The sequence below is a fragment of the Variovorax sp. OV329 genome (genome assembly GCF_900114785.1).
Lineage (GTDB): Bacteria > Pseudomonadota > Gammaproteobacteria > Burkholderiales > Burkholderiaceae_C > Variovorax.
In genome coordinates, this window is record NZ_FOUG01000001.1 from 451,571 (window position 1) to 506,215 (window position 54,645).

A 54,645-nucleotide genomic window follows, 5' to 3' on the forward strand; every position below is an offset into this window, starting at 1 on the left:
TGACGGAAGTCCAGCTTGCTCAGGTCGATGTCCGACAGGTCCTTGCCGGCGAGGTTGGCCGGTGCGGCCGGCGATGCGGCCTTGAGCAGGGCATCGACCTGCGCGGCCGTCATCTCCGCTGCCGCAGCGCCCGTCGCGGCCAGGGTCAGCAGCAGGGCGGACGAGAGAACTCTGGCGTGCTTCATCGGGACTCCTCTGCCGGTGTCGTGGCTATCTTCGTGCAGGGCGTGCGCGCTGGCCGGCCGCGCCATAGCATCGGGCCAGCTTCGCTGAAGGGGACTGACATGAGCAGTTGGCGCAAGAAGACGGCCTCCGAGGTCTACACACCCGAGGAGATCACGGCGCGGCTCGCCGACGAGTTGCCGAAGTGGTACTTCGAGGATGGCTGGATCCGACGCAAGTTCAAGACCAGCGGCTGGAAGGGCACGCTCATGGTCGTCAACACCGTGGGCCACCTGGCCGAAGCCGCGTGGCACCACCCGGACCTGAACGTGTCCTATGCCTTCGTCATCGTCAAGCTGGTGAACCACGCCGCCAAGGGCGTGACGGAGAAGGACTTCGAGCTGGCGAAGAAGATCGAGGAGGTGGTGACCTGGCAGCCCGGCGTGGGCGAGGGCGCGGTGCTGGAGGGTACGCCGGACGACCCGCGCTTCAAGTACATCAAGTACGACTGAGGGCGACATGTGGTGACACAGTGTCCCCAACCTGAAACAGGTGGGGACGCTGGCAAGGGGCCGCGCCGGCTCGCGCCACCTGCGCGCCTGCGCGGGGAACAGAGCTTGCTTTGAAGCCCCCAACGATGGATTGCCCCCGCAGCCTCCTTGCCGAAGCCCTGGTCGTCGAGTCCAGGGCCAGCGTGTCGCTGCGCGCGCCGGCGCGCCTGCACCTGGGCTTCCTGGACCCCGGGGCCTCGCTGGGCCGGCGCTTCGGCAGCCTGGGCCTGGTGATCGACGGCTTCGAGACGGAGGTCGAGATCGGCGCCGCGCCCGGCCCCCGGGTGAGCGCGAGCGATGGCATCGGCCCCCACGAGATCGAGCGCGCGCAGGAATGGCTCGCCCGGCTCCAGCGCGAGAGCGGCCAGGAAGCGCCCTTGCACCTGCGCCTGCTGCAGGTGCTGCCAGACCATGCGGGCTTCGGCTCCGGAACGCAGCTGGCGCTGGCCATCGGCCGGGCCTTCGCGCAGTGGCACCGGCTGGACGTTGCCACGGCGCGGCTGGCGCAGTGGCTGGGCCGCGGGCGGCGCTCGGGCATCGGCATCGCCGGCTTCGACCAGGGCGGCCTGCTGGTGGACGGCGGCCCGGGTGCCGATGGCGAACCGGCGCCGCTGCTGTCGCGCGTTCCCTTGCCCGCCGCCTGGCGCGTGCTGGTGGTGCAGGACCGGGCGCAGAAGGGCCTGTCGGGCGACGAGGAGCGGCGCCGCATCGAGGCCCTGGCGCCCCTGCCGCGCGAGCAGGCGGCCGACATCTGCCATCAGGTGCTGATGCGCGTGCTGCCTGGCGCAGCCTCGGCCGAGTTCGCGCCCTTCGCGCAAGGCATCACGCACATCCAGCGCCTGCTCGGCGAGCACTTCGCGCCGGCGCAGGGAGGCCATGCCTATGCCAGCGCCGCGGTCGAGCGGGTGATCGACCGGATCGCCGCGGCCGAGCCGGGCGCGGCCCTGGGCCAGAGCTCCTGGGGCCCGACCGGCTTCGCCATCCTGCCTTCACAGGCCAGCGCGCAGGCGCTGCTTGATGCGCTGCAGGCCGCGCAGGTCGTTGCCCCGTCGCTGTCGCTGCGCATCGTGTCCGGCCGCAACACCGGCGCGTTGCTGCAGGACCGCAGGCCCTAGCCCGACCCCGCGAGGAAGACTTCATGGAACGTCCCTACATCCTCCACATGTTCACGCCGGGCCGGCAGATGAGCCCCTTCGACATCAACATGGCGGCCGACGCCGGGTACCAGGTCATCGCGCCGTATTGCGAGGTCGATACGGATGCGATCGCGGGGCTGGTGCAGGACACCATCTTCTCGCGCAGCCCCAAAGGGTTGGCGCGTACCGGCATCTTCATCGGCGGGCGCGATGCGCTGATGGCGGCCGACCAGTTGGATCGCGCAAAGAAGGCCATGTTCAAGCCCTTCCAGGTGTCGCTGATGGCCGACCCCAGCGGTGCCTACACGACGGCCGCCGCAATGGTGGCCTGCGTGGAGGCCGCATTGGCGCCGGCGCATGCGCAGGGTCTGAAGGGGCAGCGCGTGCTGGTGGTCGGCGGCACCGGGCCGGTGGGCCGCATCGCCGGCGTGATCGCGGCGCAGGCGGGGGCCGAGGTGCACCTGGCCAGCCGCGGCGGCGAGGCCGCGGCCAAGGAAGTGGCAAGCGAGACCGGCAAGCGCTTCGGCGTCAGCCTGCATGGGGCCTCCGGTGCCGACGAGTCCGCGCTGGGCGCAGCCATCGCGGAGGCGGACGTGGTGCTGGCCTGCGCCGCGGCCGGCGTGCAGGCGGTGTCGGCCCAGACGCTCGCTGCGGCCAGGCGGCTGAAGGTCGCGGCCGACCTCAATGCGGTGCCGCCCGAAGGCATCGCCGGCCTGGGCGTGTCGGACGATGCCAAGCCATTGGCCGGCACCTCGGCCGTGGGCATCGGCGCGCTGGCGGTGGGCAACGTCAAGTACCAGACGCAGCAGCGCATGCTGCAGCAGATGCACGAGGCGCCCTCGGCCGTGGTGCTGAGCTTCCCCGAGGCCTTCGCCACCGCGCGCGCCTTCATCGCGGAGAAGGCGGCCAAGCCCGCCGGCTGAGGGTGCGATGACCGGCATCGCCGTCGCCTCCATCTCCGCAAGGCTGCTGGCCGAGGCGGCCCGCGACGACGGCTTCGAGGTCGCGGCGCTCGACCTTTTCGGCGATGCGGACACGCGCAAGGCCAGCAGCAGCTGGGCCGCCATCGGCGAGCCCGCGAGCCTGGAAATCGACGGCGGGATGTTGTTGGCCGCCCTGGAAGCGCTCGCGCAGGGCGGCCGCGTGGCGGGCTGGATCGCCGGTGCCGGCTTCGAAGGCCGGGCCGATTTGCTGGAGCGCGGCGCTTCCGTGCTGCCCCTGATCGGGACCCAGGCCGATGCGATGCGGAGCGTGCGCGATCCGCGGGCCTTCTTCGCCTTCCTGGACGCCAATCGCATCGGGCACCCCGACGTGAGCATGACGGCGCCGCATAACCCGCAGGGCTGGCTCCTCAAGGACGCGCACGGCTGCGGCGGCTGGCACATCCAGCCGGCGGGCGAGGCTCAAGCGGCTTCCTGCGGCCAGGGCTACTTCCAGCGCGAGGTGCCGGGCCGGCCGATGTCCGCCACCTTCGTCGCCAACGGAAGCGATGCCGCAGTGCTGGGCTTCAACCAGCTGATCGTGCGCGCGCTGGGCGGGCGGCCTTTCGTGTTTTGCGGTGCCGTGGGGCCCGTTCCCTTGCCTGCGCCCGTGGCGGCGCACCTCATCTCCGCGGTGCGAGCGGTGGCAGCGGGCTTCTCGCTTCGGGGGCTGGGCAGCCTGGACTTCATGCTGCACGGCGATGACGTCCAGGTGCTCGAAGTCAATCCGCGGCCACCGGCCAGCATGGCGCTCTATGCCGCGCGCCACGGCCTGGTCGCCGCGCATGTGCTGGCCTGCATGCAGGGCGCGCTGCCACGCTGGCCGGCGCAGGCCGCGAGCGACCCGGTGCACGGCACCGAGGTCGTGTACGCCCCGCGCAGCCTCTGGCTGGACGAGGCCGCCGCCGGTCGACTCGCCAAGCGCAGCGCCTGCCACGACCTGCCGGCCACGGCCACGGCCTTCGAGGCCGGCGATCCGCTGTGCAGCGTGACGGCCGACGCCGCCGATCCGCAGGCCGTGCACGCCATGCTCGATCGCCACCGCGAGGCGGTGCACCGCTCCCTGGAGACCCGCGCATGACCGACACCGTCACCACCGCTTCGCCGCTGAGCGTGAACACGCTCGCCCGGCCCCTGGTGGAGCGCCTGCTGCGCGATGCCGACACCCTGGGCGTGAAGGCGCGCCGCAGCGAGGAGGGCGTGTGCATCGTCGACGCGGGCATCGAGGCGCCCGGCAGCGTCGAGGCGGGACTGCTGATCGCGCAGATCTGCATGGGCGGCCTCGGGCAGGCGAGGCTGGCCTGCAGCGAACAGCAGGGCTGGCCGACCTGGCTAGAGGTGCAGACCGCGCAACCCGTGCTCGCCTGCGTGGGCAGCCAGTACGCCGGCTGGAGCCTGGCCGCCAGCAAGGAAGAGACGGGCGGCAAGAAGTTCTTCGCGCTCGGCTCGGGGCCGGCGCGCGCGCTGGCGGTGAAGGAGACCCTCTTCACCGATATCGGCTACCGCGACCACTCGGACGCGGGCGTGCTGGTGATGGAGGTCGACCGCCCGCCACCGCCCATCATCATCCAGAAGCTTCTGCGCGACTGCGGCCTGCAGGCCGCCGGCCTGACGGTGATCCTGACGCCGACCACCAGCCCCGCCGGCACGACGCAGGTGGTGGCCCGCGTGGTGGAGACCGCGCTGCACAAGGTGCACCAGCTGGGCTTCGACCTGCACAGCGTCGTGGGCGGCTCGGGCTCCGCGCCCCTGCCTGCGCCCAGCCCCGACGGCGTGGAAGCCATGGGGCGGACCAACGACGCCATCCTCTACGGCGGCCGCGTGCACCTGAGCGTGCGTTGCGACGACGCGGCGGCGCGGCAGCTGGCGCAGCAGCTGCCCTGCGTCAACTCCAGCGACTACGGCCGCTCCTTCGCCGACATCTTCAAGGCCGCGGGCTACGACTTCTACAAGATCGACGGCGCCCTGTTCGCGCCGGCCGAGGTGTGGGTCAGCAACCTGCAGAGCGGCAACACCTGGCATGGCGGCGCGATGGACATGGCGCTGTTGATGTCGCTGTGGCGCAAGGAGGCCTGAGGTGCCCTTGAACGTGGCCATCATGACCGACGAGGTGGGCTGGCACACGCGCCAGCTCCAGGCCGCGCTGCGTGCGCGCGGCTGCCTCGGCCGCTGCGTCGACCTGGCCGACTGCCGCATCGACACCACGGCCTCCTGGCATGGCCTGGTCATCCCCGGCTTCGGCCGCGAACTGCCCGACGCGGTGCTGGTACGTGGCATTGCCGGCGGCAGCTTCGAGCAGGTCACCAAGCGCCTGGGCGTGCTGCATGCGCTGCGCGAACTGGGCATCGCGGTCTATAACGACGCGCGGGCGATCGAACGCAGCGTCGACAAGTCGATGACCAGCCTGCTGCTGCATGCGGCGCGCGTCCCCACGCCGCCGACCTGGGCCACCGAGTCGCAGGCGCAGGCCCGGCGCATCGCGATCCGCGAGGGCGCCGCAGGCCATGCGCTGGTGCTCAAGCCGCTGTTCGGCTCGCAGGGCAAGGGCCTGCAGCTGGTGGGGCAGGTGGAGGGCGTGCACCACCCGCTGCCGGACATCGCGGCGGCCTATGGCTCGCTGGCCTACCTGCAGCGCTTCATTCCCGCGCAGGAGTCGCCGGGCTTCGACTGGCGCGTGCTGGTGGTGGGCGGCCGCGCCATCACCGCCATGCGGCGGGTCAGCAGCCACTGGGTCCACAACGTCGCCCAGGGCGCACGTTGCGAGCCGGCGTTGCTGACTTCCGAACTCGCGCAGCTGGCCGAAGCCGCATCGGCCGCACTGGGCATGGACTACGCCGGCGTGGACCTGATGCCCTCCAGGCGCGGCGCGCAGGTGATCGAGGTCAACGGGGCCGCCGCCTGGCAGGGCCTGCAGCGCGTGACGCCCTTCAACATCGCGCGCGCGCTCGTCGACGATTTGCTGGACCGTCGCCTGGCCGGCAACGGGACCGACCGGACGCTGCAGCGCAGCGCCTGAGCATGGCCGTCTCGCCCATGCGCCGCCGCGCCATCGAGCGGGCCAGCGCCTGCTTCCTGCGCGCCTGCGAGCTGGACGTGGCGGTGCGCAAACCGGGCAACGTCAGCCTGGCATCGCCCGGGCACGGCATGACGGCGGAGCTCTTCATTGCGAGCGCCAAGGCGACTGCCGGGCCGCTGTTCCGGCCGGGCGCCAGGGTGGGCGAGCGCATCGAGGCCGCGGTGGAGGCCAGCTGGACCGCCGCGAACTGCAATACCAACCTGGGCATCGTGCTGCTCTGCGCGCCCATTGCCCGGGCGGTGGACCTTCGGCCCGATGCCACCACGCCCGCCGACCTGCGCGAGGCCATCGACGGCGTGCTCCAGGAACTGGATCTGGCGGATGCGCGGGCCGCTTTCCGCGCCATCGCCCGGGCCCGGCCCGGCGGCCTCGGCTCGGCGCCGGACCAGGACGTGAACGAAGCGCCGAGCGTGGACCTGCGCACGGCGATGGCCCTGGCGGCGCGGCGCGACGCCATCGCGCGCCTGTACCGGGATGGCTACGGCCCGTTGTTCGAATTGGTCGGGGCGGTGCTGGAGCCCGGCATCTCCTTCGATTCGGCTGCCACCGAGGCCCCGCCGGATGCCGCCACCGTCGCGTCCGTGCAGCGGCTCTACCTGGCGCTGCTGGGCAGCGTGGCCGATTCACACATTGTTCGGATTCATGGCGAGGCCGTGGCACAAACTGTCATGGCTGCGGCGCATCGCTGGCAGCGGCAGGCGGGCGGCAAGAGCGGGCTGGATGCCGACCCGGCCTTCGCGGAGTGGGACGCCTCGCTCAAGGCGCAGCGCATCAACCCCGGGACCACCGCCGACTTGACGGTGGCGGCCCTGCTGATCGCCGGCCTCACGGCCCGATCCTGAGGCCGTCGCAGCGGGTGGCACGAAACGTGATACCGAGTCGTTTGCGCTGGCCGGAAGGCCGGTGTCCCTATGGCCCCCGCAAACTCAACCCAGGAGACAAGAAGCCATGGCAAAGATTGATCGCATGATGGTCGGTGAATCGCTCGTCGGAGAGGGCAACGAGGTCGCCCACATCGACCTGATCATCGGGCCGCGCGGCAGCCCGGCGGAGACCGCGTTCGCGAACGCGCTGACCAACCAGAAGGACGGCTTCACCAGCCTGCTGGCGGTGGTCGCGCCCAACCTGCTGACCAAGCCCGCCACCGTGCTCTTCAACAAGGTCACGATCAAGGGCGCGAAGCAGGCGGTGCAGATGTTCGGGCCGGCGCAGCGCGCCGTGGCCATGGCCGTGGCCGACTGCGTCGAGGACGGCACCATTCCCAAGGACGAGGCCGACAACCTGTTCATCTGCTGCGGCGTCTTCATCCACTGGCTGGCCGAGGACGACAAGAAGATCCAGGACTACAACTACCAGGCCGTCAAGGAGTCGATCCAGCGCGCCGTTGCCGGCTCGCCCACGGCCGCCGAAGTGGTGGCCAAGAAGGGCAGCGCCGACCACCCCTTCCAGGCCCACAGCTGAAAGGTGCGGTCAACGCGCGCTGGGCACCATCCCCGACCCGATCAGGCGCAGCACGGCGCCTGCGCGGGACGGCGACTCCGCCACCGGCGAAGCCCGGCGCTCGATCTGCACGCCGACGGCCTGCACGTCGGCGAACTTGCGTGGCTTGACCACCTTCACCCGCACCCAGGCCGCGCCGAACTCGTGGATCACGATGGCGGCGACCGTCTCGGCGAAGGCCTCCAGCAGCTGGAAGCGGTGCTCGGCCATCAGGCGGCGCAGCCGCTCGCACACCTCGCCGTAGTCGATGGTGTCGCCGATGCGGTCGGTGTCGCAGGCGTGCGAGCGGGCCAATCCGGCGTGCACGTCGATCACCAGCGGTTGCGGGTCGTGCCACTCCGACTCGTGCAGGCCGATGACGGTCTGGCCGGTGAAGCCCTCGATGAAGATCAGGTCCAGCGCGGGCGATTCGGCTGCCCGTTGCTGCAGTGCGGAAGATGGGACATGCGCAGTTTGCGCCGCCAGGGTCGGACCGGGAATCAACATGCTCGCTCCTGTGGCGCAAATGCCCATGCCGTTGCAATGTGTATCGTTTGTCGCCACCCAAATTGCAAAATGTGGGCCAGTATCGGTAGCACGAAGAGAGCCGGACGCCGCATTGGCGATCCGACCCCACCGGAGACAACAGATGGCGTTGACGCTGCGTAAGAACACGAAGCCGGCCGATCCTCACGCGGACCGCGTGTTGGACATCGTGCGCAGCGGCATCCAGGAGCATGCGAGCGATGTGGTGACGCTCTCCTGGATCCGCTGCATCGAGCAATACCACCTGCGGCCGGACCAGCCGCATGCGCCCGACGTGCTGGCGCGCGTGCCGCTGGAAGAGCGCCGCTCCAGCCACGCCGCGGTCATCGAATGCGCGCGCTACGAGATGACCACGCTCTACCAGCAGTTGGCAGACAACGAGATGGGCGTGGTGTTGACCGACACCGATGGCGTGATCCTGCACATGGTGTCCTCGCCGGAATTCGCTGCGGAGGTGGGGCCGCTGGGCCTGCGCCCCGGCGGCATCTGGAGCGAGGCCGGCGCCGGCACCAACGGCATGGGCACCTGCCTGGCCTCGGGCGGGCCGGTGTCGGTGCGGCGCGACGACCACTTCTACACCCAGTACACGCAGCTCACCTGCTCGGCGGTGCCGGTGTACGACCCGGGCGGCAACATCGTCGCCGCGCTGGACGTCACCAGCCGGTCGCTGCTGATGCAGCAGCACATCCTGGTGCTGCTGGGCATGACGGCCCGCATGATCGAGAACCGCCTGATCGACCGGCAGTTCCGCGACGCGCATCCGCTGCACTTCCACAGCCGGCCCGAGTTCGTCTACACCCTGCATGAGGGCAAGCTGGCGGTGGACGAGGACGGCCGCGTGCTGGCCGCCAACCGCAGCGCCATGTTCCAGCTGGGCCTGCAGTCCATGGACCAGATCCGCACGCGGCGCATCGAGGACCTGTTCCAGACCTCGCTGGCCGACATGCTGCAGCGCAGCGCCTCGTCTTCCTTCCATCCGGTCGTGACCTACGGTACCGACGCCGCGCTGCGCTTCTTCGCGGTGGCGCGGCGCCCGGCCTCGCAGGCGGATGCCGGCAACGGACATGCGATGCTGCCACCAGTGGACGAGGTGCCGGCCCTGCCCAGCGCGCGCGGCAAGGCGCGGCCATCGCTGCCGCGTCCGTCGGCGCCGGGCTTCACCATCGAGGACCCGCGCATCACCACGCAGCTGGAAACCGGCCGGCGCGTGGTCGCACGCGGCACGCCGGTGCTGATCTGCGGCGAGACCGGTTCGGGCAAGGAAGTCTTCGCGCGCTCGCTGCACGACAGCAGCGCGCATGCCACCGGGGCCTTCGTCGCGATCAACTGCGCGAGCCTGCCCGAGAACCTGATCGAGTCCGAACTCTTCGGCTACTGCGCCGGTGCCTTCACCGGCGCGCAGCGCACCGGGCGACGCGGCAAGATCCTGCAGGCGGACGGCGGCACGCTGTTCCTGGACGAGATCGCCGACATGCCGCTGGACCTGCAGTCGCGCCTGCTGCGCGTGCTCGACGAGCGCCGCGTCACGCCGCTGGGTACGGAGGAGACCCACGCGGTCGACTTCCAGCTCATCAGCGCCAGCCACCGCCACCTGCTGACCCTGGTGCGCGAAGGGCGCTTCCGTGAAGACCTGTACTACCGCCTCGCCGGCGTCGAGGTGCAGCTGCCGCCGCTGCGCGATCGCAGCGACAAGCTGGCCCTGATCCGCCGCGTGCTGGCCACCGAAGGCGGCGCCGATGCCAGCCTGAGCGCCGAGGCCGAGCGCATGCTCATGGCCCACGGCTGGCCCGGCAACATCCGCCAGTTGCGGCATGTGCTGGGCACGGCGGCCGCGCTGGCCGACGGCGCGCCCATCACCCGCGCGCACCTGCCCGCGCTGGCCCACAGCCCGCTGCCGGTGTCCGAGCACCAGCCGGCACTGGGCATCGGCCGCAGCGACGCTGCGTTGCCCTCCGCGGCCAGCGCGATGCCTTCGGACCCGGCGCGCATGGGGCATGACAGCACGCCCGGCCTGGCCAGGCTCAACCCGATCCAGGCCAACGAACGCCAGTTGCTGCTGCAGATGCTGGAGCAGCACCGCTGGAACGTGAGCAACGTGGCCAAGGCGCTGGACGTCAGCCGCAACACCCTCTACCGCAAGATCCACAAGCTGCAGATCGAGGTCTCCCATCCAGATCACGATGCGTGACGAGCCGCCCGAGGTGCCGGCGCCCGGCGACGAGGTGCAGGCGCTGGAGTGCGGGCCGCGTTCACGCTTTGCCTGGTGCATCACCGGATCGGGCCACTTCCTCGACGAGTCGATGGTGCTGGCCGCGCGTCTGCCCCAGGTCGACCTGTTCCTCTCGGCCGCGGGCGAAGAGGTGCTGGAGATCTACAAGCTGCACATCGAGGAGCTGAAGTCGCGCTTTCGCATCTTCCGCGACAAGACCGCCAGCGGCGTGCCCGTGGGCATGCTCTACGAGGGCATCTACCACACGGTGGTGCTTGCGCCGGCCACCAGCAACACGGTGGCCAAGTGCGCCTTCGGCATCAGCGACTCCCTGCCCACCAACATGTTCGCGCAGGCCGGCAAGCAGGGCATACCGGGCATCGTGTTTGCATGCGACACCGAACCGGTGGTGCTGACGAAGTCGCCGCACGACTGGGTCACGCTGCGGCCCCGGCGCATCGAGCTGGACAACGTGGAGCGGCTGCGAACGATCGATTTCTGCCGCGTCGTTGCCTCGCCGGCCGAGCTGGAGGCTGCGCTCGACGTGCGACTGAAGGAACTGGCGCTGGCATGGAACACATCCTCTTCCTGACGGGGCACCTGGCCAGGCCCAGCCTGGAACGGGTGCTGGCCAGCATCGAGGCCGCGCCCTTCACCTGGGAGACGCGCGACCTGGGCCTGCAGGTGGCGGGGCTGATGACGACGGACATGATCCGCCGCAGGCTGCATGCGCCGGTGGCCAGCGAAGACGAGGCGCGCCGCATCGACCGCATCATCGTGCCGGGCCGCTGCCGCGGCGAGATGGAGCCGCTTGCCGAGCACTTCGGCATCCCGGTGCAGCGCGGCCCCGAGGAAGTGAAGGACCTGCCGCGCTTCTTCGACCGCGCCGCCAAGGCCATTGCGCTGGACGAGTACCGGGTGGCGATCTTCGCGGAGATCGTCGACGCGTCGCGCCTGGGCGTTCCCGACATCCTGGCGCGCGCCGCAAGGCATCGTGCCGACGGCGCGGACGTCATCGACCTGGGCTGCCTGCCGCAGACGCCCTTCGGCCACCTGGAGGAATCGGTGCAGTCGCTGAAGGCGGAAGGCTTCAGGGTCAGCGTCGATTCGCTGGACACGGACGAGCTGCTGCGCGGCGGCCGGGCCGGCGCAGACTACCTGCTCAGCCTCACGCTGGACAGCCTGTGGGTGGCGCAGGAGGTGGCGTCCACGCCGGTGCTGATCGGCCGCACGCCGGCAGACGAAGCCTCGCTGTACGCGGCCGTCGAGCAGATGCAGCGCGAGGGACGGGCCTTCCTGGCCGATTCGATCCTCGACCCGATTCCTTTCGGCTTCACCGCGTCGATCGTGCGCTACCACCGGCTGCGCGAGCGCTTTCCCGATGCGCCCATCATGATGGGCATCGGCAACCTCACCGAGCTGACCGAGGCCGACACCAGCGGCATCAACGCCGTGCTGCTGGGCATGTGCGCCGAGCTGGAGGTGTCGGCCGTGCTCACCACGCAGGTCAGCAACCATGCGCGCCGGGCGGTGAAGGAGGCCGACTGGGCGCGGCGCATCATGCATGCCGCCCGCAGCCACGGGCAGTTGCCCAAGGGCCTGAGCGATGCCTTGATGACGGTGCACACCAAGCATCCTTTTGTCGACACGCCGCAGGAGATCGCCGCGACGGCGGCGCAGGTGCGCGACCCGAACTTCCGCGTGCAGGTCTCGGCCAGCGGCCTGCATGTCTACAACCGCGACGGCATGCGCCTGGGGCAGGGCGCCTTCGAGCTGTGGCCGCAGCTGGGGCTGGAAGGCGATGCGGCGCATGCCTTCTACATGGGCGTGGAACTGGCGCATGCCGAGATAGCCCACAAGCTGGGCAAGCGTTACGTGCAGGACCGGCCCCTGGACTGGGGCTGCGCGGTGGACGACAAATGAACGACGTCATCTTCGAAACCGTGGTGACCACGGTCGCCCCCGACGGCCGGCCGCACGTGGCCCCCATGGGCGTGCGCTACCGGGGCGATCAGGTCGTGCTGATGCCCTTCAGGCCCTCGACCACGCTCGACAACATCGCCGCGGGCGGCTGTGCCGTGCTCAACATCGTGACCGACACGCGGGTGTTCGCCGGCTGCGTGACCGGCCGCCGCGAGTGGCCGACGCAGCCTGCCGAGAAGATCACCGGCGTGCGCCTGGCCTGCGCGCTGAGCCACGTGGAGCTGCAGCTGGCAGAGCGCATCGACGACGTGCAGCGGCCGGTGCTGAACATGGCGCGGGTCCACGAGGCCATGCATGCGCCCTTCGCCGGCTTCAACCGCGCGCAGGCTGCCGTCATCGAAGGCGCGGTGCTGGTGAGCCGGCTGCGCATGCTGCCGGCGGACAAGGTGGACAGCGAGATGGCCTACCTGCAGATCGCCATCGACAAGACCGCCGGCCCGGCCGAGCACGAGGCCTGGGGCTGGCTGCGCGAGGCGGTGCAAAGGCATCGGGCCGCCCTCGCCGGCAGCATTCCGGAGGGCCTGGCGCCATGAAGATGCTGGTGAGCGTTCGAAGCGTGGAAGAAGCGCTGCTGGCTGCCGACGCCGGCGTCGACTTCATCGACCTCAAGGAGCCGGGGCGGGGCGCATTGGGCGGCCTGCCGGTGGCCACAATCGCCGCCATCGTCGCAGCGCTGCGAGGGCGCGCTGGCGAGCGCCTGGTCAGCGCCACCATCGGCGATGTGCCCATGCACGAGATGGCGCGCATTGCCCGCTGCGTGCAAGAGGTGGGCGATTGCTGCGTCGACTACGTGAAGGTCGGCATCGAGCGATCGGATGCGGCGCGCGGCGTGCTCGACATGCTGGCCGCCAGCGGCCGGCCGGTGGTGCCGGTGTTCATCGCGGACCGGGGCCTGGAAGCGGCGGACGTGGCCCATGCCTGCGCCCTGGGCTTTCCCGGCGTGATGGCCGACACGCAGGACAAGAAGAGCGGCAGCCTGTTCGAGGTGCTGCCGCAGGAGGAGATGCGCCGCTTCGTCGACACCGCGCGCGAGGCCGGCGTCATGGTGGGCCTGGCAGGCGCGCTGCGCGCCGAGCACGTGGGTCTGCTTCGCAACCTGGCACCGGACTTCGCGGGCTTTCGCACGGCGGTGTGCATCGGCGACCGCAGCGCGGCCCTCGACCCCGGGCGCCTCGCGACGCTGATGGCGCTCATGCGCAGTCAGGTGCCGTAGCGCCCGCCGCCCAGCAGCAGCGATCGCACGCGGCCCACGTCGCTGCTCTGAACCACGTCGATGGGGAAGGCGGCGCCTTCGGACAGCGCGCCAAAGCGCTGGTCGACGATGCCCTGTTCCCCCAGCTGCGCCAGGCTCAGGAGGGGGTCGATGGCGCAGGACTTCACCAGCACAAGGCGCTCCGCGTTCAGGCTGTTGGCCAGGTCGAGGGCGATGCTGTCGGCCGTCACCTCCCAGTTGGTGCGCTCGGTCGGCCGTTTGCGCTGCAGCTCGAAGGGCAGCCACAGGGCCGTCTGCCCCTTGTGCAGCACGCGCTGGATGTCGGCCTTGCTGCGCGTGAGCTGCAGCGCCGGGTTCAGGCCGTGCACCAGGTAGGCGGTCTGCGCCATGGCCAGCACCGCCATGTTGTGCGCGCTGAGGTCGCTGATGCGCCAGTGCGCCTGGGCATGGCGCACCGCGTCGCCGAAGGCGCCGCCGCCGCACACCAGGATCACGCGGCCGCCTCCGCATTCGGCAAGCAGGTCCAGCCAGTCCCTCAGGAAGGGGCTGTTGTTGAGGCTGCCGCCGATCTTGACGATCCACATGGGCTCAGGAATCCATCGAGAGAAGCGAGGCCACCGCCACGCTGGGCGCGCACACCTGGGCCCAGGCCCGAACCGCGGCGCGGCCGCCCACGGCATCCGCTGCGATCGGGGCCACGTCGTCGCCGTAGCGCAGCCGCGCTCGCGGCGGGCCGGGCGCATTCGCCAGGAGGTCGTCGACCAGGAAGGCACCGCAGCCGGCGCTGACGACCACCGCCTGCCCGTCCAGTTCGTGGGCCGCCATCACGCGCTGCATCTCGTCCTGCAGCACCCGCAGTTGCTGCGAGCGCCAGGCGCGCGCGAAGGCCAGCCAGTCGTCCGCCTCGGCGTCGCGGCGGTCCAGACCGATCATGCGGGCCAGCCGCTGCTGCGTGGCCTGCGCATCCTTGGCCGCGTTGTCGGCGGCGGGGTGCAGATCGTGCGCCGGGTCCAGCTCGCCGGTGAGGCGGTAGACGTCGGCGCTGGTCGCGAAGAACTCGTTCATCACGTTGTGCGACTGCCCGCGCCAGTCGATGCGCCGCGCCACCGCGCACAAGGGAGTGCGGACCACGCCGTGGTAGACCAGTTCGCCGCTGGCCAGGCGCTGCGCATCGGTGCGGCTGCGGGTCGGCACGCGGCCCTCGCGGAAGGCGATCAGGTCGGTGGTGGTGCTGCCGATGTCTACCAGCAGGCCCGTGCCCGCGACCTGTGCTGCATGGCGTGCCGTGGCGAGCCAATTGGAGGAGGCGACCTCGGCCCAATGGGCTGCCAGTTCGCCGTCACGCAGCCACCCAGCATCGCCGGCGAAGAAGCGGACCGGGCCTTCCAGCGAGCGCGCCAGCGCACTGGCGATGCCCAGCACGCCCTGCTCGCGGTCCGGGAACAGGTCCACCATCTCGCCCGTCATGGTCACGGCGTGCCGTGCCTGCGCCATGGCGCTCCAGCGCTGCCAGGCGGACTGCAGCACGGCATCGAGCTTGTCCATGCCCAGCCACAGGGGGCAGGCCCACTGCGCCACGTCGACCACCTGGCCGCCTTGCATCAGGCAGGCCTTGGCGTGTGCGCCGCCGATGTCCCAGCCGATGATGCTGCGCTCAGGCATCGCCGTGCGCCACTTCCAGGCTGGGTTCGTCGTGGCAGCTCGCGATCACGTCGGCGGCCAGGTTGCGGCCCAGCGCCTGCGAAAGCCCGACATAGGCGCAGGTGACTCGCGGATTCACCTCGATCGCCACCGGCCCGTGCCGCGGATGTCGCACCAGGTCGATGCCCACGAAGCCCCGCAGCCCGGGGATGGCCTGTTGCACCCGTGCCGCCAGCGCGGCCAGTTGCCGCGCGTGCGGGTCGGTCAGCGGGACCGCGTTCACCTGCACGCCCACATACGACAGCAGGCCTTGCCCGTCGACCCGGATGTGCTGGCGGTTGATGCTGAGCAGTTCGCACCGCCCCGGGCCGCACATCAGCGAGAGGCTTAGCGCATCCCCATCGATCCAGGGCTCGATCACCGCCGGCTGGCCGGCGCCCGAGCGCGAGCGCCAGTCCTCCCAGGCCGTTGAGCGCTTGCGATGCACGCGGGTCGCGACGGCGCCGGCGCCGTCGGCCGGCTTGACCACCCAGCGATCGATGTCCGGCCGCTGCTCGAAGTCCAGCGGTGTCGCCACGCCGGCCCGCGCCAGCGCGGCCAGCGTCCGGCGCTTGTGGGTCGCGATCGAGATGGCCGGCAGGCTGCAGCCGAGCCAGCGTTGCGGCGGGACGCAGGGATGCAGGCCCGCCAGCAGGCCCTCGCTTTCCGGCGCCACGACCCAGGCCAGGTCGTGCGCCTGGGCCTGGCGCCGCACGAAGTCCTGCGCCGATTCGCCTTCATGCGGCATGACGGGGTGCGCTGTCTGTGCCGGCGGTGCAGCGAGCTTGCACGTGGCCACGCTCACGTGATAGCTTTTGAGGGCGAGCAGGTCGGCCGCCATGGCATCGCGCATGGCCTGGCCCATCGCCAGCAATCCGTCGGCCGCCCCGCTTGCCGCAGTGGTGGCCATGTCCCCGCCACCGCTCAAATACTCATACACGAAGATCCTGGTCATCGACGCCACGCTCGTTCCTCCCCTTGTCCGACATGAAGCTCATCCCCGTGATCGACCTGATGCAAGGCCAGGTCGTGCGTGCCGTGCGCGGCAATCGCCAGGCGTACCGGCCCATCGAATCGCAGTTGTGCCCGGGCAGCGCTCCGGTCGCGATGGCGCAGGCCTTGTGCGAGCACTGCGCGACGCGGCAGCTGTACGTGGCCGACCTCGATGCCTTGCTCGGCCGCCCGGCGCAGGTGGCAGCGCTTCGCTCGCTGCTGCAGGCCATCCCCGGCCTGGAGCTGTGGCTGGACGCCGGCTTTGCGAGCCGCGCCGACGCGGATGCGCTGCAGCGCGAGGTCGATGCCGACCCATGGGTGCCGGTGTTCGGCAGCGAGTCGCTGGCTTCGCGCGATGAACTGCAGCGCTGCTTCGCCGGCCGGCCGGATGCCGGCGTGCTCTCGCTGGACCGCCGCGACGGGCAGAAGATGGACCTCGCCGGCTGCTGGGAGGCACCCGCCCTCTGGCCCGAACGCGTGATCGTGATGACGCTGGAACGCGTCGGCGCCGGCACCGGGCCGGACCTGCAGACGCTGGCCGAAGTCAGGTCGAAGTCGCCCTCGACCTTCATGGTCGGCGCCGGCGGCATCCGCAATGCTGCCGACCTGGAGGCGGCCCGCATCGCCGGCGCCGGTGCCTGGCTGGTGGCCAGCGCGCTGCATGACGGCGGCCTGCCTCGCCAGCGCGACTGAAGTGTGAAACGCGTCATTGGCGCTGCCGCATCACGATTCGTGCCAAGGCGATAGGTCGACTCATGCGGGCGCCGGACGCCGATCCCGGGCCAGAACTGCAACAGCCAACGCCACACAGTGTTTCATTTCTGGCGGGCGGGCCGATCCACGGGAGTGAGCGCTGGCGAGGCGGGCTGGTGGCACATCGCTTGCGGTGATGAGGCCGATGAGCGGACCCCTGCCTGCTTCCGAAGACGGCGCTGTGCGTTGGACTTCTCCCTTCTGCCTGCTGCTGTGCGACACGCTGGGCGTGCGTGCCAATGCGTCCGGCACGGCGCTGGAGCTGGCCGAAGGCGAGTGCGCGGCGGCGCGCCTCGCCCTGGCGCGCTTTCCGGGCATGCCATCGGTGGCCGCGCCGCAGGTCGATGGGCTCAGTGTGGATCCGGACCAGGCGCTGGACGCGGCTGCGCGAATCCTGGCCGACAGCCGCCAGCCGCTCTTCGGCGGGCTGGGCACGGATGTGGCGGGCGCCCGGGCGCTGTACCGCCTCGCCACCGAGACCGGTGCCATCTGCGACGCGGCCCGGGGCCCGGCGCTGATGCACACGGTGCGCACGCTGCAGGATCGCGGCGGCTACAGCACCACGCTGGCGGAAGTGCGCAACCGCGCCGACCTGCTCGTCTTCCTCGGCGGACTGCCCGGCGGCGGTGCAGCCGAGTTCATGGCGCGCTGCGGGGTGGGGGAGGCGGGCTCGCCGCCGCGCCACCTTGTGCTGCTCGGTGGCTCGCCGGAGGAACAGGCCGGCCTCGCCGCACTGACGGGGCGCGCCGAACTCACGATGGAATCGCTGCCGCTTCAAGGCGACTTGTTTGACACGGTGGCGCTGCTGTCCGCCCTGGTGGCGCGGCGGGCGGTGCCTGCGCCGCCGCCCGGCCTGGCCGCGCTGGCCGAGCGCCTGCTGGCCGCGCACTACGCCGTGCTGGTCGGACAGACCGACGCGATGCCTGCGCACGGCAACCTGCTCATCGAGGCAGCGAACCGCATCGTCGCCACGCTCAACACCGCCACGCGCGCCGCCGCGATGTGGCTGGGCGGCGGCAACGGGGCCGGCACGGTCAACGAGGTGTTCACCTGGCTGTCGGGGCTGCCGCTGCGTTCGCGCAACGGCCCGGGCGGCGTGGAGCACGATCCGCTGTGCTTCGACACGGCGCGCCTGCTGGCCGAAGGCGCGGCCGACAGCCTGCTGTGGGTCTCCTGCTTCGACCCCGATGGCATTGCGCCGGGCACGCAGGTGCCGCTGATCGTGCTGGGGCACCCCGATCTGGCTGCCTCGGCGCAGCGGGTGGGAAGTGTCTTCCTCCCGGTGTCGACACCGGGCATCGGTTCGCCCGGCCACCTGTTCCGTGCCGACGGCGGCACGGTGCTGCCGCTGGTCCCGCTGTACCGGGACACGCTGCCGACGCTGGCCGAGGTGCTGGGCCAACTCCTGCAGCGCGTGCAGGCCCTGCGCGCAAAGGCGGTGCCATGAGCAGCCTGCGCCTCAAGGCCGGCTTCGTCATCGACCCCACGCAGTCGGAGGACGGCGTGAGGGATGTCTGCGTGCAGGACGGCCGCATCGCCGCGCTGGACCCGCGCGCACCAGTGGATGCGGAAATCGACGCCAGCGGCTGCGTCGTGATGGCGGGCGGCATCGACCTGCACACGCACATCGGCGGCGGCAAGGTCAACCTGGCGCGCCTGCTGCTGCCCGAGACCCGCCGCGGGGAAGGGGACTGCACGGGCTGCGTGCCCGGCACGCTCGACACCGGCCACCGCTATGCGCAGATGGGCTACACCGCGGCCTTCGAGCCGGCCATGGTCGCCAGCAACGCCCGCCACGCGCACATGGAGATGGGCGACACGCCCATCCTCGACCACGGCGCCTACGTGATGCTCGGCAACGACGAGTTCTTCCTGCAGCTGCTGTCCGAGGGCGGCGCGGCCGGTGGCAACTACGAGACCATCCGCGACTACATGGGCTGGACCCTCAACGCCACCCGGGCGATGGGCGTGAAGGTGGTCAACCCGGCCGGCATCTCGGCCTTCAAGTTCAACCAGCGCAAGCTGGACGTGGACGAGCGCCACGTGCACTGGCAGGTGACGCCGCGCCAGGTGGTGCACACCCTGGCGCGGGCGCTGCGCGAGCTGGGCGTGCCGCATCCGCTGCACATCCATGGCAGCAACCTGGGCGTGCCGGGCAACATCGAGTCGACGCTGGAGACCATCCGCGCGCTGGAGGGGCTGCCGGCGCACCTGACGCACGTGCAGTTCCATGCCTACGGCACCGAGGGGCCGAAGAAGTTCTCGTCGGCCGCGCTGGCGCTGGCCGAGGCCGTCAACGCCAATCCGAACATCAGCATCGACGTGGGCCAAATCATCTTCGGCCAGACCGTCACCGCCTCGGGCGACACCATGCGCCAGCATGCGCAGGCCGCCTTCGGCTCGCCGCGCAAGTTCATCGGCGGCGACATCGAGTGCGAGGCCGGCTGCGGCGTGGTGCCCTTCCGCTACCGCGAGCAGAGCTACGTGAACGCGCTGCAATGGGTGATCGGCCTGGAGCTGTTCCTGCTGGTACGCGACCCGTGGCGGGTGGTGCTGACCACGGACCATCCCAATGGCGGTCCCTTCACCAGCTACCCGCACCTGATCCGCCTGCTGATGGACAAGGGCTTTCGCGAGGAGCAACTGGCGAAGCTGCATCCGGAGGTGGCGGCCAACTGCGCGTTGCGCTCGATCACGCGCGAGCTGAGCCTGCGGGAAATCGCCATCATGACCCGTGCCGCGCCGGCACGTTTGCTGGGCCTGAAGGACCGCGGCCATCTCGGCATCGGCGCGGCGGCGGACATCGCGGTGTACCGCGAGCAGTCCGACCGCGAGGCCATGTTCCAGGTGCCCGAGCATGTGTTCAAGGACGGCACGCTGGTCGCCAGGGCCGGGCAGGTCGTCGCCACGCCGGCGGGCGGCACGCACTTCGTGGAGCCGGACTACGACCGCGGCATCGAGAAGACCCTGCGCGCCCATCTTGCAGCGCACGGCTCGGTGAACTTCGACCGCATCGCCATCGGCCACGACGAGCTGTGCAGCTGCTGCAACGGCGGGCGGCTGCTGCCGGCCGAATGCTTCAAGGCGAAGCCATGACCGAGGCGTGCATCCGCAACGACGTGCAGATCGACGACAGCTTCGCCGAAGCCTTCCCGATGAAGGCCACGCGCATCCTGGTCACGGCGCACAACCTCAAGTGGGCGCGGCACGCGGCCATGTCGGCCACGGGCCTGGCGACTTCGGTGATCGGCTGCGGTTGCGAGGCCGGCATCGAGCGCGTGCTCGATGCCGGCGAGACGCCCGATGGCCGCCCTGGGCTGAGCCTGCTGCTCTTCGCCATGTCCGGGAAGGAGTTGGCCAAGCAGGTGGAGCGGCGCGTGGGCCAATGCGTGCTGACCTGTCCGACCACGGCCGTCTACGCCGGCATCGCCGAAGGCGAGGCGATCGCGCTGGGGAAGAACCTGCGCTTCTTCGGCGACGGCTGGCAGATGTCGAAGGTGATCGGCGGCATCCGCTACTGGCGCGTGCCGGTGATGGACGGCGAATTCGTGGCGCAGGAAAGCACCGGCGTGGTCAAGGGCGTGGGTGGCGGCAACCTGCTGTTCCTGTGCAGGGACACCGACGGCGCGCTCGCCGTGGCCGAGGCTGCGGTGGCGGCGATGCAGGCGCTGCCCAACGTCATCCTTCCCTTCCCGGGCGGCGTGGTGCGGTCGGGCTCGAAGGTGGGCAGCCGCTATGCGGCCCTGAGCGCTTCCACGAACGATGCCTTCTGCCCGGGCCTCTACGGCCTGGTGCCGCGCAGCGAGCTGACGCCCGAGACGCGCTGCGTGATGGAGATCGTCATCGATGGCCTGGCAGAAGCCGACGTGGCGCAGGCGATGCGCGTGGGCATGCAGGCCGCCATCGGCATCGGCGCGGCCGGCGGGCTGTTGCGCATCTCGGCGGGCAACTACGGCGGCAAGCTGGGGCCCTTCCATTTCCACCTGCGCAAGCTGCTGGGGGAGGGCGGGCCATGAGCGGCTGGCGGCTGGTGCTCAAGGCCGAGCCGGCGCTGCGGGTCGACCTGCGCGGCGTCACGCCCGCCGCCCTGGCCGGCAAGTCGTCCGCCGAAGCCGAAGGGCTTCTTGTCGGCCACGGCAACGTGCGCGTACCCCTGGCCGAGTTCTTCAAGCTGTCGGCGACGCAGGAAGAAGATGCATTGGATTTCGATGGCGACCTGTCGCGCTTCGATCGTGTCGGCTGGCAACTGGCCGGCGGGCGCATCCGGGTCGAGGGCAACGTGGGCCACCACGCTGGCGAAGGGATGAGCGCGGGCGAACTTTCCGTGAAGGGCAGCGCAGGGTTGCTTGCGGCCTGCGAGATGGCCGGCGGCGTGTTCACGGTGCAGGGTGACGTCGACGACTTCGCGGCGAGTGCGCTGCCGGGCAGCATGGACGGCATGCGCGGCGGCACCTTCGTGGTCCTGGGAAAGGCCGGCGCGCGCTTCGCGGACCGCATGCGGCGCGGCAGCGCCGTCGTGCATGGCGACACCGGCGACTTCCCGGGCTCGCGCATGGTGGCCGGCACCGTGGCCATCGGCGGCCGCGCGGGCGCGCACGCGGGCTTCGGCATGCGGCGCGGCAGCATCGTGCTGGCAGCGGGGAGTGCGGCGGTGCAGGTCCCGCCCACCTTCGTTCCGGCGCTGGGCGCCGCGGATGTGATCTGGCAACTGCTGGCGCGAGACCTTGCAGTGCTTGGCGGACCTTTCGTGGGACTGGAAAAGAAGCGCATCGCGCGGCACCTGGGCGACCTGGCGGCCGACGGGAAGGGCGAGCTTCTCATTGCCAGCTAGAGTCGCGTGGTGAAAACCGTGACCGACAACAACGAATGCTTTGCGCTGCTGGACGACCGCCAGTCCGGCCCCGCGCGGCCCGCGAGCCGCCTGTACCTGGGCCTTGAACGCGAACACCGCTGCACCGATCCCGCCATGCTTGACGCGATGTGGGCAAAGGTGGAGGAGGATCTGCGCGCCGGCCTGCATGCCGTGCTGCTGGCCGACTATGAATGGGGCGCCAGGCTCATCAAGGCGGGCCACCGGCACCTGCCCGCCGACGACCCGTCGGCCCTGCGCGTGCTGATGTTCCGCGAGCTGTCGCGCCTGCACGGCGCCGAAGTGGATGCGTGGCTGGACCGGCTCGAACCGGATGCAGCAGGCGCCGCAGGCGTGATGAATCTTTCGCCCAGCGTGGACCGGGCCGCCTTCACGCAAGCCATCGAAGAGATCCAGCAGCGCATCGCCGCCGGCGAGACCTACCAGGTCAACTACACCTTCAGGCTCCATGGCCAGGTCTATGGGTCGCCGGTGCAGCTCTATCGCCAGTTGCGCGAGCGGCAGTCGGTGGCCTACGGCGCGCTGATCCGCCTGCCCGCTCGCGGCGGCGAAGGCGCAGGGCACGTGCTGTCCCTGTCGCCCGAACTTTTCCTGCGTCACGACCAGGGCCTGCTCACGGCCCGACCGATGAAGGGAACGGCGCACCGCGCAGCCGATGTCGAAGGCGACAGCGAGACCGCGCGCCACCTGGCCTTCGACGCCAAGAACCGGGCGGAGAACGTGATGATCGTGGACCTGCTGCGCAACGACCTCGGCCGCCTAGCCCAGGTCGGCAGCGTGGAGGTCACGCAGCTCTTCGAGGTCGAGCCCTACGGCACGCTGTTCCAGATGACCTCGACCATCGAGGCCCGCCTGCGGCCCGAGGTCGGCTTCGCGGACGTCCTGCGCGCGGCCTATCCCTGCGGTTCCATCACCGGCGCGCCCAAGCACCACACGATGGAGCTGATCGCCGGGCTGGAGAGCACGCCGCGCGGCCTCTACTGCGGCGCCATCGGCTGGATGGATGCGCCGCAGGGCGCGGCGAAGGTGGGCGACTTCTGCCTGTCGGTGGCGATCCGCACCCTCACGCTGGGTGCCGAGGCCGACGGCCTGCGACCGGCGCGCCTGGGCATCGGCGCGGGCATCGTGGCCGACAGCCGGGCCGACGACGAGTTCGAGGAATGCCACCTGAAGGCCCGCTTCCTGACCGGACTGGACCCGGGCTTCCAGCTCTTCGAGACCATGCTCGCCCCGGCGGCGCCGGATGCGCCGCCGGCACTTCGCCACCTGGACCGCCACCTGGCGCGCCTGGGCCGCAGCGCCGGCGTGCTGGGTTTCCGCTTCGACCGTGCCGAGGCGAGCCAGTCCTTGTCCCGCCTGCTGTCGACCTTGTCGCCCGGCGTGGACTGGCGCGTGCGCCTGGCCCTGTCGCATGACGGCAGCCTGCACCTGCAGCACGGCCCGCTGGCGCCGCTGGCGCTTGCACCAGTCACGCTGCGGGTGGCAGACCAGTGCCTGCCCGACTTCAATCCCCTGGCCGCGCACAAGACCACCGTGCGGCAGGTGTATGACGAAGGCGTGCGCGCGGCCGAGCGCGCAGGCGCCTTCGACAGCCTGTTCTTCACCGTCGACGGCCGCCTGGTCGAAGGCGGGCGCACCTCGGTCTTCCTGAAGATCGCCGGCCGCTGGTACACGCCGCCGCTGGCCGACGGCGCACTGCCCGGCGTGCTGCGCGGCTGCCTGCTGGAAGACCCGGCCTGGGCCGCCACCGAGCGCAGCCTGCGCCGGGCCGACCTGCAGGGGGTCGAGGCCATTGCCGTCTGCAATGCATTGCGCGGCGTGCTGCCGGCGCAGCTGCTGCAGGACGCAGCTGTTCCTGCCTGAGATGCCACCCGTGCCGCACAAGCGACTGGCTCTCTTCGACCTGGACCTGACGCTGACGCCCTTCGACAGCGGCATGGCCTGGACCCAGTTCCTCGTCGACAAGGGCATCCTCCCGGCCGAAGCCGAGGCGCAGTACCTAGCCTATTGCCACCTCTACATCGCCGGCACGCTGGACATCCATGCCATGCACCGCAGCAACATGCAGCCGCTGCTGGCCTACCCGCGCGACGTGCTTGCGCAGTGGACTTCCGAGTTCGAGGAGCGGATGCGTCCTCGCATCCCGTGCGCGAGCCTGGCGCTGGTGGACGAGCACCGCGCGCGCGGCGACCTGTGCGCCATCGTCACCGCGACCACCGGGCTCATCGCGCAGCCGATGGCGCGGCTGTTCGGCATCGACCACCTGGTGTCCACGCGCACCGCAACGGTGGACGGGGTGGTCCACGCGCCCTACACCGGCGAGATCGACGGCGAGCCCTGCTACCGCGAGCACAAGGTGAGCCGCGTCGCGCAGTGGCTGGAGGGCCTCGATCGCAGCGTCGGGGACTTCGAGGCCTCGTGGTTTTATTCCGACTCGATCGGCGACCTGCCGCTGATGCAGGCGGTCACGCATCCGGTGGCAGTGTGCCCCGACGAGCGGCTGCGTGCGCATGCGCTGGCAGCCGGCTGGCCGGTGACGGAGCTGGACCGGACGGTCTGAATGGCGCAGGCCGCTAGGCCTGGATCAGCCCCCAGCGCAGCGCCACCAGCGTCAGTTCCGACTGGTTGCTGGCGCCCAGCTTCTGCTTGACGTGGTAGAGGTGCGTGCCCACCGTGCTTGGCGAGAGGTTCAGCGACTGCGCGATCTGCGCCACGCTCTGGCCGCGGGCCAGCTGGATGAAGACGGAGAACTCGCGCTCGCTCAGCGTGTCGGCCGGGTTCGTCTCGCCTTCGAGCTGCGCCAGGGCCAGGGCCTGCGCCGTGGCCGCGTCGACATAGCGCTGGCCGCGGGCCACCGCGCTCACAGCGGCGATCAGCGTGTCGGGCGCGCTGCGCTTTCTCAGGTAGCCCAGTGCGCCGGCGCGCAGCACGCGCTGCGGATGCGCCGTGTCCTCGTGCGCCGACAGCGCCAGCACCCGGGCCTTGGGGTCCTGCGCCAGCAGGCGGCGCACCGCTTCCAGGCCGCCGATGCCGGGCATCGACAGGTCCATCACCACCACGTCGGGCTTCAGGCGAGGGTAGTCCACGCAGGCCTGCTCGCCGGTGTCGACTTCGCCCACCACCTCGAAGCGGGCATCGGCCAGCAGCATCCGGAAGCCCATGCGCACCAGGGCATGGTCGTCCACCAGCAGCACGCGGATCATGCGGTCTCCTTGTCGTTCGTGGCGGCGATGGGCAGGCGCACCTGCAGGCGCGCGCCGCGCGGCTGCGCGCCCTGCAGCTCGAAGCTGCCGCCCAGGCCATGCACCCGTTCGGCCAGCCAGCGCAGGCCGTGGTGGTCGTTGCGCTGCGGCTCCTCGCTGGGCAGGCCGCTGCCGTCATCGAGCAGTTCCAGTGTCGCGTCCCCGGCCTGGCATTGCACCGTGAGCTGCAGGTGCCGGGCCTGGCCATGGCGCAGCGCATTGGTCAGCCCCTCCTGCGCCGCGCGGTACAGGGTGAGGGCCGCGTCCGCCCCCAATGCGGCATCGGCCAGGTCGACGCGCAGGGAGATCTGCACGCCGGCATGGGCGCGCCGCGTTCGCTCGGCCAGGTCCTTCAGTGCCTCCGCCAGGCCGAAGTTGTCCAGCACCAGCGGCGTCAGGCGCGGGATGATGCCGTGCATGGCGTCGTACAGGCGCGAGGACTCGTCGGCGATCAGGCGCGCGGCCTGCTCGGCCTGCGGGTCCAGCGCCTGCACGCGCTGGGCGATGGACAGCGCCATGCTGCGCATCGCCGTCACCGACTGGCCGAACTCGTCGTGCAGTTCACGCGCGATCATGCGGCGCTCGGCCTCCACGTGCTTGTCGATCCAGCGGGTCAGCTCCCGGCTGTCCGACAGCTGCATCTCCGCGCGCACCGCCCGGCGCTCGGTCTCGATGTGCCGGTCCAGCTCGCCCACCATGCGGTTGAAGGCCGCGCCGATGGCGGCGGCCTCGGCGCCGGCCAGCGGCGGCAGCTTGGCGTCGAACTGCCCGCCTTGCACGCGCTCCAGCGCCTGGGCGATCTGGCCCAGCGGCCGCAGTGCGCGCCCGACCAGCCAGAACACCATGCCGTTGACCACCAGCAGGAAGGCCAGCGCGCCGGCGGCCAGGGTGACCACGTAGTCCCAGGCATCGACCTCGGCGCGCGTCGCGTTGGCGCGCACCACCAGCTTGCCGTCGGGGAACTCGATGGTCTGCACCGAGGGCGCCGGGGCGATCAGCGCGCTGAACCAGTCGGGCGCGTCGCGGCCGGCCTTGTAGGTGGGCGAGGGCGAGCGGTAGAGCTCCTGGCCCTGTGCATCGAAGAGCGTGATGTCGTTGGAGCGGACCCGCCCGATGCTCTGCAGGAAGGCCAGCATGGCCGGCGTTCCCTGCGCCGCGTAGCGCATGGCGGTGCCCTGAAGCAGCGTGGCCGCGACGCGGTTGGCGGCCACCACTTCCTCGTGGACCGACTCGCGCATGCTGCGCAACTCGAGCGCGAGCACCGTCGCCGCGAGGACGACCGTCAGGGCAACGACGATGAGGTTGATCTTCAGCCGCAGGCTCACCAGGTGCAGGATGGAGAGGGGACGCGGCCATGGTAGCGGCAAGGCTCCCTTGCGCGCTCGGGACATCTTCTGACACGGCCGCTGCGCCGGGCGGCCGAGAATTCGCGCAACCTTTCCTTTCAAGCGGTTACGCGGCGGCCTCATGCAACCAGCCCTTTCCATCTTGCCCTGGCCGCTCGTGCCGGGTGATGCTGCGGCCCGGATCCGCACCCTGGACGAGGTCAGTTCCCCCCTGGGATCGCCCGAGCAGTGGCCGTCGGCGCTGCGCACCGTGGTGGACCTGATGCTGCCTTCGCAGGCGCAGATCGTCCTGTTCTGGGGGCCTGAGTACTGCGCGCTCTACAACGACGCCTACGCGCCCACCATCGGCGACAAGAACCCCCGTGCCCTGGGGCGTCCGGCCTGCGAGAACTGGAGCGAGCTGTGGGACGACCTGCGGCCGCTGCTGGACCATGTGCGAACCAGCGGCGAGACCTTTGCGGCAGCCGACCGCCCGTTCCAGATCAACCGCCACGGCGCGATGGAGCAGGTCTTCTTCGACATTTCCTATTCCGCGGTGCGGATGCCCGACGGTGCGGTCGGCGGCGTGCTGTGCATCGTCAGCGAGACCACGACCCGGGTCAACGCCACGCGCCAGCTGGCGGCCGGCCAGCTGGAACTGGTCAGGGCCGTGCAGGAGCGCACCCGCGACCGCGACCGCCTGTGGCAGCTGTCGACCGACCTGCTGGTCGTGACCTCGCTGGAGGGCGACGTCCTGGCCGTCAACCCGGCCTGGCGTGCCACCCTGGGGTGGGAGGAATCCGAACTGCTGGGCAGTTCCATCCTCGACAGGGTCGCCCCCGACGAGGCCGAACTGGCGGGAGCCGAGCTGGCCCGGCTGGCACGGGGCGAGTCGACCGCGGGCTTCGAGTGCCGGCTGCGCCATGCGGACGGGAGCTTCCGCCTGCTGTCGTGGACCGCGGTGCCCGACGACCGCTTCGTCCATGCGGTCGGCCGCGACGTCACGGCGATCCGCGCTGGCGAGCAGCGCTCCCTGCACAGCCAGAAAATGGAGGCCATCGGCCAGCTCACCGGCGGCATCGCGCACGACTTCAACAACATGCTGCAGGGCATCACCGGCGCCATCGAGGTGATCCGCCGGCGCGTCGCCCTGGGCCGGACCGAAGACCTGGACCGTTTCCTCGAGACCGCGAGCAGTTCCGCGCAGCGGGCCGCCGCGCTGGTGCAGCGGCTGCTGGCCTTCTCGCGTCGCCAGTCGCTGGACTCGCGACCCGTGGATGTGAACGAGCTGATCGGCTCCATGGTGGAGCTGATGCACCGTTCACTGGGCGAGCAGGTGCGCCTGTCCGTCGAGCCGGCGAACGGGCCCGCCATGGCCATCTGCGACGAAAGCCAGCTCGAGAGCGCCATCCTGAACCTGGCCATCAACGCGCGCGACGCCATGCCGGAGGGCGGCCGGCTGACCATCTCCACGGAGGCGGTCAAGCTCGTCTCCTCGCCGCAGCGGGCCATCGATGGCCTGGCGCCCGGCGACTACGTGGCGGTGCGCGTGTCGGACACCGGCACCGGCATGACGCCCGCCGTGCTGCAGCGCGCCTTCGATCCCTTCTTCACCACCAAGCCCATCGGCCAGGGGACCGGCCTGGGGCTGTCGATGGTCTACGGCTTCGCGCAGCAGTCGCACGGCCAGGTGCATATCGAGAGCCAGCCCGGCCACGGCACCACCGTGGCCCTGCTGCTGCCGCAGGCGGCGCGCGCGCCCAGTGCGGCCAAGGCCGCCGTGCTCAGTCCGCTGCCGCATGGCAACGGCGAGCTCGTGCTGGTGGTGGAGGACGACCCCAGCGTGCGCCTGTTCGTGCTGGAGGTGCTGGGCGAGCACGGGTACCGCACCCTGGAGGCACCCACGGCCGATGCGGCCCTGACCTTCCTGGTGGCGCCCGAGCTGCAGGTCGACCTGCTGTTGACCGACGTCGGGCTGCCGGGCATGAACGGCCGCCAGCTGGCCGAGCAGGCCCGCCAGAGCCGCCCGGAACTCCCCATCCTCTTCATGACCGGCTATGCAGAGTACGCGCGCGACCGCGCCGCCTTCCTCGGCCGGGGCATGCAGATGATCAGCAAGCCCTTCGCCATCGAGGAGTTCGTGCACCGTCTTCGCAGGATGCTGGACAAGCGCGGCCACGCCTGAGCGGCGCGGCTGCGGCGGGCATGTCAAAAGACATAGGACGCAGGAATCGCTGCGCTAGACTGACCGCAAACTCCTGCCTTGCCTTGACCTCCGCGAACATTTCCAGCCACGTCCAGCCGGACGTCCGGACGACGCTTCGAAAAGCGACGTCCCATCTCCATGAAAAAGTGGATGCGAGCATGCCCCTGTCGCATGCATCCCCCAGCCTGGCGGACTATCGCAGCCACCTGGTGCTGTTGTCGCTGTGGCTGCAGGACCTGGCCAAGCTGGGCGTGGACCGTGCGCGGCTGGACGCCGAGGCGCATGCCATCGACACCGACCTTCGCGAATGCGGCCGGCTCCTGGGGGCCGACTCGTCCGCGCCCCCAGCCTCCGCACCGCCGCCAGACATCAAGCCCTCCCGCTGCGCCGCCTTCGGCTGGGGCGCGCGCTATGTGCTGGAAGGCTCCAGGCTGGGCGCGGGCTTCCTGCACCGCAAACTGGCGGGCGCCCTGGCGCCCCATCCGCTGGCCTACCTGAGCGGTGCCGGCTGGACGCGCGAGGGCGCCTGGCGCGACTTCCTCTCTCAACTGCAGCGGCAGGTGGGCACGCCGGCGGACGTCGCCGACGCCTGCGAGGGCGCCAACGCGGCCTTCGCGCTGCTGCTCCATCGCTGCCAGGCCCGGACAGCCGCGCCGTGACGCCCCCGACCCAGCCGCCCGTGGCGCCGGTCACCCTCGACAACTGCGACCGCGAGCCCATCCACATTCCCGGCCTGGTGCAGCCGCACGGCGCGCTGCTCGCCTTTGATGCCGCTTGGAACGTCACCCACCTGAGCGCCAACGCGGCTGCGCTGCTGGGCGTGCCCCTGCCGCAGGTCGGCGAGCGCCTGGCCGGCGGGCATTTCGATGCCGATGCCGGCGTGCACGGGCTGCTGCGCGCCGCCGTCGAGGATGCCGAAGGCCAGCCCCAGGCGGGGGAAGTGCGCTTCGGTGCGCGGCTCTTCGACGTCATCACGCACCGGATGGGCGATGGGGTCATCGCCGAGTTCGAGCTGCGTCCGCCCTCGGGCGGCGAGGTCGCCGACTTCGCGCTGAAGGCGCACCGCGCCATGGACCGGCTCAAGCGCCAGGCCGACACCGACTCGCTGCTGGCCCTGGCGGTGCAGGCGGTGCGCGACCTCACCGGCTTCGACCGGGTGATGGCCTACCGCTTCCTGCACGACGACAGCGGCGAGGTGGCGGCCGAATCGAAGATCGACGCGCTGGAGCCCTTCAAGGGACGGCGCTACCCGGCCAGCGACATCCCGGCGCAGGCGCGGCGCCTGTACGTCATCAACTCGCTGCGGCTGATCGCCGACGTCGGCGCCGAGCCGGTCGCGGTGGTGGCGGCCAGCGCCGCGCTGCCGCCGCTGGACATGAGCCACTGCGTGCTGCGCAGCGTCTCGCCCATCCACATCGAGTACCTGCGCAACCTGGGCGTCGGCGCGTCCATGAGCATCTCGATCGTGGTCAACGGCAAGCTGTGGGGCCTGGTGGCCTGCCACCACCAGTCGCCCATCCAGGTGCCCTACGGGGTGCGCATGGCCTGCGATGTGCTGGCCCAGGTGCTGGCCGCCAACGTGCAGAGCCTGCTGGCACGCGCGCAGGCCCGGCAGGCCGACGACGATGCGCGCCTGCGCGCGCGGCTCATCGAAGGCGTGCTGCATGCGGACGATCCGCTGTCGGCCCTGGCGGGCCTGTCGCAGCCGCTGGTCGGTGCCTTCCATGCGCATGCGCTGCTGGTGGCGGAAGAGGCCAAGCTGCACGTCCACGGCGAACTCGATCACGAGACCGCCGCCCGCATCGTGCGCTGGCTGGCGGCCAAGGACGGGCCCGGCGTCGAGCTGGTGCAGACGCATGCCGTGGCCCAGCTGTCGGCCGAGCTCGCCTCCATCTGCGGCCCCTGGTGCGGCCTGCTGGCCCTGCGCTTCGACGAGGCGAACCAGGGCTGGCTGGTGCTGCTGCGCCGCGAGCAGATCGAGACCATCGAGTGGGGCGGCAAGCCCGAGAAGAACTACGTCAGCGGACCCCTGGGGCCGCGCCTCACGCCCCGCGGCTCCTTCGAGGTGTGGAAGCAGGAGGTGCGCGGCACCAGCGTGCCCTGGGGCGATGCCGAGCTGGCGCTGGGGCGCCAGCTGCTGGACGAACTCGCGCGTGCCAGCGCGACGCGCATGGGCGAGATCAACCGCGCGCGCACCCAGTTGCTGGCCATGCTGGGGCACGACCTGCGCGACCCGCTGCAGTCCATCACCATGGCCGCCCGCGTGCTCGAGCGGAACCCGCAGGGCGGCGGCGGCGAGGTGGGCGCGCGGATGGGCCAGCGCATCCAGTCCTCCAGCAGCCGGATGGCGCGGCTGATCGGGCAGGTGCTCGATGCCTCGCGGCTGCAGACCGGGCTGGGGCTGCAGATGCGCATGGAGGAGACCGACCTGACGCCCCTGCTGGAAGACCTGCTGGACGAGGCACAGATCGCGCATCCGGGCGTGCGCCTGGTGCGCGAGCTGCCGGCCTCGCTGGTGGTGCAGGGCGATGCGGACCGGCTGGCGCAGCTCTTCTCCAACCTGGTCAGCAATGCCCGCCACCACGGCACGCCGGGCGAGCCGCTGATCGTGCAGCTCTCGGGGCATGGCGACGAGGTGGTCTTCGAGGTGAGCAACAGCGCGCCCGCCATCGACGAGGCGCTGCTGCCGCACCTGTTTACCGCCTTCAAGCGGCAGCCGGAGGGCAGCGCGCGCAACAAGGGCGGGCTGGGGCTGGGCCTGTACATCGCTCAGGCCATCGCCCTCGGGCATGGCGGCGGCATCGTGTACAGCTACGCCGACCCGTACGTGGTGTTCTCGGCGAGGTTCCCCGCCGGGCGGCGCGAAGCTTCGTAGGCGGGCAGGCCCGCTCAGCCCGCGGGCGGCGCGGCCAGCAGCGGCGCGTCCAGGGCCTGCAGCACCGACTCGGCTCGCTCGATCAGGAAGTAGCGGAAGGCCTCGGCCGCCGGCGACAGCACGCGGCTTTGCAGGTGCACCACCTGCCAGGTGCGCATCACGGGCGTGCCTTCCACATCCACCAGCTTCAGGAGCCCCGCCCCCAGTTCCAGCCACAGCGTGTGCATCGACAAGAAGCTCACGCCCATGCCGGCCATCACCGCCTGCTTGATGGTCTCGTTGCTGCCCATCTCCATCGTGATGCTGGGCTCGAAGCGATGCTCGGAGAAGAAGTGCTCCATCGAGGCGCGCGTGCCCGATCCCTGCTCGCGAACGATGAAGGGAAAGGAGGCCAGCGCGCCGACGGGCAGGTGGCCCAGCAAGAGCAGGGGATGCGCCGGCGGACACACGAACACCAGCGGGTGCGCGGCAAAGGCTTCCGAGCGCACGTCCAGCTCGCGCGGGGGCCGGCCCATCACCGCCAGGTCGCACTCGCTGGACTGCAGCAACTCGACCAGCGCCTTGCGGTTGGAGCTGACGACCAGGCGCACGTCGATGCCCGGATGCTCCTGGCGGAACAGCGCCAGCAGCCTCGGCACGAAGTACTTGGCCGTGCTGACCATGCCCACCGTGAGCAGGCCGTGCTCCAGCCGCTTGAAGCGGCTCATGGCGTTCTCGGCATCGCGCAGCGCGGCCAGCATGCGCTTGGCATGCACCACGAAATACTCGCCCGCCGTTGACAGCGACAGCGTGCGGCCGACGCGGTCGAACAGCGGCAGGCCCACCTGGCTTTCGATCTCCTTGATCTGCATGGAAACCGCCGGCGGCGTCAGGTGCAGCGACTCGGCGGCACGGCTGACGCTGCCCTGCTGGGCCACCTCGAGGAAGACCCGGAGCTGGCGGAAGCTCAGGTTCATTGTTAAGCCAAAGCTGAACTGAAAGGCAAAAAAGTCTAACTGGTGTTTATCGATCCGGCCACCCACCATGCAGTCACAGCACTGGAGACCACCGCATGAACGCCCTGTTGGACCGCAGCGACACCCTTCAAGCCGACGCCACCCAGATCACCGACCAGAAGCGCCGCTACAGCGCCGGTGTCCTGAAGTACCGCCAGATGGGCTACTGGCAGCCCGACTACCAGCCACGCGAGACCGACACCATCTGCCTGTTCCGCATCACGCCGCAGGAAGGGGTGGACCCCATCGAGGCGGCCGCCGCGGTGGCCGGCGAGTCGAGCACCGCCACCTGGACGGTGGTGTGGACCGACCGCCTCACGGCCTGCGAGAACTACCGCGCCAAGGCCTTCCGGGTCGAGCCGGTACCGGCCCGGCCGGGCGAGTACTTCGCCTGGGTGGCCTACGACATCATCCTGTTCGAGGAAGGCTCGATCGCCAACATGACGGCCAGCCTCATCGGCAACGTCTTCTCCTTCAAGCCGCTGAAGGCCGCGCGGCTGGAGGACATCCGCATCCCGGTGGCCTACGTGAAGACCTTCAAGGGCCCGCCCACCGGCCTGGTGGTGGAGCGCGAGCGCCTGGACAAGTTCGGCCGGCCGCTGCTGGGCGCCACCACCAAGCCCAAGCTGGGCCTGTCGGGCCGCAACTACGGGCGCGTGATCTACGAGGGCCTCAAGGGCGGCCTGGACTTCATGAAGGACGACGAGAACATCAACTCGCAGCCCTTCATGCACTGGCGCGACCGCTTCCTGTACGTGATGGACGCGGTGAACAAGGCCAGCGCTGCCACCGGGGAAGTGAAGGGGTCCTACCTCAACGTGACGGCCGGCACCATGGAGGGGATCTACGAGCGCGCCGAGTTCGCCCGGCAGCTGGGCAGCGTGGTGGTGATGGTGGACCTGGTGGTGGGCTGGCCCTGCATCCAGAGCCTGGGCGAATGGTGCAGGCGCAAGGACATGATCCTGCACCTGCACCGCGCGGGCCACGGCACCTACACGCGGCAGAAGAACCACGGCGTGAGCTTCCGCGTCATCGCCAAGTGGCTGCGCCTGGCCGGTGTGGACCACATGCATGCGGGCACCGCCGTCGGCAAGCTCGAAGGCGATCCGCTCACGGTGCAGGGCTACTACAACGTCTGCCGCGACGCCTTCACGAAGAAGGACCTGACGCGGGGCCTGTTCTTCGACATGGACTGGTGCGACATGAAGAAGGTGATGCCGGTGGCCTCGGGTGGCATCCACGCGGGGCAGATGCACCAGCTGATCGACCTGTTCGGCGACGACGTGATCCTGCAGTTCGGCGGCGGCACCATCGGCCACCCGGGCGGCATCCAGGCCGGCGCCGTGGCCAACCGCGTGGCGCTGGAGGCCATGGTCAAGGCGCGCAACGAGGGCAAGGACATCGCCCACGAAGGCCCGCACATCCTGCGCGAGGCGGCCCGCTTCTGCACGCCGCTGAAGCAGGCGCTCGATACCTGGGGCGAGATCAGCTTCAACTACACGCCCACCGACACCAGCGACTACGCCGTGACGCCCGGCGTCGCCTGAAGAATCACCCGAAGGAGCACTTCATCATGATGACCAACCCCACCGCGCGCATCACCCAGGGCCAGTTCAGCTTCCTGCCCGAACTCACGGATGCGGAGATCAAGCTCCAGGTCGCCTACGGCCTGCAGCGCGGCTACGCCTGGAGCGTGGAATACACCGACGACCCGCATCCGCGCAACACCTACTGGGAGATGCACGGCATGCCGATGTTCGACCTGAAGGACGCGGCCGGCGTGCTGCAGGAGGTGCTCGATTGCCGCAAGACCTTCCCCAGCCACTACATCCGGCTGATGGCCTTCGACGCCACGCGCGGCGTGGAATCCATCGCGATGAGCTTCCTGGTGAACAGGCCGCAGAACGAACCCGGCTTCGGGCTGGCGCGGCAGGAGGGAGCGGGCCGGTCGATGCGCTACACGGTGTACAGCTACGCGGGCGACAAGCCCGAGTCGCAGCGCTACTGAAACGCCCCAGGCTTTCAAGGAACGCCCTCATGAACCAGCCGCTCTATGTCCTGCCGGGTGCCCGTGGCGGAGCGCCCGCGCCGGAGGTCCCGCAGGCAGCGCCGCCGGCAACCGCCACGGCGCGCAGCGTGGGCGAGGTGCTGCGCGACAGCCAGGTCGAGGCGGTGCTGCAGGGACTGGAGCACGACCTGGTCGGCCTGGCGCCCGTGAAGCGGCGCATCGCGGACATCGCCGCGCTGCTGGTCATCGACAAGCTGCGGCTCAACCTGGGGCTGCAGGCCCAGGCGCCGTCGCTGCACATGTGCTTCACCGGCAACCCCGGCACGGGCAAGACCACGGTGGCCATGCGCATGGCCGAGATCCTTCATCGCCTGGGCTACGTGCGGCAGGGCCACCTGGTGGCGGTCACGCGCGACGACCTGGTAGGCCAGTACATCGGCCACACGGCGCCCAAGACCCGCGAGGTGCTCAAGAAGGCCATGGGCGGCGTGCTCTTCATCGACGAGGCCTACTACCTCTACAAGCCGGAGAACGAGCGCGACTACGGCCAGGAGGCCATCGAAATCCTGCTGCAGGTGATGGAGAACCAGCGCGACGACCTGGTGGTGATCCTCGCGGGCTACAGGGACCGCATGGACGTCTTCTTCCGCTCCAACCCGGGCATGAGCAGCCGCATCGCGCATCACCTGGACTTCCCGGACTACAGCCAGGACGAGCTGCAGCACATCGGCGAGCGGATGCTGGACGGCATGAGCTACCAGTTCACCGACGGCGCCCGCGAGGCCTTCGGCGACTACCTGGCGCGCCGCATCGCGCAGCCGCACTTCGCCAATGCCCGCAGCGTGCGCAACGCGCTGGACCGCGCGCGCCTGCGCCAGGCCAGCCGCCTGTTCGCGCAGCGCGACCGTGAGTTGACGCGCGAGGACCTCACCATGCTGCAGCCCGAGGACATCCGCGCGAGCCGGGTCTTCGAGATGCAGGGCACCGGAGACCCACCATGCCACTGACCGGTCGATGGACCCTGACCCGCTACCTCATCGAGAAGCGCCGCCGCCATCCGCAGGCCAGCGGCGAACTCAACGCGCTGATCCTCGACGTGTCGCTGGCCTGCAAGGCGCTGGCACGCATCGTCTCGCGCGGGCCGCTGGGCGCGGGCTTGTCCTTCGCCGGGGGCGCGGTCAACGTGCAGGGGGAGGTGCAGAAGCCGCTGGACGTGCTGTCCAACGAGGTCTTCCTGCGCATGAACGAATGGAACGGCCACCTGGGCGGCATGGCGTCGGAGGAAATGGAAGAACCCGCCCAGATCCCGGCGAGCTACCCGCGCGGCAAGTACCTGCTGGTGTTCGACCCGCTGGACGGTTCGTCCAACATCGACGTCAACGTCGCCGTGGGCAGCATCTTCTCGATCCTGCGGGCGCCCGCCGAGGTGCTCCACAGCGGCCGCAACGTGGTGGCGGAAGATTTCCTGCAGCCCGGCGCTGCGCAGGTGGCGGCCGGCTATGCCATCTATGGCCCGGCCGCGCAGTTCGTGCTGAGCGTGGGCGACGGCGTCGCCGTGTTCACGCTGGACCCGGAGCTCGGCGAGTTCGTGCTGACGCAGGCCAACGTGCAGGTGCCGCCCGACACGCAGGAGTTCGCCATCAACAGCTCCAACGCCCGCTTCTGGGAGCCGCCGGTCAAGCGCTATGTGGAGGAGTGCCTGGCCGGCAAGCCCGGGCCGCGCGGCAAGGACTTCAACATGCGCTGGATCGCCAGCATGGTGGCCGAGGCGCACCGCATCCTGATGCGCGGCGGCGTGTTCCTGTACCCGCGCGACACCAAGGACCCTGACAAGCTGGGCCGCCTGCGCCTGCTGTACGAGGCCAACCCGGTCGGCTTCCTGATGGAGCAGGCCGGCGGGCGCGCCAGCACGGGGCGGCAACCGGTGCTGGGCGTCACGCCCTCGTCGCTGCACCAGCGCATCGGCCTGGTGTTCGGCTCCAGGAACGAGGTCGAGCGCATCGAGCGCTACCACCTGGAGCCACCGGCGCCCCACGCGCCGGCGCCGCTGTTCGCCACGCGCAGCCTGTTCAGGTACTGACCGCAGGGAGAAGCCACCATGTCGGAGCGACACCCCATCATCGCCATCACCGGATCGTCCGGCGCGGGCACCAGCTCGGTGACGCGCACCTTCCAGAACATCTTCAGGCGCGAGAAGGTCGCTGCCGCCGTGATCGAGGGCGACAGCTTCCACCGCTTCGACCGCCAGGAGATGAAGCAGCGCCAGGCCGATGCGCAGCAGCAGGGCAACGGGCACTTCAGCCATTTCGGGCCCGATAACAACCTCTTCGGCGAACTGGAGCAGCTGTTCCGCAGCTACAGCGAAACCGGCACCGGCACGCGCCGCAAGTACCTGCACGACACGGAGGAAGCCGCGCCCTACGGCCAGGAGCCGGGCACCTTCACGCCCTGGGAGGATGTGCCCGCGGGCACCGACATGCTGTTCTACGAAGGCCTGCACGGCGCAGTGGTCACGCCCAAGGTCGACATCGCCCGCTACCCCGACCTGTTGATCGGCGTGGTGCCGGTCATCAACCTGGAGTGGATCCAGAAGCTGTGGCGCGACAAGAACGTGCGCGGCTACAGCACCGATGCGGTGACCGATACCATCCTGCGGCGCATGCCCGACTACGTGAACTACATCGTGCCGCAGTTCGCGCACACGCACGTCAACTTCCAGCGCGTGCCGGTGGTGGACACCAGCAATCCCTTCATGTCCCGCACCATCCCCACGGCCGACGAGAGCATCTGCGTGATCCGCTTCGCCGATCCCAAGGGCATCGACTTTCCCTACCTGCTCAACATGATCAACAACGCGTGGATGAGCCGGGCCAACACCATCGTGGTGCCCGGCGGCAAGATGGAGCTGGCGATGCAGCTGATCTTCACCCCCTTCGTCTGGCGAATGATGGAACGGCGCCAGCAGGCGGTCGGGGCGCTTTGAAGAGGAGGGCGGCCATGACGACACCACGGCTCCTGAGCTTCGACCTCGACGGCACGCTGGTGGACAGCGCGGCGGAGATCGCCGAGGCGGTCAACCGCACCTTGCAGGAGTTCGGCCTGGCGACCCGGCCGGTGGAGCGCATCCGGGCGCTCATCGGCCGCGGCTCGCATGCGCTGATGTCCACCGTGCTGGCCCAGGCCCGGGCCGAAGCCTCCTTCGAGTGCCTGATGCCGGAAGCGCAGGTGCTGGAGCGATTCGACGCGCACTATGCGGACACCACCGGCCTGTTCAGCGAGCCCTATTCCGGCGCGCACGAGGCACTGGACCTGTTGCACGAGCACGGGCTGCAACTGGCCTGCGTGACCAACAAGGAGGGTGTCCACGCGCGGCGCCTGCTCGATCGGCACGGGCTGCAGCGGCACTTTGCGCTGGTGGTCGCGGGCGATACGCTGCCGCGGCAGAAGCCCCATGCAAGCGTGCTGCGCACCGTCGCCGCCTTCATGGCGGTGCCGCTGCACGCGGTGGTGCACGTCGGGGACTCCGAGATCGACGTGCTGGCCGGCCGCAACGCGGGCGTGCGAGCCTGGGCGGTGCCGCACGGCTACAACGCCGGGCGGCCGATCGCCGAGGCGGGGCCCGACGCGCTGCTGCCCGACCTGATGGCCGTGGCGCGCGCAGCCCTGGACCCCGCATTCGGGCGACGCCCTCGTCGTCGCCATCCGGATGCCTGAGTCCGCAATCTTGGCGCGCAGCGCGCGCCGCCTGCCGACTGCGCAGGGCACTTCGCTGGCCGCACTGCTGTGGGACGTGGACGGCACCCTGGCCGAGACCGAGCGTGACGGACACCGGGTTGCCTTCAACCGGGCCTTCGCGCAGATGGGGCTGCCCTGGCACTGGAGCCCCACGCACTATGGCCGGCTGCTTCGCGTCACCGGCGGGCGCGAACGCCTTCTTGCCGCGATGGCCGAGGAGGCGGACCCGCCCGAACTGCCCGCCGAACGCGAGGCGCTGGCCCGCGAACTGCACCGCCTGAAGAATCTCTGCTATGCCGAGTGCGTGCGTGGTGGGGTGATCGAGTTGCGCCCTGGCGTGGCCGCGCTGATCGACGAGGCGAGCGCACGCGGCCTGCGCCAGGCCATCGTGACAACCACCAGCCGGGCCAACGTGCAGGTACTGCTCGGTCACTGCATTGGCGCCGAGTGGGCCGCCCGCTTCGATGTGGTGGTGTGCGCTGAAGACGTGAGCGCCAAGAAGCCCGACCCCCAGGCGCACCGACGGGCGCTGGACGCACTGCGTTGTCCCTCGGCCTGCACGCTGGCGATCGAGGATTCCCGGGCTGGCGCGAGCGCGGCACACGCAGCCGGCGTGCCGGTGCTCGTGACACGCAGTGCCTATTTTCCGGATGATCCCATCGACGCCGCTGTCGCCATCGGCCCCGGGCTGCACACGCGAGAAGGCTGGCAACCCCCCGCAGCGCCGGGCCGGGCCAGGCGCATCACGCTGGACGACCTGATCGACTGGCACGAGCGCCTGCGGCCCGTGACGGGCCGTGCCTAGGTGGCCGCAGCGCCCTTCACCCTGCGCACCGGCTTTTCCCTCGCCTGCTTCTCATTCCTCGAGCAGGGGATTCCGGCAGCCGCGCCACACCTGTTCGCATGCGTCGACCAGTGCGGCGTTCTCCAGCGGCGAGAGTTGCAGCAGCTTGTAGAGCAGCACGCGCAGCGCCCCTTCCAGCGCGGGGTCGTCCAGGGACGACACGTCGTGGTTGTCGGCGACCAGCGTGGCCACCTTGGTGCCGGCCCACCAGTTCCAGATCGGCTTGCGGTCGATCTCCAGGATGTAGGCCCATTCCTTTTCCGAGAAGCGGCCCTTCAGGCTGCCCTGCACCCGCGCGATGAGGGCGAAATAGCGCGCGCTGGCCTGCTCCAGCACCGTCTCCGGCGCCACCCGGCGCTCCTGGGCTCCCACCCGCAGGGCGATGGCGTCGCTCAGGCGGCGGCGCCGGCCGGACTGGTCGGCGTCGACGGCAAGGGCCGCACCCTGGGTCAGCGTACGGAGTTCTGCGATGAAGGACTCGAAGTTGGTGCTCATGGGCTCCTTATCGGCAGCCCGGCCGGTTCTTGAAGGGCCGGCCCGACAAGACGGGTGTTTTTCAGCGCTGGACGTCCACGTCGCGCGACTCCGGCAGCATCCACATGGCCCAGATGCTGATGGCGCTCATGACCACCACGTACCAGGCGGGGGCCATCGGGTTCTTCGTGACGGCCAGCAGCCAGGTGACGACGAACTGGGTCGTGCCGCCGAAGATCGAGGTGCCGATGGCGTAGACCAGCGACAGCCCGGTGCTGCGCACGGCGATCGGCAGCAGTTCGGGCACCTGCACCAGCCCCGCCGTGCCGAACATGGCGGTGAGCGATGCGAGCACGGCGGTCACGATCAGCAGGGTGGCAATGCTGGGCGTGCCGGTCAGCCACATGAACAGGGGAACGATCAGCACCAGCAGTGCCAGTCGCGGCAGCGCATTGACCACGCGGCGGCCGTAGCGGTCGCACAGCAGCCCGCCCACGAGGGCGAAGAAGAAGGTCATCAGGCCGCCCATGAGCACGCTGCCCTGGGCCACCGCGGCCGGCAGCTTCAGCACCTGGACCGCGTAGGTCACCATGTAGTTGCCCACCTGCGAAGCCACCGCGGTCGAGGCCGTGGCCAGCACGCCCAGCACCAGGATCCTGCGGTGTTCGCGGAACACCGAGCCCACGATGGCCGCGCCGCTGCGCTCATCGTTGCCCTGGCCGTGCGTCTCGGGCAGGCTGCGGCGGATGTAGATGGCAATGGGCACCAGTGCCAGGCTCAGCAGGAAGGGAACGCGCCAACCCCAGGAGGCCAGCTGTTCGGGCGACAGCGCCAGCGACAGGCCCACGCCCAGGCAGCCACCCACGGCCACCGCCAGCCCCTGGCTCGCGATCTGCCAGCTCGAATAGAAGCCGCGCCGCCCGGCGGGCGCCGCCTCGATCAGCAGGGCGGTGGCCGGGCCGACCTCGCCGCCCAGGGCCAGGCCCTGCAGCAGCCGGCAGAACACCACGATGACCGGCGCCGCGATGCCGATGCTCGCGTAGCCCGGCGTGGCCGCCATCCCAAGCGTGCCGACGGTGATCAGCGCCACGGTGAGGATCATCGCGGGCTTGCGGCCCGCCTTGTCGGCAAAGGCGCCGATCAGCACGCCGCCCAGCGGCCGGGTGAAGAAGCCCACGCCGAAAGTGGCCACGGCAGCCAGCAGGCTGCCGAACTCGCCGCCCACCGGGAAGAAGGTCCTGCCGATGTACACGGCGAAGTAAGCGTAGATGACGAAGTCGTAGAACTCCAGCGCGTTGCCCGCCACGGCGGCCGCGACCGCCTTGCGGCTGATGCGCGCTGGCGCCGCGCTGGCGGGCTCGGAGGGGCGGATGGCCGTCTGCACTTCGATGGAAGGAAGGGTGGTGGCGTTCATGGGAGGCCTGGGTGTGGAGTGTGCGTGGGGAATCAGCTTTGCGAAGCGCGGGGCGACTGCAGGCCGTCGAGGGCCTGCTGGCACGCCTGGCGGCCCTGTTGCCAGATGGCGCGCTTCCAGTCGTCGGCGTCGGGGTAGAAGGCGTCCTTGAGGGCCTGGCGGATCTGCCGGGCCTGCTCGCCGTCGTCGGCGCCGTGGCGATGCATCCAGTGGTCCGCCCGCAGGGCCCGCATCACCCGCTCGTTCGGGTGGGTGCCGTATTCCAGGCAGATGCCGATGTGGGAGGCCTGCGGGCATTCCTCGAACAGGGCGGTCTGGATCGGGCCGGTCATGGGAATGCTGGTCGAGCTGCCCGCGTGCACGTCGGTGAGTTCGCCCCACCACTGCCGGGCGCGCGGCAGCACGCCGCCGTCGAAGCTCGCGAAGATTCGCTCGCCCACGCCGTAGGGGCCCAGGCCCGTGTGGATGTCGATGGAAGCGACCTCGCGCGCCTGCCGGCCGTAGTGCTGCAGGATGGCGCGAAAGCTCCGGTTGCTCCAGGTGGGTGCGCGGCCGCCGAAGAACATGCCGTCGGCATGGGCGTGCTGCCCCAGGCCGATGGCGCGCTGCAGTCCGCGCTCCCCGTGCTTGTCGCGGTAGGCGGCCAGGGCGGCTTCGGCCGCTGTGCCGGGCGGCCACCGGGCCGGCAGCAGCCAGTCGTGGATCTCGCCATAGGCTGGGTTGACCGGCAGGGGCTGGGCGAAGTCGACGAAGTTGCGGTTGAGGTCCACGTTCTCCTGCGTCACCCGGCGAAGGTGCGAGAAGCCATGGGGGTTGATCGCATGCACGTGCAGCACGGCCGTGTCCGGATGGGCCGGCGCCCCCTGCCGCAGCATGCCGGTCTGGATGGCCGAGCCACAGAAGCCTTCCACGCCGTGCACGCCGCTGAGCACCACCAGCAGCTTGCTGGCGCTGGCCGGGCCGTCGAGGACCACGTCGATGGCCAGGGTCTCGCCTTCTGCACCGGGCAGGTCGAGCACGCGGCTGTCCACTTGCAGGCCACGCCCGGCCGCGGCATCGAGGAACTTCCGGCGCGCCGTGGCGTAGCCGGAGCTGAAGAGGTCGAGGAGGGCGTCGTCGTTCATGGTGGTCGCTCGTGGTTGTCAGGCGGCGACCGGCCGGGCGCTGCCCAGCCGTTGGGCCCGGCGCGCGCTGCACGCATTGCCGAAGGCCTTGAAGATGGCTTGCGCCAGCGGGCAGTCGTCGATGCGCATCTCCGGATGCCACTGCACCGCCAGTGCGAAGGAGGGCGCGCCCTCCACGGAGAAGGCTTCCACCAGCCCGTCGGGCGCCGTGGCCTCCAGGCGCAGGCCCTGGCCCAGGCGCTCGATGCCCTGGTGATGCAGCGAATTCACCGGTAGGCGCGTCTGGGAAACGAGGGCGGCCAGCATGCCGCCCGGTGCGATGTGGATGTCGTGGCTGTCGTCGTACCAGCGCTGCACCGGACGGTCGTGGTCGCCTTCGCGGTGGTCCAGGCGCCCGGGCCGGCCGTACACCGCGGCGTCCAGCGTGCCGCCCCAGGCCACGTTCATCTCCTGGAAGCCGCGGCACACGGCCAGCACTGGCACGCCGGCGGCCACGAGCTGCGGCAGCAGCGGCAGCACGGTCGCATCCCGGTCGTGGTCGAGCAGCACGCCTTCGGGCAGCGCATCGGCGCCGTAGAGTCCGGGCGCCACGTTGGACGGGCTGCCGGTCAGCACGATGCCATCGATGCCTTGCACCAGGCTGGCCGCGTCCACGGTGCCGGGGGCGGCCGGCAACGCCAGCGGAACGGCGGCGGACAGTTCCGACACCGCGCGCACATAGCCGTGCAGCAGGGCATGCGCCGGATGGCCATGGCGTTCGATCCGGTCGGAGGCGATGGCCACCAGCGGGCGGCCCGCAGGGGTGGGAGACGAGGTGGGGTTCATGGTCGGATCGGGGGTTTGCAGCGAGTCTAGGAATCGGAGACCATTGCGTAAATTGCAACTTCTCTCCGATCGACTTGCACTTTCCGCAAGTGAAGGATCTGCACCCCATGAACACCCGCCAGTTGCGCCACTTCCTTGCCGTGATGGACCTGGGTTCCATCGCCGCTGCCGCCGAGCAGGTGCACCTGAGCCAGCCGGCCCTTTCCCGCAGCCTGCGGGCGTTGGAGGACGAGCTGCGCGTGCCGCTGTTCGACCGGCAGGAGCGGCGCCTGCGCCCCACCGCCTATGCGCTGGCCTATGCGGAGCGCGCGCGCCGCATCGTCTTCGACGAGCGGGAGGGGGCGCGCTCGCTGGCGCTCATGCGGTCGGGGGAGCTGGGTTCGCTGTCCTTCGGCATGGGCTCGTCGATCGCGGCGACCCTGCTGGGGCCGATGGTGCTGCAGCTGCTGTCGGCCGCGCCCGGCTTGCGCCTGAACACGCTGGTGCAGAGCACCGACGTGCTGCTGGCCGCGCTGCAGCGCGAGGAACTCGACTTCTTCGTGGGCGACGTGCGCGCGGCCGAAGGCGACGCCAGGCTGCAGGCGGAACCGCTCTATCCCTGCACCTTCGGATGGTTCGCGCGGTCCGGGCACCCGCTGGCCGGACAGGACAAGCTGGGCATGGCCGATCTCAAGCGCTACCCGCTGATCATGTCCGGCTACGCGGACGAGTCGCTGCTGCGCCGCATGGCGGCCCTGTACGGGCTGCCGCTGCCCGTGCAGGATCACTTCGCCGCGAGCACCAACGACGTGACCACGGTGCTGACCCTGCTGGCATCTAGCGATGCCATTGCGCCTTCCACCGACGTCGGCGTGATTTCCGCGCTGCGGGCCGGCACCCTGGTGCGCCTGGACGTGCAGCCGGCGCTCGACCTGAAGCTGACCCTGGGCATCGTGCAGCATGCAGGCCGCACGCGGGTTCCGGCGGCGGAGCGGGCCTTCCAGGTGCTCCGCTCGCACTTCGCGGCGGTCAGGGAAGAGGTGCTCGCGCAGCGGACCTCCGGGCGCGCTGCCCGCTAGCACCGCCGCAGGCGTATGCTTGCCGCCCGTATCAGCTTCGGCCTGTAGTCCTATGTCCGTTGGGAACATGAAGAGTCAGGAAGGCGCGCCGCCTGCGGCCTCGACGCGATGCATCCGCAGTCCGGCCTGGGACCTGGTCTGGATCCTGAATCCGCTGTGGCTGGAGCCCTTGGTGCTGCTGCTGTCGTGGGGCCAGGAGGACGCGCGCAACAGCCCGGTCGACAGCCTGTTCTTCGTGCTGGCCGTGCCGCTGTGGTTCGGCCATCGGGTGTCCTCCGCCTGGCTGGCCTATGCGACGCCGGCCTACCGTCCCTTGATCGCCCGGCAACGGCTTCGCTTCGTCGCGGCGCCCATCCTCATTGCGCTGGCCTGCTTCGCCGTTCTCCTCGCGCCCGAGAGCCTGCTGCCGATGCCGCTGGCTGAGCGGGTCGTCTGGCTGGTGGTGCTGGACTTCATGCTGGTGAGCCACCATTTCGCCGCCCAGCATTTCGGGTTGCTCAGCCTGTACCGGGCGCGGGCAGGGCGCGCGTCCGCGCCTCATGCGCGGCGGCTCGACCGTTGCTTCGCGCTCCTGGTGGGCGGTGGTTTCGTCGTGGTGGCGCAGGCCCTGTCCGGATCGATCGCCTTCCAGGAACGGTGGGTCGACCCGTGGCTGGGCGCCGTCGGATCGGAACTGCTGGCGCGCACGCTGCATGACGGAGGCATCGCGCTCGTCGTCGTCCTGACCGGCCTGGTGCTCGCGACGGAGTTGCGCTCGGGGCGTCCGTCGCTGCCGCGCATGGCCTATGTGCTCGGCCTGGCGGCCATGGTGCTGCTGGCCTTCATCGCGCGTGATCCCTTCCTGTTCATCGTGCTGTGGAGCGTGCAGCACTGGAGCGCGGCGATGGGGCTCACCTCGCTCGCGGCCTCCGGTGGCGAGCAGGTGGCCGGCACGCGCTGGCAGCGGCTGCTGGCGCCCATCAACCGGCGCGGCTGGGCAGTGCTTCTGGTGCTGTCGGTGGTCTCGCTCCTTTTGCTGCCGCTGCTGGAGGTGGAGGCCGTCACCGACGACTACGTGTACGCCGACCGCATCTTCGGCGAGGCCGCATGGTGGCTGCGCTCCTCGCCCTTCGTCCCGGCGCTGCTGGCGCTGGGCTTTGCGAGCGGCTTCATCCACTACCTGCTGGACCGCGCGGCATTCCGCTTCTCCTCACCCGACGTGCGGCAGGCCGCGCGCGGGCTGCTGCAGCCGCGAGCGAGGCCGACCCGCACGAGGCCGAGCGCTGCAGGCGCTAGTGCACCCGCCGGTACATCGCCCACTTCACCGTGAGGATGTCGGCCGCGATCTTGGCGGCATTGACGCCGGAGTAGCTCTCTTCCGGGTCGAACTGGAAGCCCTTGCGGTAGCAGGCGACTTGCCCGTAGTCCCCGTCGAAGAGCATCGGGGCGGTGAGATCGGCGGGGTCCGCGCCTTCGGGGAGCGCCAGGAACTTGTCGGGATCGGTGGTGCTTTGATAGAGATCGACGGTCAGTTGTCTCATACATCAGTCTCCGGTTCTTGGATTGCGGGGCTCCGCGCATGATTGCCTTCATTGACCCCATGTGCAATCGGCGCGGACCTACAGGCACGACGCGGCCGGAGCACCCCGAATTCATGAAAATCATGAGCCGCAAATCATGATCCGGCGGCTGTGCGCTGTCGGGGCGAAGGGTGAACATGGTCTTCGCGGATGCCATCCTGCATACGCATCACACCGACTGAAGGAGACTGCAGATGAAATGGGAAACACCTAGCGCCACGGACTTCCGCTTCGGCTTCGAAATCACGATGTACATCGCGGCCCGCTAGGACCGCGCCAGCCCCGCCGATGCGCATCACCGTCCTCGGTTCGGCCGCCGGCGGTGGCTTTCCGCAGTGGAACTGCAATTGCCGCAACTGTGCGGGCGTGCGTTCGGGCACCGTGCGGGCCAGGCCGCGCACGCAGTCGTCGATCTTCGTGCTGCCCGACGAGGGCGCCGACGGCGTTCTCTTCAACGCCTCACCCGACATCCTGGAACAGATCCGCAGCCGGCCGGCCTTGCAGCCGGCGCGTGCGCTGCGTGACTCGGCCATTGCCGGCGTGGTGCTGATGGATGGCCAGGTCGACCATGCGACCGGCCTGTTCATGCTGCGTGAGCGCAAGGGCGCTCTGCCGCTGTGGTGCACCGACCCGGTGGAGGAAGACCTGACCGAGGGCAACCCGATCCTGCGCGTGCTGGGCCATTACTGCGGCGTGGACCGCCATCGCATACCGCTGGACGGCAGCGCGTTCGCCATTCCCGGCGTCGCCGATCTCGAATTCCGCGCCTTGCCCCTGTCGAGCAAGGCGGCCCCCTATTCGCCGCACCGCGAGCAGCCGGTGGACGGCGACAACATCGGCATGCTGATGCTCGACCGCGCCAGTGGGCGCCGCGTCTTCTATGCGCCGGGCCTGGGCCAGATCACACCCGCCGTGTTCGATGCCATGGCCGGTGCGGACTGCGTGCTGGTCGACGGAACCTTCTGGACCGACGACGAGATGCCCCGCATGGGCCTGTCGGCCAAGACGGCGCGCGACATCGGCCACCTGCCGCAGTCGGGCCCGGGCGGCATGCTGGAGTGGCTGGCGAAGCTGCCCGCGGGCACGCGCCGCATGCTCATCCACATCAACAACACCAACCCGATCCTCGACGAGGACTCGGCCGAGCGCGCACAACTCCAGCACGCCGGCGTCGAGGTCTGCGAGGACGGCATGCAGATCCACCTATGACGCAAGATTTGCCATGGTCGCGCGATGAGTTCGAGGCGAAGCTGCGCGAGCGCGGCCGGGCCTATCACATCCACCACCCCTTCAACGTGATGCTCAACACCGGCAGGGCCACGCCCGAGCAGGTGCGCGGCTGGGTGGCCAACCGCTTCTACTACCAGATCGCGATCCCCATCAAGGACGCGGCGGTGCTGTCGAACTGCCCTGACCGCGAGGTGCGGCGGGGCTGGGTGCAGCGCATCCTCGACCACGACGGCTTCGAGATCAACGGCGAGCGCGACGAGGGCGGCATCGAGACCTGGCTTCGCCTGGCCACCGCCGTGGGCCTCACGCGCGAGGAAGTGCTGGACCTGCGCCACGTGGCGCCGGCGATGCGCTTCGCGGTCGATGCCTACGTCAACTTCGCGCGGTGCGCGCCCTGGCAGGAGGCGGTGTGCTCCTCGCTCACCGAGCTTTTCGCGCCGGAGATCCACAAGCAGCGGCTGGCGAACTGGCCGGAGCACTATCCGTGGATCGAGCCGGAAGGCATGGCCTATTTCCGAAGCCGCGTCAGCCGGGCGCGCCGCGACGTGGAGCAGGGCCTGGCGGTGACGCTGGGCCACTTCACCACCCGGCCCCAGCAGGAGCGGGCGCTGGAGGTGCTGCAACTCAAGCTGGACATCCTGTGGGCCATGAGCGATGCGATGGCACTGAAGTACGGGGTGACGCCATGACGCCCGCCGGCTGCGACACCCGGCCGCGCATCGGCACCGGCTTCCGTCTGCAATGGGAACCGGCGCAGAACAGCCATGTGCTGCTCTACCCGGAAGGCATGGTCAAGCTCAACCAGAGCAGCGGCGAGATCCTCAAGCGCTGCGACGGGCAGCGCAGCGTGGCTGCGATCGTCGCGGAGCTGGAAGCGGCCTTTGCCACCGGCGGCCTGGACGGCGACGTGCTGGCCTTCGTCGAGCTGGCCGGCAAGCAGCGCTGGCTGGCCTGGGATTAGGACTGGGACGATGCAACAGGCAGCAGGCGCTCCTGCCGCACCCGGCCCGCCGCTGTGGCTGCTGGCCGAGCTGACCTACCGCTGCCCGCTGCACTGCGTGTTCTGCTTCAACCCGCTGGAATTCGCCGCGCGGCAGGAAGAGGAGCTGACGACCGAGGACTGGGTGCGCGTGCTGCGCCAGGGGCGCGAGCTGGGCGCCGTGCAGCTGGGCCTGTCGGGCGGCGAGCCGCTGGTGCGCGACGACCTGGAGGCCATCGTCGCCGAGGCCCATCGGCTGGGCTACTACACCAACCTGCTGACCTCCGGCGTGGGCCTGAGCGCAGCCCGCGCCGAAGCGCTGAAGGCGGCGGGGCTGGACCATGTGCAGCTGTCCTTCCAGGACTCGACCCGCGAGATGAACGACTTCCTCTCGCACACCAAGACCTTCGACCTGAAGAGCCGCGTCGCCCGCCTCATCAAGGACCAGGGCTGGCCGATGGTGATGAACGTGGTGATCCACCGCATGAACATCGACCACATCGACCGCATCATCGGCATGGCAGCCGAGATGGGCGCCGAGTACCTGGAACTGGCGAACACGCAGTACTACTCCTGGGCCTTCCTGAACCGCGAGCACCTGCTGCCCACGCGCGAGCAGCTGCTGCGCGCCGAAAAGATCACCGATGCCTGGCGTGCACGCATGGGCGAGCGCATGCGCATCTTCTTCGTCGCGCCCGACTACCACGAGGGCAAGGCGAAGAAGTGCGTGAACGGCTGGGGCAGCACGCTGCTGTCGGTGGCGCCTGACGGCACCGCCTTGCCATGCCACACGGCGAAGATGCTGCCGGGCCTGCAGTTTCCGAACGTGCGGGACAACAGCCTGCGCGAGATCTGGTTCGAGTCTGAAGGCTTCAACCGCTACCGCGGCACCGGCTGGATGAAGGAGCCCTGCTCGAGCTGCGACATGCGCGAGGTGGACCTGGGCGGCTGCCGCTGCCAGGCGTACCTGCTGGCGCAGGACCCGGCGTTGGCCGATCCGGTGTGCATCAAGAGCCCGCACCACCATCTCGTGGAGGAGGCCGTGTCGCAGGCGGAAGCCGCAGCCCCCTTGGCGCGCGTGACGGAGCACCCGCTGGTGTTCCGCGATCCTGCCAATTCGCGCAGGCTGGCCTCGGCGCCGCGCTGAGGCGGCGAACTATTGCTTGGGCGCCGCGGGGTGCCTGGGCTTTTTGTCCTGCGCCATCGAATCCGTGCTGGTCGGATTGCGCGCCCCGTCGCCCGGCGCAGGCTTCGAAGTCGTGCGGGCGTTCGAGCGCTTGGTGTCGTCTGCGCTCGGCTGCGATTCCTTGTAGCCGTTGACCGACGGGTTCTGCTTGCCCGCGGCCGCTGCCGCGTCAGGCGTGGCGCCGCTGGTGCCGGTCGCCGGGTGCGTGGGCGGCGTGGTCGGGCTGGCGGCGGCATCGGTGCCGCCGGTGGCAGGGTGGGTGGGCGGTGCCCCGGTCTGGGCGCTGGCACAGAATGAGGCGAGCGCCAGGCAACCTGCGGCGAGCGTCGTGGTCATGGTGGACATGTGCGTCTCCTTGAGTCCGTTCAGGACTCATTGGACGCGCGGGGCACAAGTGCCGGTGTGCGCGGCCGGCCCCCGTGCCTGTGGGACCGCCACCTGAATCGTTGCACGCCGTGAGGAGGCGCGCACGGGCAAGGGCCGGCCTCAGCCCTCGACCAGCTTCTTCAGGGCTGCCAGGCCGCCCTGGTAGATGCCGGTGACCGCGCCCACGGCGGTCTCGTCGTTCTGGTCGGCCGCCGGGTTGTCGCTGCGATCGGCGCGGTGGAATTCGCCGCGCCACTCCACCAGCGACTGCTGGCCTTGCGGGCTCACCCGGATGGTCGACATGTAGCCCGAGACGGGCAGTGCGCTGCCGTCGGCCGCGGTGTAGCTGTACTGCATGCGCGCCTCGTCGTGGCTCACCAGCGTCTCGTCGACCGCGCCGCCGCCATGGATCTTGATCCTGCGCACCGAGCCCGGCGTGTTGCCTTTGTCCGCCGGGCATTCGGCCACCGGCGGCAGCCAGTCCTTGAGGGCGTCGAAGTTGCGGATCTTCGCCCACACCGTACTGGCGGGCGCGTCGATGACGATCTTCTCGTAGGCAGCCAGGGGCTTGGCGGGTGTTGTCATGGTTCTTGTCTCCTGTGGTCGTCGGTGCAAAGGGCTAGCGCGGCTCCATGCCGATGAAGCAGGCCTTCTCGGCCTTGGACACCAGGTCCTTGTAGCGCTTGACCTCGGGCTCGTAGGAGGGCACGTCGCGGATCGCGCCGCCGCGCTCGCCGCCGATGGACATGGCCTTCACGATGGTGCTCATCGTCACGTAGTCCTGGAACTTCACGCTGGCCGCGAGCTTGTCCAGCGTGCAGGAGCATTTGCTGGTCATCTCGAAGCCGGGGCCGGGATGGGCGCGCATGCATTCCTGCACATAGAGCACCCGGTCGACCGTGGGGAAATCGTTGGTGGGCTGCGCGGCCGGCGCCGGCTTCGATGCGGCGAAGGCGACCGCTTCGAGGCTCAGCAGCAGGGCGCCTGCGAACAGGCGAAGCGTTGGCTGGGTCATGGTGGGCGTTCCTTCCCGGTGTGCGTGGGTGTTCATGGCTTGGGCGCAGGCGGCGGCGATTCGGCGCCTTGCAGCAGCATCTCCTCCTGCATCAGCGGCGGCGCCTTGTCGTCGGCGCCGTCGATGCGGGTGCGGATCGCGTACAGCCCGCCGGGCACCGCGTCCGAGAGGTAGAAGTTATAGCGCTTGCCGGCCAGCTTCTGGAAACGCACGCGGTTCGGGTCGTCCAGGTAGGGGGCGATGGCGTATTCCTTGACCGCGACCGTGGCGCCCCGGTAGGGCAGCTTCAGCTCGCGCGCGGTGGCGCCGTGGTAGACCGCCATGCGGATGCGCTTGCGGAAGTAGTTCGGCTGCCCGCCGGTCAGGCGCTGCATCTCGCGGATGTCGCGCTCCAGGAAGTACATCACTGCCGGGTTGCCCTGGGCGTTGTCGACCTCCGGCTGCTTCATGGCGCGCTCGCCGCTGAAGAAGCGCGGGGTGACCGCGCAGCAGCGGCCGTCGGCGGCTGCCTTCAGGTCCAGCTTCACGGTGTCGTCGAAGGGCGCTTCCAGGGAGCCGGCCTTGCGGAAGCTGTAGTCCAGCGTCTGGGGCGGGCGCATCGTGCTCAGCGGCGTGCCCAGGAACAGCGCCTGCTCGGCAGCCGAGAAGTCGTTGGCCGCGCCGGCGGGGCCGGCCAGCAGCCAGAGCGCCAGGCCCAGTGCCGAAGCGGATACCCGCGGGGTGGCGGAGGTGGCGCTGCTTTTCATCACGCGCGCGGCGGCCGCTCGCGCGCCGCTACTTCGGCGCCTCGTAGGAGGCATCGACCTGCGGCACGCCGAACTCCTGCAGGATGGCCTGGATCTGCGGGCGGTTGGATTCGATGAGCCCCTCGACCTGCTGCTTCCATTCGCGCTCGCCGTAGCGCACGCCCATGGCCATCTGGTAGTCGAACTTCACGCCGCGCTCGGACTTGAGCGGCACCACCGCCAGCTCGGGCGACTTGACCCGCTTGGCAAAGTAGCCGGCAATCGGGCCCCACACCACCGCCACGTCGATCTTGCCGCTGGCCAGGTCCTTCTCGATGATCTGGCCCGGGTACTGCTCGGGGTCGGGATTCATGATCTTGTAGGGCACGGCCCGCTCCAGCAGGTTGTGCTTGGCCAGCCAGGCCGACGCCGGCGAGGCGTCGTACAGGCCGATGCGCAGCTTGCCCAGCACGGCCGGATCGAGCTTGAGGAAGTCCTCGCCCGACTTCACCGCGTCCAGTCCCTTGCCCTTGGGAAACACCAGCGCGTAGGTGGAGTGGTAGTAGGGCTTGGTGGCCGACACCTGGTCATAGCCGGCCGGCACGCCCATCACGATGTCGCAGGGATATTCCTCGCCCGGCAGCTTGAAGCGCAGGGTGTTGCGGATGAAGGCCAGGCGCTGCGGGAAGGAGTAGTACACCACCGGCAGCTTCATGGACTTGCCGAACACCTCGGCGATGCGGTTCTCGATGCCCTCGCCCTTGACGTTGGAGAAGGGCAGGTTGTTCGGGTCCTGGCACACGCGCAGCGCGGTGCGCGGCGGTGGCGGATCTTGCGCTGCAGCATGCCAGGCGAACGCCATCAGCGCCGCGGCGAGCAAGCCGGACGCACGGGGGCGGCCACGGGATGCGGGGAGCTTCATTGGGGCAACTCTTCGACCTTGGCGCGGGTGATGGTGCCGTCGGAACGTCCCTTGAGGTACATGTACAGCTGGTTGATGTTCTGCATCACGGCGGGGCTGTTGCCGAAGCTCTGCATGCCTTTTTCCAGCCGGCCGTCGCGCACGGTCTTGATGAAATCGTCCTTGGAGAGGGTCTTCAGGCTGTTGATCAGCGAAGGCCCGACCAGGCCCTCCTGGTTGGCCCCGTGGCAGCGGTCGCAGGCGGCGGCGCGCCACGCCCGGAAACCCTTCATCGTCTCGCTGTCGACCTTGTAGCCGTCGACCACCTTCACCGGCTTGTCCTGGGAATGAACGGTGCCTGCCATGCAAAGAACGGCGCAGGCGCTCAGCAATGCCTTTTTCCAACTCATGACTGCTTGATCCTCGTTATTGAAGGAATAAGGAGATGGCAGGCACAAGGTCTGCCATCTCCTCCGGATCAGGCCGGCGCGGGTCCGGCCAATGTCGTGCGGGTGTCGGAGTAGGCTGTCCGGCACGCGCACTTGTCTCGTTCTTGTTCGTCAGGGCTCTCAGTTCGGCAGGGCGAACACGGTCAATGATCCTCCGAGTTCGGTGTACTGGTTGAGTTCCCGGTAACCGCCCACGGCGCCCAGGCCGTCCGTGTCCTTCTCCAGGCCCGCGGCCATGCCGATGCCGGCCCAGCCACCGATGCCCGAGAACACGCCGACGTACTGCTTGCCCTTGTGCTCATAGGTGAACACGTTGCCGATGATCCCGGAGGGCGTCTTGAACTTGAAGAGTTCCTTGTTGATGTTCTTCTTGTCCACGCACTTGAGGTAGCCTTCCAGCGTGCCGTAGCAGGAGACGCCGCCGGCCGTGTTGAGCACGCCGCTCCACACCGAGAACTTCTCGGCCTTGCTCTGCACGATCTTGCCGGTGCCTGCGTTCCAGGTGATGAAGTTGCCCATGCCGCCGTGGCTACCCGGGGCCGGGAACATCGACAGGGTGGCGCCCACGTAGGGCTGTCCGGCCGTGTACTCGACCTTGAAGGGCTCGTAGTCCATGCACACGTGGTTGGTGGGCACGTAGAAGAGCTTGGTCTCCGGGTCATACGAGGCCGGCTGCTGGTCCTTGGTGCCCAGCGCGGCGGGGCAGATGCCCTTGGAATTGACGTCCGGCCCGTTCTGCGCGGTGGAGTACTTGGCCACCACCTGCGGGCGACCCGTCTTCATGTCGACGTTCGTGGCCCAGTTCACCTTGGGGTCGTACTTCTCGGCGACCAGCAGCGCACCGGTCACGCGGTCCAGCGTGTAGGCGAAGCCGTTGCGGTCGAAGTGCACCAGCGCCTTGGTGGGCTTGCCCTTGACGTCGATGTCCGCCAGGATCATCTCGTTGATGCCGTCGAAGTCCCACTCGTCGTAGGGCGTCATCTGGTAGGCCCACTTGGCCATGCCGGTGTCGACGTCGCGCGCAAAGATGGTCATGGACCACTTGTTGTCACCGGGCCGCTGGGCCGGGTTCCAGGTCGACGGGTTGCCGGTGCCGTAGTAGACGGCGTTCTGCGCCTTGTCGTAGCTGTACCAGCCCCAGGTGGTGCCGCCGCCGATCTTCCACTGGTCGTCCTTCCAGGTCTTCAGCGACGAGTCCTTGCCCACCGGCGCCATCTTGCCGTCGGTCCAGGTCATGGTCTTGTCGGGGTCCATCAGCATCTCGGCGTCGGGGCCGGTGCTGAAGGCCTTCCACACCTGCTTGCCGCTGTTGAGGTCGTAGGCCGCCAGGAAGCCGCGCACACCCCATTCGCCGCCGCTGATGCCGGTGATGACCTTGTCCTTGAAGATGTGCGGTGCGTTGGTGTTGACCGCACCCAGCTTCGGGTCGCCGTTCTTCACCGTCCACAGCACCTTGCCGGTCTTGGCATCGAGCGCGACCAGGTTGCTGTCGGCCTGCTGCAGGATGACCTTGCCTTCCGCATAGGCCACGCCCCGGTTCACCGTGTCGCAGCACATCTGCGGGATCACGGCCGGGTCCTGCTTGGGCTCGTACTTCCACACGATCTTCTGTGTGTTGAGGTCGATGGCCCATACCTTGTTGGGGAAGGGCGAGTGCAGATACATCATGTCGCCGATGACCAGCGGCGAACCCTCGTGGCCGCGCAGCACGCCGGTCGAGAAGGTCCAGGCCACCTGCATCTTGCCGACGTTGCCGGTGTTGATCTGCTTGAGCTTGCTGTAGCGCTGGTTGTACATGTCCCCCGCCTGCATCGCCCAGTTCTTGGAGTTGGCGATGTTCTTCTCGACGTCCGCATTGGCGAAGGCCAACAGCGGAACCGCCAGTAGCGCCCCCAGAAGATGACGCCATGGGCGCCCCCGGAAATACCCGCTAATTCGCATGGAAGTCTCCTTGTTCTGAAGTCAAGGGCCGGCCCGCACGGAAGCGCCGAAAGGGCGACCGCCGCGCCCTCGGAGGGCGCTGGCAAGCGCGCTAAATGCAAGTTGCGCGCCCGCTCGATCTCGCACCTTGTTCAGGGGAAACCCTATTGGTGGAGAACATCTGCAAGGACAACCCGGGGCCTTCGAAGATGGCCCTGCCGCGGGCGTTTTTCCCTTGACGGCGCAACCGGCATCGGACGTAGTAGCGGGCACGCTGCGCCGGATGTGTGGCAACCACTTTCGACACAGAGTGTTTCATCGACAGCCTCCCTGGCGCAGCGCCACGCAGCACGTGCCGGGAGGCCCCCGCCGCGGCCCGCCTATTGCTTGAACGAACCCATCTCATGCCATCGACGCCTGAACCGACAACCATGCTGCGCACCACCGGCCTGACCAAGCGCTACGGTGAGCGTGCTGCGTTGAAGGACCTGTCGGTGAGCCTGCCGGCCGGCCAGTTCGTGGCGCTGCTGGGGCCCAACGGGGCGGGCAAGTCCACGCT

Annotated in this window: 58 protein-coding genes (2 of these 58 only partly in view); 38 read left to right on the forward strand and 20 right to left on the reverse strand. The window is 69.9% G+C overall.

Annotated features, from left to right (window positions below; translation table 11 throughout):
- A protein-coding gene (locus tag BM345_RS02065) for a pentapeptide repeat-containing protein (protein WP_175544867.1) crosses the window boundary here: on the reverse strand, positions 1–185 show its 5' end (the start). Its footprint begins 595 nt before the window's first position; 185 of the gene's 780 nt are visible here — the first part of the coding sequence; it begins with the start codon at positions 183–185; the stop codon falls past the left edge of the window.
- 99 nt (positions 186–284) lie between these two features.
- On the opposite strand from BM345_RS02065, the gene BM345_RS02070 reads away from it, so the two are divergent.
- From BM345_RS02070 to fae, 8 genes are all read left to right on the forward strand, one after another.
- Positions 285–674 (forward strand): 4a-hydroxytetrahydrobiopterin dehydratase, encoded by a 390-nt coding sequence (locus tag BM345_RS02070; RefSeq protein ID WP_093374985.1) that lies wholly within the window; start codon positions 285–287, stop codon positions 672–674.
- A 125-nt stretch (positions 675–799) separates the two neighbouring features.
- Positions 800–1,828 carry a beta-ribofuranosylaminobenzene 5'-phosphate synthase family protein gene (locus tag BM345_RS02075; protein WP_093374987.1) on the forward strand — a complete coding sequence of 343 codons (1,029 nt, stop codon included), beginning with the start codon at positions 800–802 and terminating at the stop codon, positions 1,826–1,828.
- A 23-nt stretch (positions 1,829–1,851) separates the two neighbouring features.
- A complete protein-coding gene (locus tag BM345_RS02080; RefSeq protein WP_093374989.1) occupies positions 1,852–2,772 on the forward strand; it encodes an NAD(P)-dependent methylenetetrahydromethanopterin dehydrogenase in 921 nt (306 codons plus the stop codon).
- Positions 2,773–2,779: 7 nt separating this feature from the next.
- Positions 2,780–3,910, forward strand: coding sequence for an ATP-grasp domain-containing protein (locus BM345_RS02085; RefSeq protein WP_093374991.1), 1,131 nt, complete (start codon positions 2,780–2,782; stop codon positions 3,908–3,910).
- Positions 3,907–4,905 carry a methenyltetrahydromethanopterin cyclohydrolase gene (gene mch / locus BM345_RS02090; RefSeq protein WP_093374993.1) on the forward strand — a complete coding sequence of 333 codons (999 nt, stop codon included), beginning with the start codon at positions 3,907–3,909 and terminating at the stop codon, positions 4,903–4,905. The genes BM345_RS02085 and mch overlap by 4 nt, the downstream gene beginning before the upstream one ends.
- 7 nt (positions 4,906–4,912) lie before the next feature.
- Positions 4,913–5,845 carry an ATP-grasp domain-containing protein gene (locus BM345_RS02095; RefSeq protein ID WP_254789474.1) on the forward strand — a complete coding sequence of 311 codons (933 nt, stop codon included), beginning with the start codon at positions 4,913–4,915 and terminating at the stop codon, positions 5,843–5,845.
- 2 nt (positions 5,846–5,847) lie between these two features.
- On the forward strand, positions 5,848–6,747 hold the full coding sequence (locus BM345_RS02100; protein ID WP_093374994.1) for a triphosphoribosyl-dephospho-CoA synthase: 900 nt from the start codon (positions 5,848–5,850) through the stop codon (positions 6,745–6,747).
- A 106-nt stretch (positions 6,748–6,853) separates the two neighbouring features.
- Positions 6,854–7,366 carry a formaldehyde-activating enzyme gene (gene fae / locus BM345_RS02105; protein ID WP_093374996.1) on the forward strand — a complete coding sequence of 171 codons (513 nt, stop codon included), beginning with the start codon at positions 6,854–6,856 and terminating at the stop codon, positions 7,364–7,366.
- Between the two features lie 9 nt (positions 7,367–7,375).
- On the opposite strand, the gene BM345_RS02110 is transcribed toward fae, so the two are convergent.
- Entirely contained in the window at positions 7,376–7,891 is a 516-nt protein-coding gene (locus tag BM345_RS02110; RefSeq protein ID WP_175544868.1) for a dihydroneopterin aldolase, read from the reverse strand.
- A 142-nt stretch (positions 7,892–8,033) separates the two neighbouring features.
- On the opposite strand from BM345_RS02110, the gene BM345_RS02115 reads away from it, so the two are divergent.
- The 5 genes from BM345_RS02115 to BM345_RS02135 are packed head-to-tail and all read left to right on the forward strand — an operon-like array spanning position 8,034 to position 13,335.
- Positions 8,034–10,118 (forward strand): sigma-54-dependent Fis family transcriptional regulator, encoded by a 2,085-nt coding sequence (locus BM345_RS02115; protein WP_093374998.1) that lies wholly within the window; start codon positions 8,034–8,036, stop codon positions 10,116–10,118.
- Positions 10,111–10,731 (forward strand): flavoprotein, encoded by a 621-nt coding sequence (locus BM345_RS02120; protein ID WP_093375000.1) that lies wholly within the window; start codon positions 10,111–10,113, stop codon positions 10,729–10,731. Before BM345_RS02115 ends, BM345_RS02120 begins: the two co-directional genes overlap by 8 nt.
- Positions 10,710–12,062, forward strand: coding sequence for a DUF6513 domain-containing protein (locus BM345_RS02125; RefSeq protein WP_093375002.1), 1,353 nt, complete (start codon positions 10,710–10,712; stop codon positions 12,060–12,062). Before BM345_RS02120 ends, BM345_RS02125 begins: the two co-directional genes overlap by 22 nt.
- Positions 12,059–12,655 (forward strand): DUF447 domain-containing protein, encoded by a 597-nt coding sequence (locus BM345_RS02130; protein ID WP_093375004.1) that lies wholly within the window; start codon positions 12,059–12,061, stop codon positions 12,653–12,655. Before BM345_RS02125 ends, BM345_RS02130 begins: the two co-directional genes overlap by 4 nt.
- Positions 12,652–13,335 (forward strand): (5-formylfuran-3-yl)methyl phosphate synthase, encoded by a 684-nt coding sequence (locus tag BM345_RS02135; RefSeq protein WP_093375006.1) that lies wholly within the window; start codon positions 12,652–12,654, stop codon positions 13,333–13,335. The genes BM345_RS02130 and BM345_RS02135 overlap by 4 nt, the downstream gene beginning before the upstream one ends.
- Here the strand turns inward: BM345_RS02135 and BM345_RS02140 are convergent.
- From BM345_RS02140 to BM345_RS02150, 3 genes are read right to left on the reverse strand one after another with little or no spacing between them, the layout of a single operon-like run.
- Positions 13,323–13,919 carry an amino acid kinase family protein gene (locus BM345_RS02140; RefSeq protein ID WP_093375008.1) on the reverse strand — a complete coding sequence of 199 codons (597 nt, stop codon included), beginning with the start codon at positions 13,917–13,919 and terminating at the stop codon, positions 13,323–13,325. The genes BM345_RS02135 and BM345_RS02140 overlap by 13 nt on opposite strands.
- A 4-nt stretch (positions 13,920–13,923) precedes the next feature.
- Positions 13,924–14,997: a hydantoinase/oxoprolinase family protein gene (locus BM345_RS02145; RefSeq protein WP_093375010.1), complete on the reverse strand. Its 1,074-nt coding sequence runs from the start codon at positions 14,995–14,997 to the stop codon at positions 13,924–13,926.
- Complete coding sequence (locus BM345_RS02150) at positions 14,990–15,970, reverse strand: ATP-grasp domain-containing protein (RefSeq protein ID WP_093375012.1); 981 nt, start codon at positions 15,968–15,970, stop codon at positions 14,990–14,992. Before BM345_RS02150 ends, BM345_RS02145 begins: the two co-directional genes overlap by 8 nt.
- 32 nt (positions 15,971–16,002) lie before the next feature.
- On the opposite strand from BM345_RS02150, the gene BM345_RS02155 reads away from it, so the two are divergent.
- The 7 genes from BM345_RS02155 to BM345_RS02185 all read left to right on the forward strand — a co-directional run bounded on the left by BM345_RS02155 (position 16,003) and on the right by BM345_RS02185 (position 24,191).
- The gene (locus BM345_RS02155) at positions 16,003–16,701 is read left to right on the forward strand and encodes a HisA/HisF-related TIM barrel protein (protein WP_093375014.1); all 699 of its coding nucleotides are present in this window, start codon (positions 16,003–16,005) and stop codon (positions 16,699–16,701) included.
- A 241-nt stretch (positions 16,702–16,942) separates the two neighbouring features.
- On the forward strand, positions 16,943–18,208 hold the full coding sequence (locus tag BM345_RS02160) for a molybdopterin-binding domain-containing protein (protein WP_254789428.1): 1,266 nt from the start codon (positions 16,943–16,945) through the stop codon (positions 18,206–18,208).
- Complete coding sequence (locus BM345_RS02165; protein ID WP_093375018.1) at positions 18,205–19,857, forward strand: formylmethanofuran dehydrogenase subunit A; 1,653 nt, start codon at positions 18,205–18,207, stop codon at positions 19,855–19,857. The genes BM345_RS02160 and BM345_RS02165 overlap by 4 nt, the downstream gene beginning before the upstream one ends.
- Complete coding sequence (gene fhcD / locus BM345_RS02170; RefSeq protein ID WP_093375020.1) at positions 19,854–20,777, forward strand: formylmethanofuran--tetrahydromethanopterin N-formyltransferase; 924 nt, start codon at positions 19,854–19,856, stop codon at positions 20,775–20,777. The genes BM345_RS02165 and fhcD overlap by 4 nt, the downstream gene beginning before the upstream one ends.
- Positions 20,774–21,592 (forward strand): formylmethanofuran dehydrogenase subunit C, encoded by an 819-nt coding sequence (locus BM345_RS02175; RefSeq protein ID WP_093375022.1) that lies wholly within the window; start codon positions 20,774–20,776, stop codon positions 21,590–21,592. The genes fhcD and BM345_RS02175 overlap by 4 nt, the downstream gene beginning before the upstream one ends.
- A gap of 9 nt (positions 21,593–21,601) precedes the next feature.
- Entirely contained in the window at positions 21,602–23,494 is a 1,893-nt protein-coding gene (gene pabB, locus BM345_RS02180; protein ID WP_254789430.1) for an aminodeoxychorismate synthase component I, read from the forward strand.
- 10 nt (positions 23,495–23,504) lie between these two features.
- Positions 23,505–24,191 (forward strand): HAD family hydrolase, encoded by a 687-nt coding sequence (locus BM345_RS02185; protein WP_254789433.1) that lies wholly within the window; start codon positions 23,505–23,507, stop codon positions 24,189–24,191.
- Positions 24,192–24,204: 13 nt separating this feature from the next.
- Here BM345_RS02185 and BM345_RS02190 read toward each other — a convergent pair whose 3' ends face one another.
- Both BM345_RS02190 and BM345_RS02195 read right to left on the reverse strand, forming a co-directional pair.
- On the reverse strand, positions 24,205–24,834 hold the full coding sequence (locus BM345_RS02190; protein WP_093375026.1) for a response regulator: 630 nt from the start codon (positions 24,832–24,834) through the stop codon (positions 24,205–24,207).
- Positions 24,831–26,240, reverse strand: coding sequence for a HAMP domain-containing protein (locus tag BM345_RS02195; RefSeq protein WP_254789436.1), 1,410 nt, complete (start codon positions 26,238–26,240; stop codon positions 24,831–24,833). Before BM345_RS02195 ends, BM345_RS02190 begins: the two co-directional genes overlap by 4 nt.
- A gap of 121 nt (positions 26,241–26,361) precedes the next feature.
- Between BM345_RS02195 and BM345_RS02200 the strand changes: the two genes are divergently transcribed.
- The 3 genes from BM345_RS02200 (at position 26,362) to BM345_RS02205 (ending at position 31,279) form a co-directional block, all read left to right on the forward strand.
- Positions 26,362–28,383: a hybrid sensor histidine kinase/response regulator gene (locus tag BM345_RS02200; RefSeq protein WP_139237448.1), complete on the forward strand. Its 2,022-nt coding sequence runs from the start codon at positions 26,362–26,364 to the stop codon at positions 28,381–28,383.
- A gap of 179 nt (positions 28,384–28,562) precedes the next feature.
- Positions 28,563–29,063 (forward strand): biliverdin-producing heme oxygenase, encoded by a 501-nt coding sequence (locus BM345_RS30455; RefSeq protein WP_254789439.1) that lies wholly within the window; start codon positions 28,563–28,565, stop codon positions 29,061–29,063.
- On the forward strand, positions 29,060–31,279 hold the full coding sequence (locus tag BM345_RS02205; protein WP_254789442.1) for an ATP-binding protein: 2,220 nt from the start codon (positions 29,060–29,062) through the stop codon (positions 31,277–31,279). Before BM345_RS30455 ends, BM345_RS02205 begins: the two co-directional genes overlap by 4 nt.
- 14 nt (positions 31,280–31,293) lie before the next feature.
- Here the strand turns inward: BM345_RS02205 and BM345_RS02210 are convergent, their stop codons facing one another.
- Positions 31,294–32,235, reverse strand: coding sequence for a LysR family transcriptional regulator (locus BM345_RS02210; RefSeq protein WP_093375032.1), 942 nt, complete (start codon positions 32,233–32,235; stop codon positions 31,294–31,296).
- Positions 32,236–32,330: 95 nt separating this feature from the next.
- Between BM345_RS02210 and BM345_RS02215 the strand changes: the two genes are divergently transcribed.
- From BM345_RS02215 to BM345_RS02245, 7 genes are read left to right on the forward strand one after another with little or no spacing between them, the layout of a single operon-like run.
- Positions 32,331–33,821, forward strand: coding sequence for a ribulose-bisphosphate carboxylase large subunit (locus BM345_RS02215; RefSeq protein WP_093375034.1), 1,491 nt, complete (start codon positions 32,331–32,333; stop codon positions 33,819–33,821).
- 26 nt (positions 33,822–33,847) lie between these two features.
- On the forward strand, positions 33,848–34,282 hold the full coding sequence (locus tag BM345_RS02220) for a ribulose bisphosphate carboxylase small subunit (protein WP_093375036.1): 435 nt from the start codon (positions 33,848–33,850) through the stop codon (positions 34,280–34,282).
- A 29-nt stretch (positions 34,283–34,311) separates the two neighbouring features.
- The gene (cbbX, locus tag BM345_RS02225) at positions 34,312–35,289 is read left to right on the forward strand and encodes a CbbX protein (RefSeq protein WP_093375038.1); all 978 of its coding nucleotides are present in this window, start codon (positions 34,312–34,314) and stop codon (positions 35,287–35,289) included.
- On the forward strand, positions 35,280–36,362 hold the full coding sequence (locus BM345_RS02230; RefSeq protein WP_093375040.1) for a class 1 fructose-bisphosphatase: 1,083 nt from the start codon (positions 35,280–35,282) through the stop codon (positions 36,360–36,362). The genes cbbX and BM345_RS02230 overlap by 10 nt, the downstream gene beginning before the upstream one ends.
- An 18-nt stretch (positions 36,363–36,380) precedes the next feature.
- Positions 36,381–37,265, forward strand: a complete 885-nt coding sequence (locus BM345_RS02235; protein ID WP_093375042.1) for a phosphoribulokinase — start codon at positions 36,381–36,383, stop codon at positions 37,263–37,265.
- A gap of 14 nt (positions 37,266–37,279) precedes the next feature.
- The gene (locus BM345_RS02240; RefSeq protein ID WP_093375044.1) at positions 37,280–37,996 is read left to right on the forward strand and encodes an HAD hydrolase-like protein; all 717 of its coding nucleotides are present in this window, start codon (positions 37,280–37,282) and stop codon (positions 37,994–37,996) included.
- A gap of 10 nt (positions 37,997–38,006) precedes the next feature.
- The gene (locus BM345_RS02245) at positions 38,007–38,822 is read left to right on the forward strand and encodes an HAD-IA family hydrolase (protein ID WP_175544869.1); all 816 of its coding nucleotides are present in this window, start codon (positions 38,007–38,009) and stop codon (positions 38,820–38,822) included.
- 51 nt (positions 38,823–38,873) lie between these two features.
- Here the strand turns inward: BM345_RS02245 and BM345_RS02250 are convergent, their stop codons facing one another.
- From BM345_RS02250 to BM345_RS02265, 4 genes are all read right to left on the reverse strand, one after another.
- The gene (locus BM345_RS02250; protein ID WP_093375048.1) at positions 38,874–39,356 is read right to left on the reverse strand and encodes a hypothetical protein; all 483 of its coding nucleotides are present in this window, start codon (positions 39,354–39,356) and stop codon (positions 38,874–38,876) included.
- Between the two features lie 61 nt (positions 39,357–39,417).
- Positions 39,418–40,749, reverse strand: coding sequence for an MFS transporter (locus BM345_RS02255; protein WP_093375050.1), 1,332 nt, complete (start codon positions 40,747–40,749; stop codon positions 39,418–39,420).
- 32 nt (positions 40,750–40,781) lie between these two features.
- Complete coding sequence (locus BM345_RS02260) at positions 40,782–41,873, reverse strand: M14 family metallopeptidase (protein ID WP_093375052.1); 1,092 nt, start codon at positions 41,871–41,873, stop codon at positions 40,782–40,784.
- Positions 41,874–41,891: 18 nt separating this feature from the next.
- The gene (locus tag BM345_RS02265; protein WP_093375054.1) at positions 41,892–42,698 is read right to left on the reverse strand and encodes a gamma-glutamyl-gamma-aminobutyrate hydrolase family protein; all 807 of its coding nucleotides are present in this window, start codon (positions 42,696–42,698) and stop codon (positions 41,892–41,894) included.
- Between the two features lie 107 nt (positions 42,699–42,805).
- On the opposite strand from BM345_RS02265, the gene BM345_RS02270 reads away from it, so the two are divergent.
- Together BM345_RS02270 and BM345_RS02275 are read left to right on the forward strand one after the other, a co-directional pair.
- Complete coding sequence (locus BM345_RS02270) at positions 42,806–43,756, forward strand: LysR family transcriptional regulator (protein ID WP_093375056.1); 951 nt, start codon at positions 42,806–42,808, stop codon at positions 43,754–43,756.
- Positions 43,757–43,823: 67 nt separating this feature from the next.
- A complete protein-coding gene (locus BM345_RS02275; RefSeq protein ID WP_254789445.1) occupies positions 43,824–45,065 on the forward strand; it encodes a hypothetical protein in 1,242 nt (413 codons plus the stop codon).
- On the opposite strand, the gene BM345_RS02280 is transcribed toward BM345_RS02275, so the two are convergent.
- The gene (locus tag BM345_RS02280) at positions 45,028–45,276 is read right to left on the reverse strand and encodes a hypothetical protein (RefSeq protein WP_093375058.1); all 249 of its coding nucleotides are present in this window, start codon (positions 45,274–45,276) and stop codon (positions 45,028–45,030) included. The genes BM345_RS02275 and BM345_RS02280 overlap by 38 nt on opposite strands.
- 233 nt (positions 45,277–45,509) lie before the next feature.
- Here BM345_RS02280 and pqqA point away from each other — a divergent pair, with 233 nt between their 5' ends.
- From pqqA to pqqE, 5 genes are read left to right on the forward strand one after another with little or no spacing between them, the layout of a single operon-like run.
- Positions 45,510–45,584, forward strand: coding sequence for a pyrroloquinoline quinone precursor peptide PqqA (gene pqqA, locus BM345_RS02285; protein WP_093375302.1), 75 nt, complete (start codon positions 45,510–45,512; stop codon positions 45,582–45,584).
- A gap of 19 nt (positions 45,585–45,603) precedes the next feature.
- On the forward strand, positions 45,604–46,524 hold the full coding sequence (gene pqqB, locus BM345_RS02290) for a pyrroloquinoline quinone biosynthesis protein PqqB (protein ID WP_093375060.1): 921 nt from the start codon (positions 45,604–45,606) through the stop codon (positions 46,522–46,524).
- Positions 46,521–47,234, forward strand: coding sequence for a pyrroloquinoline-quinone synthase PqqC (gene pqqC, locus BM345_RS02295; RefSeq protein WP_093375062.1), 714 nt, complete (start codon positions 46,521–46,523; stop codon positions 47,232–47,234). Before pqqB ends, pqqC begins: the two co-directional genes overlap by 4 nt.
- Positions 47,231–47,506 carry a pyrroloquinoline quinone biosynthesis peptide chaperone PqqD gene (pqqD, locus tag BM345_RS02300; RefSeq protein ID WP_093375064.1) on the forward strand — a complete coding sequence of 92 codons (276 nt, stop codon included), beginning with the start codon at positions 47,231–47,233 and terminating at the stop codon, positions 47,504–47,506. Before pqqC ends, pqqD begins: the two co-directional genes overlap by 4 nt.
- A gap of 10 nt (positions 47,507–47,516) precedes the next feature.
- Positions 47,517–48,671 carry a pyrroloquinoline quinone biosynthesis protein PqqE gene (pqqE, locus tag BM345_RS02305; RefSeq protein ID WP_093375066.1) on the forward strand — a complete coding sequence of 385 codons (1,155 nt, stop codon included), beginning with the start codon at positions 47,517–47,519 and terminating at the stop codon, positions 48,669–48,671.
- A 9-nt stretch (positions 48,672–48,680) separates the two neighbouring features.
- On the opposite strand, the gene BM345_RS02310 is transcribed toward pqqE, so the two are convergent.
- From BM345_RS02310 to BM345_RS02340, 7 genes are all read right to left on the reverse strand, one after another.
- Entirely contained in the window at positions 48,681–49,055 is a 375-nt protein-coding gene (locus tag BM345_RS02310) for a hypothetical protein (protein WP_093375068.1), read from the reverse strand.
- Positions 49,056–49,196: 141 nt separating this feature from the next.
- A complete protein-coding gene (locus BM345_RS02315) occupies positions 49,197–49,661 on the reverse strand; it encodes an SRPBCC family protein (RefSeq protein ID WP_093375070.1) in 465 nt (154 codons plus the stop codon).
- Between the two features lie 34 nt (positions 49,662–49,695).
- Positions 49,696–50,091: a hypothetical protein gene (locus BM345_RS02320; protein WP_254789447.1), complete on the reverse strand. Its 396-nt coding sequence runs from the start codon at positions 50,089–50,091 to the stop codon at positions 49,696–49,698.
- A 32-nt stretch (positions 50,092–50,123) separates the two neighbouring features.
- A complete protein-coding gene (locus BM345_RS02325; RefSeq protein WP_093375072.1) occupies positions 50,124–50,837 on the reverse strand; it encodes a hypothetical protein in 714 nt (237 codons plus the stop codon).
- A 28-nt stretch (positions 50,838–50,865) separates the two neighbouring features.
- Entirely contained in the window at positions 50,866–51,678 is an 813-nt protein-coding gene (locus BM345_RS02330) for a substrate-binding domain-containing protein (RefSeq protein ID WP_254789477.1), read from the reverse strand.
- Positions 51,679–51,734: 56 nt separating this feature from the next.
- Positions 51,735–52,082, reverse strand: a complete 348-nt coding sequence (locus BM345_RS02335) for a c-type cytochrome (protein ID WP_254789480.1) — start codon at positions 52,080–52,082, stop codon at positions 51,735–51,737.
- A gap of 204 nt (positions 52,083–52,286) precedes the next feature.
- Complete coding sequence (locus BM345_RS02340) at positions 52,287–54,107, reverse strand: methanol/ethanol family PQQ-dependent dehydrogenase (protein WP_093375078.1); 1,821 nt, start codon at positions 54,105–54,107, stop codon at positions 52,287–52,289.
- 410 nt (positions 54,108–54,517) lie between these two features.
- On the opposite strand from BM345_RS02340, the gene BM345_RS02345 reads away from it, so the two are divergent.
- Positions 54,518–54,645, forward strand: partial view of an ABC transporter ATP-binding protein gene (locus tag BM345_RS02345; RefSeq protein WP_093375079.1) — the beginning only. The gene runs 586 nt beyond the window's last position; only the first 128 of its 714 coding nucleotides appear in the window; the start codon lies at positions 54,518–54,520; the stop codon falls past the right edge of the window.

Coding starts and splice junctions, on each gene's coding strand:
- BM345_RS02070 (WP_093374985.1), top strand. CDS start 285: ATGAGCAGTTGGCGCAAGAAGACGGCCTCCGAGGTCTACACACCCGAG.
- BM345_RS02075 (WP_093374987.1), top strand. CDS start 800: ATGGATTGCCCCCGCAGCCTCCTTGCCGAAGCCCTGGTCGTCGAGTCC.
- BM345_RS02080 (WP_093374989.1), top strand. CDS start 1,852: ATGGAACGTCCCTACATCCTCCACATGTTCACGCCGGGCCGGCAGATG.
- BM345_RS02085 (WP_093374991.1), top strand. CDS start 2,780: ATGACCGGCATCGCCGTCGCCTCCATCTCCGCAAGGCTGCTGGCCGAG.
- mch (WP_093374993.1), top strand. CDS start 3,907: ATGACCGACACCGTCACCACCGCTTCGCCGCTGAGCGTGAACACGCTC.
- BM345_RS02100 (WP_093374994.1), top strand. CDS start 5,848: ATGGCCGTCTCGCCCATGCGCCGCCGCGCCATCGAGCGGGCCAGCGCC.
- fae (WP_093374996.1), top strand. CDS start 6,854: ATGGCAAAGATTGATCGCATGATGGTCGGTGAATCGCTCGTCGGAGAG.
- BM345_RS02110 (WP_175544868.1), bottom strand. CDS start 7,891: ATGTTGATTCCCGGTCCGACCCTGGCGGCGCAAACTGCGCATGTCCCA.
- BM345_RS02115 (WP_093374998.1), top strand. CDS start 8,034: ATGGCGTTGACGCTGCGTAAGAACACGAAGCCGGCCGATCCTCACGCG.
- BM345_RS02120 (WP_093375000.1), top strand. CDS start 10,111: ATGCGTGACGAGCCGCCCGAGGTGCCGGCGCCCGGCGACGAGGTGCAG.
- BM345_RS02125 (WP_093375002.1), top strand. CDS start 10,710: ATGGAACACATCCTCTTCCTGACGGGGCACCTGGCCAGGCCCAGCCTG.
- BM345_RS02130 (WP_093375004.1), top strand. CDS start 12,059: ATGAACGACGTCATCTTCGAAACCGTGGTGACCACGGTCGCCCCCGAC.
- BM345_RS02135 (WP_093375006.1), top strand. CDS start 12,652: ATGAAGATGCTGGTGAGCGTTCGAAGCGTGGAAGAAGCGCTGCTGGCT.
- BM345_RS02140 (WP_093375008.1), bottom strand. CDS start 13,919: ATGTGGATCGTCAAGATCGGCGGCAGCCTCAACAACAGCCCCTTCCTG.
- BM345_RS02145 (WP_093375010.1), bottom strand. CDS start 14,997: ATGCCTGAGCGCAGCATCATCGGCTGGGACATCGGCGGCGCACACGCC.
- BM345_RS02150 (WP_093375012.1), bottom strand. CDS start 15,970: ATGACCAGGATCTTCGTGTATGAGTATTTGAGCGGTGGCGGGGACATG.
- BM345_RS02155 (WP_093375014.1), top strand. CDS start 16,003: ATGAAGCTCATCCCCGTGATCGACCTGATGCAAGGCCAGGTCGTGCGT.
- BM345_RS02165 (WP_093375018.1), top strand. CDS start 18,205: ATGAGCAGCCTGCGCCTCAAGGCCGGCTTCGTCATCGACCCCACGCAG.
- fhcD (WP_093375020.1), top strand. CDS start 19,854: ATGACCGAGGCGTGCATCCGCAACGACGTGCAGATCGACGACAGCTTC.
- BM345_RS02175 (WP_093375022.1), top strand. CDS start 20,774: ATGAGCGGCTGGCGGCTGGTGCTCAAGGCCGAGCCGGCGCTGCGGGTC.
- BM345_RS02190 (WP_093375026.1), bottom strand. CDS start 24,834: ATGATCCGCGTGCTGCTGGTGGACGACCATGCCCTGGTGCGCATGGGC.
- BM345_RS30455 (WP_254789439.1), top strand. CDS start 28,563: ATGCCCCTGTCGCATGCATCCCCCAGCCTGGCGGACTATCGCAGCCAC.
- BM345_RS02210 (WP_093375032.1), bottom strand. CDS start 32,235: ATGAACCTGAGCTTCCGCCAGCTCCGGGTCTTCCTCGAGGTGGCCCAG.
- BM345_RS02215 (WP_093375034.1), top strand. CDS start 32,331: ATGAACGCCCTGTTGGACCGCAGCGACACCCTTCAAGCCGACGCCACC.
- BM345_RS02220 (WP_093375036.1), top strand. CDS start 33,848: ATGATGACCAACCCCACCGCGCGCATCACCCAGGGCCAGTTCAGCTTC.
- cbbX (WP_093375038.1), top strand. CDS start 34,312: ATGAACCAGCCGCTCTATGTCCTGCCGGGTGCCCGTGGCGGAGCGCCC.
- BM345_RS02230 (WP_093375040.1), top strand. CDS start 35,280: ATGCCACTGACCGGTCGATGGACCCTGACCCGCTACCTCATCGAGAAG.
- BM345_RS02235 (WP_093375042.1), top strand. CDS start 36,381: ATGTCGGAGCGACACCCCATCATCGCCATCACCGGATCGTCCGGCGCG.
- BM345_RS02240 (WP_093375044.1), top strand. CDS start 37,280: ATGACGACACCACGGCTCCTGAGCTTCGACCTCGACGGCACGCTGGTG.
- BM345_RS02250 (WP_093375048.1), bottom strand. CDS start 39,356: ATGAGCACCAACTTCGAGTCCTTCATCGCAGAACTCCGTACGCTGACC.
- BM345_RS02255 (WP_093375050.1), bottom strand. CDS start 40,749: ATGAACGCCACCACCCTTCCTTCCATCGAAGTGCAGACGGCCATCCGC.
- BM345_RS02260 (WP_093375052.1), bottom strand. CDS start 41,873: ATGAACGACGACGCCCTCCTCGACCTCTTCAGCTCCGGCTACGCCACG.
- BM345_RS02265 (WP_093375054.1), bottom strand. CDS start 42,698: ATGAACCCCACCTCGTCTCCCACCCCTGCGGGCCGCCCGCTGGTGGCC.
- BM345_RS02270 (WP_093375056.1), top strand. CDS start 42,806: ATGAACACCCGCCAGTTGCGCCACTTCCTTGCCGTGATGGACCTGGGT.
- BM345_RS02275 (WP_254789445.1), top strand. CDS start 43,824: ATGAAGAGTCAGGAAGGCGCGCCGCCTGCGGCCTCGACGCGATGCATC.
- BM345_RS02280 (WP_093375058.1), bottom strand. CDS start 45,276: ATGAGACAACTGACCGTCGATCTCTATCAAAGCACCACCGATCCCGAC.
- pqqB (WP_093375060.1), top strand. CDS start 45,604: ATGCGCATCACCGTCCTCGGTTCGGCCGCCGGCGGTGGCTTTCCGCAG.
- pqqC (WP_093375062.1), top strand. CDS start 46,521: ATGACGCAAGATTTGCCATGGTCGCGCGATGAGTTCGAGGCGAAGCTG.
- pqqD (WP_093375064.1), top strand. CDS start 47,231: ATGACGCCCGCCGGCTGCGACACCCGGCCGCGCATCGGCACCGGCTTC.
- pqqE (WP_093375066.1), top strand. CDS start 47,517: ATGCAACAGGCAGCAGGCGCTCCTGCCGCACCCGGCCCGCCGCTGTGG.
- BM345_RS02310 (WP_093375068.1), bottom strand. CDS start 49,055: ATGTCCACCATGACCACGACGCTCGCCGCAGGTTGCCTGGCGCTCGCC.
- BM345_RS02315 (WP_093375070.1), bottom strand. CDS start 49,661: ATGACAACACCCGCCAAGCCCCTGGCTGCCTACGAGAAGATCGTCATC.
- BM345_RS02320 (WP_254789447.1), bottom strand. CDS start 50,091: ATGACCCAGCCAACGCTTCGCCTGTTCGCAGGCGCCCTGCTGCTGAGC.
- BM345_RS02325 (WP_093375072.1), bottom strand. CDS start 50,837: ATGAAAAGCAGCGCCACCTCCGCCACCCCGCGGGTATCCGCTTCGGCA.
- BM345_RS02330 (WP_254789477.1), bottom strand. CDS start 51,678: ATGGCGTTCGCCTGGCATGCTGCAGCGCAAGATCCGCCACCGCCGCGC.
- BM345_RS02335 (WP_254789480.1), bottom strand. CDS start 52,082: ATGGCAGGCACCGTTCATTCCCAGGACAAGCCGGTGAAGGTGGTCGAC.
- BM345_RS02340 (WP_093375078.1), bottom strand. CDS start 54,107: ATGCGAATTAGCGGGTATTTCCGGGGGCGCCCATGGCGTCATCTTCTG.